At 65.3% G+C, this 57,671-nt stretch carries 46 protein-coding genes (1 of these 46 running past the window's edge); 25 read left to right on the forward strand and 21 right to left on the reverse strand.

Features of this window, described 5'->3' with window-relative positions:
* Positions 1 to 699 precede the first annotated feature (699 nt).
* The 5 genes from ABD301_RS22410 to treY form a co-directional block, all read right to left on the reverse strand.
* Positions 700 to 4,302 (reverse strand): RHS repeat-associated core domain-containing protein, encoded by a 3,603-nt coding sequence (locus ABD301_RS22410; protein ID WP_344312351.1) that lies wholly within the window; start codon positions 4,300 to 4,302, stop codon positions 700 to 702.
* The gene (locus ABD301_RS22415) at positions 4,227 to 9,554 is read right to left on the reverse strand and encodes a LamG-like jellyroll fold domain-containing protein (protein ID WP_344312352.1); all 5,328 of its coding nucleotides are present in this window, start codon (positions 9,552 to 9,554) and stop codon (positions 4,227 to 4,229) included. The genes ABD301_RS22410 and ABD301_RS22415 overlap by 76 nt, the downstream gene beginning before the upstream one ends.
* A 642-nt stretch (positions 9,555 to 10,196) precedes the next feature.
* The gene (locus ABD301_RS22420; RefSeq protein WP_344312354.1) at positions 10,197 to 11,333 is read right to left on the reverse strand and encodes a Cys-Gln thioester bond-forming surface protein; all 1,137 of its coding nucleotides are present in this window, start codon (positions 11,331 to 11,333) and stop codon (positions 10,197 to 10,199) included.
* A gap of 296 nt (positions 11,334 to 11,629) precedes the next feature.
* Positions 11,630 to 12,739 carry a thioester domain-containing protein gene (locus tag ABD301_RS22425; protein ID WP_344312357.1) on the reverse strand — a complete coding sequence of 370 codons (1,110 nt, stop codon included), beginning with the start codon at positions 12,737 to 12,739 and terminating at the stop codon, positions 11,630 to 11,632.
* 285 nt (positions 12,740 to 13,024) lie between these two features.
* Positions 13,025 to 15,343, reverse strand: coding sequence for a malto-oligosyltrehalose synthase (gene treY / locus ABD301_RS22430; protein WP_163568033.1), 2,319 nt, complete (start codon positions 15,341 to 15,343; stop codon positions 13,025 to 13,027).
* Positions 15,344 to 15,560: 217 nt separating this feature from the next.
* Here treY and ABD301_RS22435 point away from each other — a divergent pair, with 217 nt between their 5' ends.
* Positions 15,561 to 16,199 carry a hypothetical protein gene (locus ABD301_RS22435; RefSeq protein ID WP_163568032.1) on the forward strand — a complete coding sequence of 213 codons (639 nt, stop codon included), beginning with the start codon at positions 15,561 to 15,563 and terminating at the stop codon, positions 16,197 to 16,199.
* A gap of 372 nt (positions 16,200 to 16,571) precedes the next feature.
* Here the strand turns inward: ABD301_RS22435 and glgX are convergent, their stop codons facing one another.
* Complete coding sequence (gene glgX / locus ABD301_RS22440; protein WP_344312358.1) at positions 16,572 to 18,719, reverse strand: glycogen debranching protein GlgX; 2,148 nt, start codon at positions 18,717 to 18,719, stop codon at positions 16,572 to 16,574.
* 160 nt (positions 18,720 to 18,879) lie between these two features.
* On the reverse strand, positions 18,880 to 19,596 hold the full coding sequence (locus ABD301_RS22445; protein WP_163568030.1) for a FadR/GntR family transcriptional regulator: 717 nt from the start codon (positions 19,594 to 19,596) through the stop codon (positions 18,880 to 18,882).
* Positions 19,597 to 19,662: 66 nt separating this feature from the next.
* On the opposite strand from ABD301_RS22445, the gene ABD301_RS22450 reads away from it, so the two are divergent.
* From ABD301_RS22450 to ABD301_RS22475, 6 genes are read left to right on the forward strand one after another with little or no spacing between them, the layout of a single operon-like run.
* Complete coding sequence (locus ABD301_RS22450; RefSeq protein WP_344312359.1) at positions 19,663 to 21,171, forward strand: amino acid permease; 1,509 nt, start codon at positions 19,663 to 19,665, stop codon at positions 21,169 to 21,171.
* A complete protein-coding gene (locus tag ABD301_RS22455) occupies positions 21,168 to 22,547 on the forward strand; it encodes a glutamine synthetase family protein (protein WP_344312360.1) in 1,380 nt (459 codons plus the stop codon). Before ABD301_RS22450 ends, ABD301_RS22455 begins: the two co-directional genes overlap by 4 nt.
* On the forward strand, positions 22,544 to 23,899 hold the full coding sequence (locus tag ABD301_RS22460) for an aldehyde dehydrogenase family protein (RefSeq protein ID WP_163568029.1): 1,356 nt from the start codon (positions 22,544 to 22,546) through the stop codon (positions 23,897 to 23,899). The genes ABD301_RS22455 and ABD301_RS22460 overlap by 4 nt, the downstream gene beginning before the upstream one ends.
* Positions 23,900 to 23,913: 14 nt before the next feature.
* Entirely contained in the window at positions 23,914 to 24,678 is a 765-nt protein-coding gene (locus tag ABD301_RS22465; protein WP_163568028.1) for a 3-oxoacyl-ACP reductase, read from the forward strand.
* Positions 24,675 to 25,403: a gamma-glutamyl-gamma-aminobutyrate hydrolase family protein gene (locus ABD301_RS22470; protein WP_163568027.1), complete on the forward strand. Its 729-nt coding sequence runs from the start codon at positions 24,675 to 24,677 to the stop codon at positions 25,401 to 25,403. The genes ABD301_RS22465 and ABD301_RS22470 overlap by 4 nt, the downstream gene beginning before the upstream one ends.
* 26 nt (positions 25,404 to 25,429) lie before the next feature.
* Positions 25,430 to 26,527, forward strand: a complete 1,098-nt coding sequence (locus tag ABD301_RS22475) for a GDSL-type esterase/lipase family protein (RefSeq protein ID WP_344312363.1) — start codon at positions 25,430 to 25,432, stop codon at positions 26,525 to 26,527.
* 40 nt (positions 26,528 to 26,567) lie between these two features.
* Here ABD301_RS22475 and ABD301_RS22480 read toward each other — a convergent pair whose 3' ends face one another.
* On the reverse strand, positions 26,568 to 27,086 hold the full coding sequence (locus tag ABD301_RS22480) for a YbhB/YbcL family Raf kinase inhibitor-like protein (protein WP_163568024.1): 519 nt from the start codon (positions 27,084 to 27,086) through the stop codon (positions 26,568 to 26,570).
* Positions 27,087 to 27,261: 175 nt separating this feature from the next.
* Here ABD301_RS22480 and ABD301_RS22485 point away from each other — a divergent pair, with 175 nt between their 5' ends.
* The 9 genes from ABD301_RS22485 (at position 27,262) to ABD301_RS22525 (ending at position 36,516) form a co-directional block, all read left to right on the forward strand.
* Entirely contained in the window at positions 27,262 to 27,903 is a 642-nt protein-coding gene (locus ABD301_RS22485) for a KpsF/GutQ family sugar-phosphate isomerase (RefSeq protein ID WP_279579996.1), read from the forward strand.
* On the forward strand, positions 27,900 to 28,850 hold the full coding sequence (locus ABD301_RS22490) for a ribokinase (RefSeq protein WP_344312368.1): 951 nt from the start codon (positions 27,900 to 27,902) through the stop codon (positions 28,848 to 28,850). Before ABD301_RS22485 ends, ABD301_RS22490 begins: the two co-directional genes overlap by 4 nt.
* 117 nt (positions 28,851 to 28,967) lie before the next feature.
* Positions 28,968 to 29,960: a LacI family DNA-binding transcriptional regulator gene (locus tag ABD301_RS22495; protein ID WP_163568021.1), complete on the forward strand. Its 993-nt coding sequence runs from the start codon at positions 28,968 to 28,970 to the stop codon at positions 29,958 to 29,960.
* Positions 29,961 to 30,055: 95 nt separating this feature from the next.
* Entirely contained in the window at positions 30,056 to 31,102 is a 1,047-nt protein-coding gene (locus tag ABD301_RS22500; RefSeq protein WP_344312370.1) for a LacI family DNA-binding transcriptional regulator, read from the forward strand.
* Positions 31,103 to 31,134: 32 nt separating this feature from the next.
* Positions 31,135 to 32,157 (forward strand): sugar ABC transporter substrate-binding protein, encoded by a 1,023-nt coding sequence (locus ABD301_RS22505; RefSeq protein ID WP_344312371.1) that lies wholly within the window; start codon positions 31,135 to 31,137, stop codon positions 32,155 to 32,157.
* Positions 32,158 to 32,161: 4 nt separating this feature from the next.
* Positions 32,162 to 33,133, forward strand: a complete 972-nt coding sequence (locus ABD301_RS22510) for an ABC transporter permease (RefSeq protein ID WP_344312372.1) — start codon at positions 32,162 to 32,164, stop codon at positions 33,131 to 33,133.
* 14 nt (positions 33,134 to 33,147) lie between these two features.
* Positions 33,148 to 33,957: an ATP-binding cassette domain-containing protein gene (locus ABD301_RS22515; RefSeq protein WP_163568018.1), complete on the forward strand. Its 810-nt coding sequence runs from the start codon at positions 33,148 to 33,150 to the stop codon at positions 33,955 to 33,957.
* Positions 33,950 to 34,822 (forward strand): ribokinase, encoded by an 873-nt coding sequence (locus ABD301_RS22520; RefSeq protein ID WP_344312373.1) that lies wholly within the window; start codon positions 33,950 to 33,952, stop codon positions 34,820 to 34,822. Before ABD301_RS22515 ends, ABD301_RS22520 begins: the two co-directional genes overlap by 8 nt.
* Before the next feature lie 452 nt (positions 34,823 to 35,274).
* The gene (locus ABD301_RS22525; protein ID WP_344312375.1) at positions 35,275 to 36,516 is read left to right on the forward strand and encodes an HNH endonuclease; all 1,242 of its coding nucleotides are present in this window, start codon (positions 35,275 to 35,277) and stop codon (positions 36,514 to 36,516) included.
* Positions 36,517 to 36,599: 83 nt separating this feature from the next.
* Here ABD301_RS22525 and ABD301_RS22530 read toward each other — a convergent pair whose 3' ends face one another.
* The 7 genes from ABD301_RS22530 to ABD301_RS22560 all read right to left on the reverse strand — a co-directional run bounded on the left by ABD301_RS22530 (position 36,600) and on the right by ABD301_RS22560 (position 43,465).
* On the reverse strand, positions 36,600 to 37,643 hold the full coding sequence (locus tag ABD301_RS22530; protein ID WP_344312379.1) for an IS630 family transposase: 1,044 nt from the start codon (positions 37,641 to 37,643) through the stop codon (positions 36,600 to 36,602).
* 190 nt (positions 37,644 to 37,833) lie between these two features.
* On the reverse strand, positions 37,834 to 38,487 hold the full coding sequence (locus tag ABD301_RS22535) for a class I SAM-dependent methyltransferase (RefSeq protein WP_344312381.1): 654 nt from the start codon (positions 38,485 to 38,487) through the stop codon (positions 37,834 to 37,836).
* A 24-nt stretch (positions 38,488 to 38,511) separates the two neighbouring features.
* The gene (locus ABD301_RS22540) at positions 38,512 to 39,888 is read right to left on the reverse strand and encodes a hypothetical protein (RefSeq protein ID WP_344312382.1); all 1,377 of its coding nucleotides are present in this window, start codon (positions 39,886 to 39,888) and stop codon (positions 38,512 to 38,514) included.
* Between the two features lie 77 nt (positions 39,889 to 39,965).
* Entirely contained in the window at positions 39,966 to 41,018 is a 1,053-nt protein-coding gene (locus ABD301_RS22545) for a copper resistance D family protein (RefSeq protein WP_163568012.1), read from the reverse strand.
* Between the two features lie 103 nt (positions 41,019 to 41,121).
* A complete protein-coding gene (locus ABD301_RS22550) occupies positions 41,122 to 42,540 on the reverse strand; it encodes an amino acid permease (protein WP_344312383.1) in 1,419 nt (472 codons plus the stop codon).
* A gap of 92 nt (positions 42,541 to 42,632) precedes the next feature.
* Positions 42,633 to 42,818 carry a DUF1272 domain-containing protein gene (locus ABD301_RS22555; protein ID WP_163568010.1) on the reverse strand — a complete coding sequence of 62 codons (186 nt, stop codon included), beginning with the start codon at positions 42,816 to 42,818 and terminating at the stop codon, positions 42,633 to 42,635.
* An 8-nt stretch (positions 42,819 to 42,826) separates the two neighbouring features.
* Positions 42,827 to 43,465, reverse strand: a complete 639-nt coding sequence (locus ABD301_RS22560) for a LysE family translocator (protein ID WP_163568009.1) — start codon at positions 43,463 to 43,465, stop codon at positions 42,827 to 42,829.
* Between the two features lie 76 nt (positions 43,466 to 43,541).
* On the opposite strand from ABD301_RS22560, the gene ABD301_RS22565 reads away from it, so the two are divergent.
* The 3 genes from ABD301_RS22565 (at position 43,542) to ABD301_RS22575 (ending at position 46,745) form a co-directional block, all read left to right on the forward strand.
* Positions 43,542 to 44,162, forward strand: coding sequence for a TetR/AcrR family transcriptional regulator (locus ABD301_RS22565; RefSeq protein ID WP_344312388.1), 621 nt, complete (start codon positions 43,542 to 43,544; stop codon positions 44,160 to 44,162).
* Positions 44,137 to 45,765 carry an acyl-CoA dehydrogenase family protein gene (locus ABD301_RS22570; protein ID WP_163568008.1) on the forward strand — a complete coding sequence of 543 codons (1,629 nt, stop codon included), beginning with the start codon at positions 44,137 to 44,139 and terminating at the stop codon, positions 45,763 to 45,765. The genes ABD301_RS22565 and ABD301_RS22570 overlap by 26 nt, the downstream gene beginning before the upstream one ends.
* Before the next feature lie 179 nt (positions 45,766 to 45,944).
* On the forward strand, positions 45,945 to 46,745 hold the full coding sequence (locus ABD301_RS22575) for an SGNH/GDSL hydrolase family protein (RefSeq protein WP_344312389.1): 801 nt from the start codon (positions 45,945 to 45,947) through the stop codon (positions 46,743 to 46,745).
* A gap of 401 nt (positions 46,746 to 47,146) precedes the next feature.
* Here ABD301_RS22575 and ABD301_RS22580 read toward each other — a convergent pair whose 3' ends face one another.
* Both ABD301_RS22580 and ABD301_RS22585 read right to left on the reverse strand, forming a co-directional pair.
* Complete coding sequence (locus ABD301_RS22580; protein WP_344312391.1) at positions 47,147 to 48,283, reverse strand: alpha/beta hydrolase family protein; 1,137 nt, start codon at positions 48,281 to 48,283, stop codon at positions 47,147 to 47,149.
* Between the two features lie 38 nt (positions 48,284 to 48,321).
* A complete protein-coding gene (locus tag ABD301_RS22585) occupies positions 48,322 to 48,939 on the reverse strand; it encodes a TetR/AcrR family transcriptional regulator (protein WP_163568006.1) in 618 nt (205 codons plus the stop codon).
* 124 nt (positions 48,940 to 49,063) lie between these two features.
* Between ABD301_RS22585 and lgt the strand changes: the two genes are divergently transcribed.
* On the forward strand, positions 49,064 to 49,876 hold the full coding sequence (gene lgt, locus ABD301_RS22590) for a prolipoprotein diacylglyceryl transferase (protein WP_344312392.1): 813 nt from the start codon (positions 49,064 to 49,066) through the stop codon (positions 49,874 to 49,876).
* Here lgt and ABD301_RS22595 read toward each other — a convergent pair.
* Positions 49,873 to 50,931 (reverse strand): CapA family protein, encoded by a 1,059-nt coding sequence (locus ABD301_RS22595; protein WP_163568005.1) that lies wholly within the window; start codon positions 50,929 to 50,931, stop codon positions 49,873 to 49,875. The genes lgt and ABD301_RS22595 overlap by 4 nt on opposite strands.
* 124 nt (positions 50,932 to 51,055) lie before the next feature.
* Between ABD301_RS22595 and ABD301_RS22600 the strand changes: the two genes are divergently transcribed.
* On the forward strand, positions 51,056 to 51,808 hold the full coding sequence (locus ABD301_RS22600; RefSeq protein ID WP_163568054.1) for an SDR family oxidoreductase: 753 nt from the start codon (positions 51,056 to 51,058) through the stop codon (positions 51,806 to 51,808).
* Position 51,809: 1 nt separating this feature from the next.
* Positions 51,810 to 52,730 (forward strand): alpha/beta fold hydrolase, encoded by a 921-nt coding sequence (locus ABD301_RS22605; RefSeq protein WP_344312393.1) that lies wholly within the window; start codon positions 51,810 to 51,812, stop codon positions 52,728 to 52,730.
* Here the strand turns inward: ABD301_RS22605 and ABD301_RS22610 are convergent.
* On the reverse strand, positions 52,720 to 53,325 hold the full coding sequence (locus tag ABD301_RS22610; protein ID WP_344312394.1) for a histidine phosphatase family protein: 606 nt from the start codon (positions 53,323 to 53,325) through the stop codon (positions 52,720 to 52,722). The genes ABD301_RS22605 and ABD301_RS22610 overlap by 11 nt on opposite strands.
* 52 nt (positions 53,326 to 53,377) lie before the next feature.
* Positions 53,378 to 53,566: a YegP family protein gene (locus tag ABD301_RS22615; RefSeq protein WP_163568002.1), complete on the reverse strand. Its 189-nt coding sequence runs from the start codon at positions 53,564 to 53,566 to the stop codon at positions 53,378 to 53,380.
* A 199-nt stretch (positions 53,567 to 53,765) separates the two neighbouring features.
* On the opposite strand from ABD301_RS22615, the gene ABD301_RS22620 reads away from it, so the two are divergent.
* Both ABD301_RS22620 and ABD301_RS22625 read left to right on the forward strand, forming a co-directional pair.
* Complete coding sequence (locus ABD301_RS22620) at positions 53,766 to 54,506, forward strand: SDR family oxidoreductase (RefSeq protein ID WP_344312395.1); 741 nt, start codon at positions 53,766 to 53,768, stop codon at positions 54,504 to 54,506.
* Between the two features lie 96 nt (positions 54,507 to 54,602).
* Positions 54,603 to 55,367, forward strand: a complete 765-nt coding sequence (locus ABD301_RS22625; protein WP_163568000.1) for a beta-ketoacyl-ACP reductase — start codon at positions 54,603 to 54,605, stop codon at positions 55,365 to 55,367.
* A gap of 382 nt (positions 55,368 to 55,749) precedes the next feature.
* Here ABD301_RS22625 and ABD301_RS22630 read toward each other — a convergent pair whose 3' ends face one another.
* Entirely contained in the window at positions 55,750 to 56,385 is a 636-nt protein-coding gene (locus ABD301_RS22630; RefSeq protein WP_344312399.1) for a TetR/AcrR family transcriptional regulator, read from the reverse strand.
* Positions 56,386 to 56,501: 116 nt separating this feature from the next.
* Here ABD301_RS22630 and ABD301_RS22635 point away from each other — a divergent pair, with 116 nt between their 5' ends.
* On the forward strand, positions 56,502 to 57,671 hold the 5' portion of the coding sequence (locus ABD301_RS22635; RefSeq protein ID WP_344312400.1) for a cytochrome P450 family protein. 36 nt of this gene lie beyond the right edge of the window; 1,170 of the gene's 1,206 nt are visible here — the first part of the coding sequence; the start codon lies at positions 56,502 to 56,504; its stop codon lies beyond the right edge, outside the window.

Below are 57,671 nucleotides of genomic sequence, written 5' to 3' on the forward strand. Positions count from 1 at the left end.
TGATATAATAAGACAAGTAAGCCAATCACCTCCGGCTTACACAGAAATCGTGACAGGCTCGTGCTGGGCGCTCGCCCGCTTGTTCGGGCGGACGGCAGCGACTACCCAAGTCACGCCGCACAAGAAGCCGCCATCGCTGGCTACATCCGCTGGCACAACAAACGCTCTCAACCCAAACACCACTTCGCCATCGGCTCCAAAATTCGCCGACCCGATTACCTACCCAACGTTGCTTGATGAGGCACTAGCTGTCCTCCGGGGGCATCAGTTTAGAACCTTGGTCGCCGTCAGTCGCGTACTTGAGCCTTTTGCAATGGGTACGTTCGTCGAACATTACGCGTTTCCCCGGAGCGGGCCAAAGGCCGATGGAGAATGCTGATCTCCTTCGTCCTCATGCCAGTTGCAGTTGGATGCGACAACATAGTCACGTCCTCCATTGATCAGATAGAGACGTGCGCGTGGCTCAGATCTTAGGTCCTCATCCAAAACGGATGCCTTCTCCTCGGTAGAGGCTAGGTGTATAGTCAGCGACTCATAGAATTCTGATAGGCAGATCCTTGAGACCATAGTAAAAAGTACATCGATCCTATTGGGTGATTGCGCAGGGTCAATACTGCGTAAGAGCAGCGTGGAATGACTCAAGGTGTAGTGCCAAATCCCAAATGGGCGATCCCACGATGCCAAAGCCTCCATGTGGTACTACCTCTCAGGTCTAGGGAAATCGGGTTGGTCTAGCGTCACGACGTGGCCATTCTCATAGAACGTAATACTATCCCATGTCCGGTTGCTCGTCCTTATCGACAGGCCGACCTGATACATCTCCCACTCGGTCGCAAACCAACTGTCACCTGCACCCTGCTTGTATGCATTTGAGAACTTCTCCGAAGGGTTCCTACCTGCAAACCCGTCAAGTTTGATATGAAGCCGAGTGTTCGGGTCGTTCACGGCCGAGCGAACGTCGGCTTTCCAGTCCTTCGAGTGTAGGAAGTGAGTGAAGCCATTTCTGTCGCTGAACTGTTCAAGACTCTCGGCGCTGTTTCCAGTACCACGTAGGCTTCTTCCGCGGATCCCGAGTGCGACATCCTCATTGGAGTTATCAATATCGATGACCACCCCTGCTCCGTCGCGGATGGTGCCGTCGCCTGGGTGGTAGTAGGTGCCGTCGCCGAGGTCAAAGCGTTTGGACTGCTGAGGACTGGTCCTCTGCGACGGACCTGGCGGGTTGAGTTGGGCGGAAGGGTCGGCGCCGGCGATGGATGCTTCGGTGTCGCAGACGACTGTGCAGGTTGTTGTTTTCGCGGCTTCGTCTGATACAGATCCGACTGGGTCGGTGATGGGGGTTTTTGAGGCGCTGACCTTGTTGCCGCGAGAGTTTCCTTGGGACTTCAAAGACGAGCGAGGGACCTCTATGTGGAGGTTCAGTAGGTGCTGGAGTGCGTTGAGGTCGGCCTGCGTGGGTGGGCGTACCGGAGACCCGCCGCCCGGGCCGCACATGAACCAGCAGCCGCCTGGCGTTGGATCAGTGCCGCCGTCAGGGCTATTTGGGAAGTGGCGGTATGGGCGCGGGGAGTCGTTCCCAATCAGCCCGCAATAGGCCACACAGCCATAGCGGAGAGGGGCCGCTCCGCTGGAACTGCCGCCGCCGAAATGAGGGAAGTTTGACGGCAGATGCTGGAATATCCACAGAAGAATTCCGGCGGCCGCTCCGGTCGGTCCGAACCCTCCTCCTCCTCCGCTGCCTTCGCTCGGCACGCGGGGTCGTGGGGCGGTGCCGGTGCAGCAGACTCCGACGGAGCCGCCACCACCGGCGTTGGAGCCGTCGCCGTCGTTCTGGTCTTGGTGGCCGGTGGGGTCGGTGGCGTTCAGGGGGTTGGCGTTGGCGTAGTCGTATCGGTTTGGGGTGTCGGTGGCCGGGTTCAGGGTCCAGGTGTCGCGGCTGGTGAAGGCGCCGGAGGTGGGGTCGTACCAGCGGGATGCGGTGTTGAGGAGGCCGTCGGCGGACCAGCTGGACTGGTAGCCGACCGCGGAGGTGGTGCCGGAGTTGGCGGTGGGGGCGCCGAAGGGGTCGAGGTTGGTGCTGCCGGTGAGAGAACCGGTGGTGGGGTCGACGGCGCCTGTGATGTCGTTGTGTTGGTCGGCGAGCAGCAAGCGGCCGGTGGCGCCTGGGCGGTCGCTGATGGGGCTTCCGGCCGGGTCTCTGTTGATCAGGGACGATCCGCCGCTGCCGGTCGGTACCGTGACCGGGGTGTTGGTGGGGCCGTCGTAGCCGACTGGGGTGTTATTGACGGTCGCTGTGCGGTCGAGGCTGTCGTACGTGAGGGCCGTCGTGTTCGCGCTGGCTCCGCCACCGTTGTCGGTGATCGAGGTCAGCCGCTCGAAGGCGTCCGTCGTGTAGCTGGTGGTCGGTGATCCGGCGCCGGTGCCGGTCACGGTGGCGCGGGTGCCGCGGGCCGTGTACGTGTAGCTGGTTCCGTCCGACGTGGACGAAAGCTCGTTGCGGGCGTCGTAAGCGGCGGTGGTCGTGCTGGTCTGGCCTGAGAGGGTACGGGCGACGGAGGTCCGGTTGCCGGCGTCGTCCCATGAATAGTTGGTGGCCGACGACCCGTTGTTCCATCCTGTCAGCCGGGCTGAACCGTCGTACGAATACGTGTTTGTCGCTGCTCCGGCGAAACCTGAGGTGGTCTTTCCGGTGAGAAGGTCGTCGTTGTCGTACGAGTACGAAACCGCCGCGCTGGTCGAGCCGCTCGTAGTTTTCGAGGTATCGCTGGCAAGGTCACCGAATGGGTTGTAGCCGTAAGTTCGATTTGCGCCCGTCCCGTAGCTGACTGACGCGAGTTGACCGAGAGCATTCCGCGCGTAAGTCAGCGTCCGGCCGGTTAGCGGATCGGCCGTGGTGGCCAGCTGGCCAGCTTTGTCATAGGTGAATCCAATTGTACCGGCCGCATCGATCCGACTGCTCAACTGGCCGTCGGCGTCGTATCCGAATGTAGTGGGGCTAGCCGCGTTGGCGACATTTGCGGCCGCGCCACCGCCAGACGAGGCCGAGGAGCTGGCGGTGAGTAGTCCACGGTCGTTGTAGCCGTACGTGATAGTGCCGGTGGGGCTGCTGGCCGAGACCAGCCGACTATCCTTGTCCCAAGTCAAAGATCGGGCTGCCGTCGCGTCGGCGCCGGATCCGGTTTGGCTGACGAGGTTGCCAAGCACGTCGTAGGCGCTGGTGGTTGCCACACCGCCTGGCGCGGTTTGTCGAACGTTCTGGCCAGCCGCGTTGTAGCTACTGGTCCAGGTTCGATCGGACGGCGACGAGAAAGTGGATGTCGTGGGTTCGACGACGGATTCGGTCAGCCCCAACGAGTTGTACGTGGTGTCGGTAGCGTTTCCGTTGCCGTCCACCATTCGGGTCTGGTTATCCAAGGCGTCATAGCCCAGACCGACAGTTGTCGTCTTGCCGGTGGAAGGATGGTTGATGACCGAGGTGAGTCTGTTCCCCGCGTCGTACGAATAACCGGTGACGCGTCCTTGCGGACTTGTGGTGGACAGCACGTTGTCGTTGTTGTCGTACGTGCTCGTCGTGACTCGTGGGGCGGGATTTCCTGGACTGCCATCAGGTGCCGAGACGGTGGATTTCGTTGGCCGCCCAGCGAGATCGAAATCCGTATTGGTAGTGACGCCAGTCGGGCTCTTGACCGCCACGGTGCGCCCGGCGAGATCGTAGGTGTAGTCGGTCTCCAGGCCTGTCGGGTCGGTGGTGGCCCTGGGCTGGCCGGCCGCGTTGTACCAGGCCGTCGAAGTATTCCCGGCCGGTGTGGTGAGGCTGGTGAGGTCTCCAGCGTCGCTGTATCCGAGGTGTGTGACGAAATTCGACGGTGAGGTGGCGCGGTCGACGGCGGTGCTGGTGATTTGGAGTCCACGCTCGTCGTAGGTCGCCTCGGTGCGTGCACCAGTTGGGTCCACTGTGGACAGTGTTCGGCCAGCGCGATCGTAGCCAACAGTGGTGACACCGGCGTCCTGTCCGGGGAGGGCAGGATCGGTCTGCGTGATCGGTCGGCCGTAGAGATCGTACGAATAGGTGGTTTGATGACCGAGCGGGTCGGTTGTGCTGATCGGGAGACCGCTGGTGTTGTAATCGGTCTTCGTGGTCGGCGTGATCGGTTGCCCGCCTGGCGGTGTATAGGTCGGGCCGGCGATCATCGTCGGGTCGCCGTGAACATTGCGCGTGATGCTGGTCAGAACGCCGTTCGCATCGCGCTGCTGAGTCGGCTCACCGAATGTGTTGTAGCCGTAGGAGATCGTCGGTCGCACGTTGTCGGTACGTATACCAGCCGTCCACGTGCTGACGGCGGGCGAGGCTTGGGACGAGAGTGCTCCGGTGATGTCGTAGGCGAAAGTGGTGATCCCGCCGGCGGGATCGGTGACAGTAAGCGGAAGACCACGAGTATCTCGAGTCGTGGTCGTCGTACGCTGATGGGTGGCGTCGACAACCTGACTGTCGGTGAGGACATTTCCGGCAGCGTCGTAGGTGGAATGAGTGGTCTCGGACCGATCCGGACTTCGTCTCCAGTAGCGACTGCCTCGACGATGTTGCCATCGGCGTCAAGGGTGAAATTCGATGTGCGCCAAGGCGTGAGGACTGCCGGTTTGGCCGCTCGATTTGCGTGTGCCTGAGCGCTCGCCGACGTATCGATCGAATCGACGTCCTCGACACTGAGCGAGGCCGATTTCTGATTGCCCGCTGGATCATAGGTGTATGACGTGTTCCAACGACCCGGTCCCTCGATCAGGCTCGGTTGTCCAGCAGTGTCGTAATACCTATATGAGAGAGGGAGATCTTCTGCAGCTATCGTTCCGCCCTCGGTATACCCGGGGAGGGTCTCCGACTGGGGTAGGTCATTGTCCCAGTACGTGAATGCATGCGTGACGCCCATCGCGTCGATTGCTTGAGCAAGACGGCCGGCATGGTCGTACGCCCGAGACTCCAACATCAGGCTTGTCGCGGATGGGTTCTGCGGATCTACGCCGTCGCCGGTAGCTGTCGTGGTCAGCAGTTCATGCCGGTCGTTGTAGGTGGTACTGAGATGGAGCCCTGTCTCGGTGACAGCTGAGGTCGGGTCCCCTCGGGTGTCGTACCCGGTGGTTTCGGTTGTCCCGCCGGGCGAAACAGCTGTGCTTAGTCGACCACGATCGTCATACGTGTATGACCAGATGCGATCGGCGTCATGCCCGCCGGTGTCGCTGGCTACCAGCTTCGTTACTTGGCCGTCGTCGGCGTACGCGTATGTGGCATGCGCAGTGTGCGTGACGCCAGTCAGCGAGTTTCCTATGGATGGACTGGTAATCGTTGCCAGGTTCGACAGGCCTGCAAACGTATAGTTGACCGTCCCGTAGTCATGGGCGCCGTCGTGACTGTTGATCGAGGTGACCCGTCCGAGCCCGTCGTAGCCATAATGAGTGACCAAACCGAGAGGGTTTGTGCTGTCGCTGACGTCGCCAGTTGCGGTGTAGGTCAGTGTGGTGTTCTGATTTCGTCGTCCGGCGACAGCGACGAGTTGGCCGAAGGATCCGACCGATGTGTTGGTTCCGTACGCGTACGTCGTCACGGGGTGGGTCGTGCCGGCCGCGTCGAACGCCGGCTCAGTGACAGTCAGAGGCTGACCGTTGGTGTTGTAGGTATAGGTAGTGCAGTAGGTTTGGTCGTCTTGGTCACTGCTGCGCGCGTCGCAGGACTCGGTCAACTTGTCGTTTCGTGGATCAAGCGCATTGCTTGTGTTGAGATAGTAAGCGTAGTAGCTGGTTGAGCATCCGCCTGCCGCAGCTTGACTGGCATCCTGGCACGTCGTACGGGACAGCGTGTTGCCGCGCGGATCCGTCGTTCGTACGGTCGAATGCCCATTTTCGTCGGTGACGCCGGTGGCGAAGCCGTCGTCGTTGTATGCCCAACTGGTCGGGCCGTCGCCGTCGGTACGTTTGACCGCCCTGCCGCCGTGATCCACGTCGAAAACGGAGGTGATATTTGAGCGGGTGTCCGAATGCAGCGTGACCGACCGTTGCGGGGACACCTCGTCCCCGGGGTTGGCGGGCGCTGGAGTGTCGACGGTTGGATCGTCAAGTGTCCAGTTTCCACCGTTGGAGTCGGTGAGCGTGGTGACTCGTTCGGTGGTGGCTCCGTAGTTGATGGACGCGTACCGGTGGCCCGGCAGGTCCACAGTGGTCAGTTTGCTCATTGACGTACGAGCGGCGTAGTGCGCGGCGACTTCGCTGGCGCCAAGCGGATGCCAATAGATGGCCAGGTCGTCGATGGTGCCGGTGAAAGGGTCATAGCCATCGACCGCGGACGGCCAAGAGGTGGTGCGGGTGGTGCCGAGGAACATCTTGGTGATGTCCTGATGGTCGATCAGGCCGGACAGCGTGCCCTGGGCGACTCCGTCGAGATAGAGCGTCTGGGTGTTGATCGCCCCGGAAATCACCGCGTGGTGCCAGTTTCCGTCGTTGACGGTCGCTGCTGACGTGATCGGACTGACGCTGCCCTGCGACCATTCGCCACGCAGTTTGCCGTCGGTTCCCACGTAAAGAACCGGTTCGAAACGGGTTGGCGTGTCCGTGAGTCCGGTGTTTTGCTGGCCCAGCAGCACACCGCTGCCGGTGGTCTTGAACCAGAGCTCCGCGGAAAGGGACAGGGCCGGGCTGGCAAGCTTGTCCGGCAACGAAGCCGTGCTCGGGCCGTTGCCGCCCAGGCCGGTTGGGTCGAATCCGCCGGCGTCGAAAGCGGCCGCCGTGTCGTCGCCGCCTGTCGCGCCGGCGGCGCCGAGGCGGACATTGTCGTACGCTACCTGATCAGCGCCGAGCTTATGGGCGACGATGCTGGACCCGCTAGCTGAGTCGGCGTTGTCGTCAAGCCGCCAGTAGGCATACGGGTTGTCGTCCAGCACCGTGCTCCGGTAGCGGGTGCCGTCCTGATATTGATAAATCGTGCAGGAGCCGGCGGACAATGGCGTGCAGGCCTTGGTAAGGGCGCCATTGGTGTATGCGTACGTCCAGGTCAGCGGTGGAGCATTCGCGTTCGCCGGATCTGTGCTGACCGACGTGACGTGCCCGCTGTCCCAGCTGATGTGCAGAGCCCGGCCAGAGGTCGTGTCGACGATCGTCGCTATTTTCCCGTTGCTGTCGTACGTCCAGGTTTGAGTGTGTCCAGCGCTGTCCACAATAGATATCAGGTGGCCGACGGAGTCGAAGATCGTTCGCTGGCCGCTCGGATCGGTCAAGGTGTATTCGCTGTTGGAGGGCGAGTAAACCAGCGTTGTGTTGCGACCTTCCGGCGGTGCGTAGGTTCCGTCAGGATTCTTGCCGAACCTGGTCTCGCGGCCATCTGATCCAGTTACGACGACATTGCCGGACCCGTCCGTGTCGGACCGAAGTCCGGTGTCCAGAAGCGAAGACCAGCCGGGTCCGAACGCTCCGGTGGTGCGCGAATCGGACGAGTTGTACGACCGGGCAACCGATAACGCGGGGCCCGGCACGTCGATGGACGCGTCGACCGTCTGCGTTGTGTAGTTTCCGATCTGTGCATCCAACCCAGGCGCTCCGCGAGGATCGCTGTTCGCGGACAGATGGCTGGCGATCTCAGGCTGTGGCGCTTGGGTGGTCAGCCAGATCGGGTCCGATATTGGACCATTGGTGACTTGATCAGTGGCCTGCACTGTCCAGAAGTATTTGGTTCCCCACTTCAAGGTCCCCGCAGGCGGTGTCCAGGTTTGCGGCAGTTGCCAGCCTGATGACGCACATCCGACCGGCGCATCGGGGCTTCCGCCGCAGATCTTGAACGAGTATTTCCGTGCGTTGTTCGGCGGTGATCTGTCCGGGTCCACGCTCTCGGCGTACAGGGTCGGCGTCAAAGAAGACACGACGGCGCCCGAGCCGGGCTGGTTCGCGGTGACCGCGGGTGCCACATTGCCCACCGAGAACGGCACGACGCCGAAAGGAACAGTGTACGTACTCGAGAAGAACTGGCCCGATGCATTGCTCATATCAAGCCATAAGTCATATTGACTGGGTGGGAGTGGCGGCACGGTGATGGTGATGGCGGCGTCGCTGCCGGGGGGCAGCGTCACCGTTGGTGCGAACCGGTACGTGCCTGGGCCGACGACCAGCGTCGATCCCTTCATCACCCGGAAAGTCAGCTTCCAGGCGCCGTTGGCCGGCCAGGTGGACGAACCCCAGTTGTAGACGACGACATCGAGATTTCCGGACTGTGTGTTGGTGACAGGCGGATTGAAGACCGGATTCCTGATCTCGTACGACGCGCCTTCTGGCTGGTAGGTGACATCCAGGTAGGGAATGTTGGCTGACACCGGCGACTGCGCCGACGCGAACTTCTTCCAGTCGTTGTTGTCGGTCGTGCTTGCCCGGAGTGTGAAGCCGTACACCGCGATCTTTCCGTGCGACCACTGCGTCATCAGGTCGGCGTCTACCGGAAAGCCTTCACGCGCTGAAGGACACGATGAGTTATAGCCGTGCGCGAAGGACTTCGTGTTGCCGAGATGCGTGTTGTATGCCGCACCTGGCCACGACTTCAGGGTCGACCCAGCCCACGATCCGGTGACTGGGAACATTGTCACGGCGGAGGCTCGGCACGAGTACGACCAGGTCTCGGTCACATTGACGGTCGCGGCGACAATGTACTTGTTCCGGATGTTCGGCAGGACGGAGTTGAAATCGATGTAGGCGGCCGCGTTGTGTCCGCCGCTGTCGTCGGTGTAGTGACCGACCTTGACCTCGGCTTCACTGGAGTGGTCAGCCACATATGGCGACTGGACATAGGTGTCGTCCGCGTCCGCGTTCGTACGGACAGTGGGGTCGACCACCACGGGAAACTGACGGGCCGGATCGTGCAGCCACGCCGAGTCCAGAGTGACCTGCAGGATCCACTGGCCGTCGCGCTGCGACAGCGTATAGGCCACCGCATGGGAAATCTCGCCGTCACCGGTGACTGGGCTGACCTTGGAGTCCTCCATCCATCCCGCCGGAATCCAGGCGCGCTCCACCCCGCCGGCGTCTTTGAGCACGACTGCGCCCGACGCGGAATCCATCGACGGGGCCAGTCCGGTGAGGTTCAGGGGGAACGACCAACTCGAGGGCGCGTCGGCGGAGGAGAGAACGATGTTCTCCTTGACGCCGTCCGACGATGCTGCAAGCCGCAGGTTCGCATCCGGGCGAATGTCGTTGAATGTCAAGGAACTGCCGTCCGGGGCGGTCACTCCGGACACCGCAGCGGCGCCGTCGACGCCGAAACTCACTGAGGTGGGGCCGGTGGTGACTGTTGCCAGTGAGGGATCGGTGCCGGTGGTGCCGAAGCTCGTCGTGACACCGGAATCAGCCGGCACCAAACGGCTGGCGCTCGGCTTCAGTCGTAGGTCAAGCGGGACCATCGCGCCTGAGGACTGGTCGCGGACATTCGCCGTGCCAGCGTAAAACCGCAGCGTGTGGGTGCCGTCAGGGTTGGTGAATTCGGTTTGTCGGGACGTACGCGCGCCCGGAATCTCCCTTGACGCTGTAGTCATCCCGGTCGAGGGCCGCGTCTTCTTTGTCATAGCACCGACGTGCTGCGGCGCGGGCTTCGGCTTGGGGGGCAGGACGGGAGACGAATACTTCGTCTGGGGTGGCACAGCGCCCCGCACAGCGGGGGACTTCACCGCTCCGCCCAGGTGTTTGTCGGTCGCCGAAGTGGCAACCTTTGATGAGCGACCGGCGGCTGTTCCGGTCAGTTGTGTTGGTGCGCTGGCGGATCCGCCGGTAGATCGTGCAACCGCCGCGCCGGCTGGTGGCTGAAGTCCCGGCATTAGTTGAACCACCAGAAGAACAGCCAGAGCGCACGCCAAAACCCGCAAACGAGACATGCTCGCCCGCCTTCCCCGTGAAAGCCAACTGAACAGCCAGCAGAAAGTAACAGGGAGGGATGACAATCGGAAGGGAAAATTTCGATTCGGTCACGAAGTCATGGAACAAAAGCCTCGAGTGGGTAGTCGAGGTGGAAAACATCGGCTTAGATGCGCCTCAGCGCAACGAGTCGGTGGTTAATGAGTCCTTATTCAAGGGTAAAGAAGACCAGGGAAAACGCTCAGGCCCCGATGCGTCGGGGGAGACGCGATCGGGGCCTGAGTGTGCACTCCCGGTTGGGGGAACCGGGATTCAGCGGGGTTTAGCTATGCGGTGCGCTTCCGACGAGCGACGAAGAACAGGCCGCCACCGATCAGGAGCAGGACCGCGCCGATGCCGCCGAAGAGGGCGACGTTCGTACCGGTGACCGGGAGGCTGGCGCCAGCCGGGCTGGTGGAGACCGACACGGTCGGCGGGGCCGCCTGCGACGGGCTCGCGCTCGGGGTCGGCTGGGTGCCGCCCTTGGTCCAGCTCGCCCAGACCATCTTCTTGGCCGAAACCGGTGTGGTGGTGGCAGTGATCAGGGTCTGCGTGACCACGTTGTCGCCACGGAACAGGCGGCCGGTTTCGATGGCAGCCGACTGCAACGCACCGGTGATGGTGGCCTTGCCAGCCGCCGCGCTGGCGGGAACCTTCAGATACGCCTTGCCGCCGTTGGCCACCGAGGTGATGGCGTCGCCGTTGGCATCGACGAGCTTGACGCCCGCCGGGCCCTTGACGGTCAACGGAACGGATTTCGTGCTGGACTTGACGACGAAGGGGCCGATGAGCTTGCCGGCGGTGCCGGTTGCCTTGGCCGGGGTGATGTCCAGGGTCGGAGCCGGCTGAGCGGCCTCGCCGACGTTGGCCACGCCGGTGAGGTAGTTGTAAAGGGCGACCACCTGGGCGTCGTTAGCGCCGTGCTTGCCGCCGGTGGCGAGGTCGACACCGTTGCTGAAGTGCCAGATGGCGGCCTGCGTGCCAGCGATCGCCTCTTGCTCGGTCAGACCCTTGATGAGGGCCGCCGCGCCAACCTTGTCCACGGCCAGGTTCGGGAAGGAGTGCTGCAGGATCCACAGAACCTTGTCCGGCTGGGAGAACTTGTCACCCTTGTTGGGGTAGTTGGCCCAGTCGTCTTCGACCATCGCGGCGTCGCCTGCGGTCTCGACCTTCTGGTCGATGCAGTACGTCTGCACCACCTTGCCGCCGTTGTTGAGCTGGATGTTGATCAGAGCGGTGTAGAAAGGCTTCTTGGCGCCGTTCAGCTGAACGGGCAGGCCCTTGGCGCCAACGCCAGCCAAGTGACCCGTGGCGCCGGGCGCCGCGTACGCCGGGCCTGCCGTCATCGTGATGACGAACACCGCGAGCAACGCGGCAGCTACTTTCAGAACCCTCGTGAATAGTTGCCGGGATGCACTTCGCATATGCCGGGTCTCCTCGCCGTTGAGGCCGTTGTAGGGATGCCAGCTAACAAAGCTGGCGCAATACATATACACGGAGCGGATTGCGGTGTTACCACCGACACGCCATTTTGTTCCCGACCAGGGAAAACGCAGGCCGCGTGTACGCTTTGTCCTATTCATAACAAAAATGCTGATTAGCTATAAATAGCGATGATCATCTGGAACGCATAAGTCACCTAAACACCGGAGCCCCGGCCGAAATGACCGGGGCTCCGAGTGTGCGTGCCCGATGAGGAATCCGGGCATGCAGGTTTTCCTTACGCGGAACGCTTCCTGCGGGCGAAGAAGAACAGGCCGCCACCCAACAGGAGCAGGGCCGCGCCCACCGCGCCGAACAGGGCCACGTTGGTGCCGGTGATCGGCAGGCTGCCGGACGCCTCACTCACCGCGGTGCTCGGGGTCGGCTTCGCGGTGCTGCCCGGTGCGCTCTGGGTCGGCTTGCCGGTGGTGCCGCCCTTGTCGCCGCCACCCCAGGTCACGACGACCGTGATCAGCACCGGAGCCTGGCCCTCGCCAGCGGTGATGACCGGCTGCGCCTTGAGGTTGCCGACGCTGTGGAAAAGCCGGCCAGCGGAGATCAGGCCGAGGTCGACACTGGCCCGGATGGTGGCCTTGCCGGCCTTCAGGCCGGCCGCGACCTTCACCCACACCTTTTCACCGTTGATGACCTGGTGGACCGTCTTGCCCTGCGCGTTGACCAGCTGCACACCGGAAATCGCGGTGAGGGTCAGCGGGACCAGCCGCGCGGTCGTACGAACCAGGAACGGGCCGAACTTGTCACCGGCGAGGCCGGCGGTCGGGCCGGCCGGGATCAGGCTCAGCGAAGAGATCGGCTGCAGCGCGTCACCGATGTTCGCGCCACCCACAAGGAAAGCGTAAAGCTGCAGAACGATCAGGTTGTTGTGCGCGCTGTCCGGGTTGATGCCGTTGGTGAAGTGCCAGATCGCCAGCTGGGTGGCGGCGATGGCCTCTTTTTCGCTGATCAGCTGGATGCCGGCAAGCTTCTGCAGGCTGAGCAGGCTGGTCACCGTCGGGTACGAGTGGTGCACGATCCAGTTCACCTTGGAGAACTGGACGCTGATGCCGGCCGCGGCACCGGAGTAGCCGGCCCAGTCATCCTCGACCAGGGCAGCCTGGACCTTCACCTGGATGGAGAAGTCGGTGCAGTACGACGGAACGAGAGTGCCGTTCGACAGCTGCAGCTTCTGCAGCATCGTCGGGACCTTCTTGCCAGCGACGAACACGTCCTGGCCGGGAACGGCCTTGGTCGGCTCAACCGTGGCATTGGCGCCGGGGGTCTTTGCGACCTGGGTTTTCGCGGTCGAGTCCGCGAAGGACGGGCTGGCGCCCATCGTCAGTGCGAACACCGCGAGCAACGCTGCGGCTACTGCGAGAGTTTTTCTTGCTAGGTGCCTGGGTGTGCTGTGCATATGGCCAAATCTCCTCGCCGTTGAGAGGCCGTTGAGGGGGAACCAGCCAGAGAGCTGGCACCATAGATATACACAGCCGCTCGTTGGGCTTTGCAGGCAGATCCCCAAAAGTCGGTTGACCTGCGGAAAAAGAAAATTCGATTTGGTACGCAACCTTTTCGGGTAGGCCTGAAACGTCCCATTTAGAATGGTTTTTCAGGGATATCTCTGGGTAATTGTTCGTCAGCTGCGAGTAAGTAGAGCGATGGGAAGATGCTCGAGGAGCGCCGACATCCCCACGGATTCCCGAAAGTCGCTGCCCGTCAGCGCATCCGTCCAGGTCCCGGCGGGCAATGCCAGCTCGGTGTCCAGCCATCCGCCTTTGTCATGCAAACCGGCCGGCAGTCTGGTGGCGACCGCGATGGCCTTTGGGGCACCAAAAACATCCCGGCGACAGAAGGAAATCGCGTGGTCCGCGGCGTGTCGACTTGCTATCAGCGGTTGATAGCCGCCGCCGACGTACGTGTCGGGGTCCGTGTGGCGGGCCCGGAGTGCGCGCGAGATGAGCCAAAGTTTGGCTGCACCACTGGCATCCACAGCTGGTGGCCGGTTGCGGTCATTATGCTCGCCAAGCATTTTCCGCCGCAGAGCGAAATCCACCGGTCGCCGATTGTCCGGGTCGACCAGCGAATCGTCCCAGAGTTCGCAGCCGGCGTACGTGTCGGGAACCCCAGGTCCGGCCAGTTGCAGCAGGGTGGCGCCCAGCGAGTTCGACCAGCCGTACTGCGCGATAGTGCCAACGAAAGCGCCGATCCGGGCGGCCAGCGGTCCATTGAGGACAGTGTCCAGCCAGTCGTGCAACCGCTTCTCGAAGTCGGTGTCGACGGCGTCCCAGTTGGTCACCAGACCAGCTTCGCGGACGGCTTTTTCGGCGTACGCGTGCATTCGCCGCGGATCGGGACGGTCGGCTCCGTCCGCCGGCCACACGCCGACGAGGGTTTGCCAGAGCAGGTAACCAATGCTCGGTTCTGGCGGTGCGGCGATCGCGTTCCAGCTGTCGACAGCCTCCGCCCAAGCGGCCGGGATCTCTGACAGGACAGCGATTCTTGCCCGTACGTCCACTGCCCGTTTGGTGTCGTGAGTGGACAGTGTGGTCATGCCAGCTGGCCATCGTAGCGCCTGCTCGGCCAGCCCGAGGTGGAATTCTCCAGGAGTGACCGCGAATCTGCGCGGATCGCCGCCGACCTCGTTGAGCGAGGTCAGTCGGGTCGTACGGTAGAACAGCTTGTCCTCAATGGACTTGGCGGTGATCGCGCCAGTGGTCTGGTGGAACCGCGTGGTGGCCTCACCATCGGTGGCTAGCACCGCGGCGACAACTGAGAGCGCCGACTCCAAATGAGGAGATCGGTGGGCGGCCTCCGCCACTGCGGCGGTGAGCTCGCCCGTGGTGCACGGATAGTCGGCTCGATAGACCGGAACGCAGGCAGCCAGTTCGGCCAGCGCCTCGACGCAGTTCGGTACGTCACCTATCAGGCGGGCGATCCGGCGGAGCTCAGGGCGCAGTCCGGTGCTGGCGGTGTCGAGCTTCAGGTCGTGCTCCGCGCGGTCCAGGCTGGCTCGGTCGCCGGGATCCGCGGTCAGTCGCTCGGAAAGGTCGGTTAGTGCACCTTCGCCAGCGGGATCAACAAAAACACCATCGAGCAGTCGCATCACCTGGTAGCCAGTGGTGCCGGCGACCGGCAGCCCAGGCTCCAGTTTCTCGTCCGTGGCCAGGATTTTCTCGATGACGATCCAGGCCGCCGGAATGGCTTCGGCGAGTTTCGCGAGGTAGCCGGACGGCGACGCCATGCCGTCCGGGTGGTCGATGCGAAGCCCGTCGATTTGGCCGGCAACGACTCGGGGGAGCAGTTGTTGATGGCAGGCCTGGAAAACTTCGGCGTCCTCCTGGCGTACCGCAGCGAGCGTGTTCACCATGAAAAATCGCCGATAACCCACTTCGCCGGCATTCCACGGCACTAGCTGGTAATGCTGTTGGTCGTGCACCTCGGCCGGGGAGCCGGTGCCGGTGCCGTCGGCGATCGGCAGCCGGTGTTCGCCGTACGCCAATTCGCCGTTCTCGACCCGAAGTTTGCCGAGTTCTCCCGGCTCGGCGCCGAGAATGGGCAGCGCGATGCGCGGCCGGGTCCAGTCAATGTCGAAATAATGCGCGTACGCGGAATGGCGACCGTTTTTCAGTACGTCCCACCACCACGCGTTTTGTTTCGGGATTTGCACGCCCATGTGGTTCGGCACCACGTCCACGACAATGCCCAGGCCGGCCGCGTGCAGCCGCTCGACCAGCGCGTCGAAACCGTCCGGCCCGCCGAGGTCGGCGGAGATCCGGGTCGGGTCGACCACGTCGTAGCCATGGGCGGATCCGGCGGTGGCTTGCAGGATGGGGGAGGCGTAAAGGTGGCTCACGCCCAGCTCGGCGAGATAGTCCACCAGTTCGGCGGCGGCCGCGAAGTCGAGCTCGCGGCGCAACTGCAGGCGGTAAGTGGACAGCACGGGCCTGGTCGTCACAGGTGCAACCTCCGTCGTCGGGTTTCCTCCACCGTACGGGCCGGCCGTTTTCGACACACTTCGCCAACCAGACTTTGACAGGTCTCACCTTTTCGCGGCTGGCGATGGGGTCAACCGCTTCCCCATCCTCGGGTTATCCCTATCAGGGAAGAGCCAGGGTTGACGTCAGGGCGGCCACCGAGTGACGGCGCCTTCAGCGCGCTGTCAGTCTTTCGCCATGACTTCCTTGACTGGCCGGCTGGACGCCTCGACTTCCTCGCTGAGCACTGTGTTGCCGTTCGTCGGCGCGCCTGCCTGTTTCCTCGCTGGCTGGGTGCTCCTGCGCCCGATTGGCGGGCAGGCGGAGCCGGGTGGTTGGTGGACCGCCTCACATGCCATGTGGCTTGTTGGCTTCCTGCTTTTTCTGGTGATGGCATTGCAGTTCCGCTGGGCAGCCGCGGCGCGTACGACTGGACAGCGAATCGCGGTGACAGCCTGCGTGGTGGTGGTCGGCCTGAGCGCCATCGCCAACGCCGTCCAAGTCACCCTTGACCTGGTCGGCGGTTTCCAGGCCGGCAACCGAGCCGATCTGCAGCACGCGTTCGCCGCATTCCAGCGAATCCCCGGCGTGTCAGCGGTCTTCTACGGAGTAGGTGCTCAGGTGATTTTCCTCGGCCTGCTGGTTTTCGCGGTCATGGTGTCGACAATCCGACGCGCTGGCTGGTGGAGCACCGCGCTGGTCGTCGTGGGTACGCTCGTGATGAGCGTCGGGACCCTCGGCTTCGGCCGGAACAACTGGTTGGTCCCGGTCGGAATGGTGGGCCTGCTCCTTGGATTCGCCGGCCTCACCCGACTATTCCATTCACCAGCCGAATAGCCGCGCCGCACGGTGGGACGTTTGACGGGCGAAGCGGGCCGCTGGCTTCTTGGGTGGTGTGCGCGGTCGGCTGCCCTGTCGATCATTGTTCCGCGGATCGACGGCAGGCACGCTTCGAGCGTTCACATATTTCCCTTTGCCAAAAGGGAGGTGGGTATCCGTTCAGCGGAGAATGGAGTCACCATGAAGAGTGGAAACGCAAGACGACTCGTCGCGGTCGCTGTTGGTGCGTTCGCCGCCCACTAACTGACCAACGTTCGAGTCGCCATCTCTCGACGCCGCGGGCGGCTCGTACGACTAATCACGATTCTGATATGGATGGACCCGATCGTCGCGCGGGAGATCGGACTCCGGAGCGGCCGCCTCTCGTCCCTACTCGGTCTTTCGCAACAACAACAGAGAGCGCGGCGCGACGGTGACGGTTTTGCCGGCAATGACGGCGGTCGGGTCGCCGTGGGAATCTAGGCCCTCACCGTTGGGGGAGGTGGTGTCGAGCTCGACGACCCACATTTTGGCGTACTCGCCATCGGGGGTGGTGAAGTCGAGATCCTCCTCATGCCCGTTCAGACAGAGCAGGAAAGAATCGTCGACCACCTGCTGGCCGCGCTGGTCGCGCTCGGCGATGCCGTTGCCGTTCAGGAAAACCGCCAGCGCGCGGCCGAAACCGGAGTCCCAGTCGTCGAGTGTCATCTCGGTGCCGGACGGGGTGAACCAGCCGATGTCGCCGAGCTGCCCACCGGTGCCGATCGGCTTGCCGGCGAAGAACCGGCGGCGCCGAAAGACCGGATGGTCGCGGCGGATCTTTGCCGTACGGGCGGTGAAAGCGACCAGGTCGGCATTCTGTTCGGCCATTGCCCACTCCACCCAGGCCAGCGGGCTGTCTTGGCAATACGCGTTGTTGTTGCCCTTCTGCGTACGCCCCAGCTCATCGCCGTGCGAGATCATCGGCACGCCCTGCGAAAGCAACAGGGTGGCGAGGAAGTTGCGCACCTGGCGGGCCCGCAGTTCGACAATGCCCGGATCGTCGGTGCCGCCTTCGGCGCCGCAGTTCCAGGACCGGTTGTAGTTTTCCCCGTCGTTGTTGTTCTCGCCGTTGGCCTCGTTGTGTTTCTCGTTGTACGACACCAGGTCCGCGAGGGTGAAGCCGTCATGGGCGGTGACGAAGTTGATGCTCGCGAGCGGCCAGCGGCCGTCGTCCTGGTAGAGATCCGAAGAACCGGTCAGCCGGCTGGCCAGCTCACCCAGTGTCGCTGGCTCGCCGCGCCAGAAGTCTCTCACAGTGTCGCGGTATTTCCCGTTCCACTCCGTCCACAGTGGAGGGAAGTTGCCGACCTGGTAACCGCCCTGCCCGACATCCCACGGCTCGGCGATCAGCTTGACCTGGCTGACTGTCGGATCCTGTTGCACCAGATCGAAGAACGCGGACAGCTTGTCCACGTCGTGCAGCTCGCGGGCGAGCGCCGAAGCGAGGTCGAAACGAAAACCGTCGACGTGCATTTCGGTGACCCAATAGCGCAGCGAGTCCATGATCAGCTGCAACGTGTGCGGGTGCCGGACGTTGAGCGAGTTGCCGGTGCCGGTGTAATCCATGTAATACATCGGATTGTCGTCGGTCAGCCGGTAGTACGCGGCGTTGTCGATGCCACGGAAGGAAAGTGTCGGACCGAGGTGGTTGCCTTCGGCGGTGTGGTTGTAGACCACGTCGAGAATGACCTCGATGCCGGCCGCGTGCAGCGCCTTGACCATCGACTTGAACTCGGCCACACAGCCGCCGGGCGCGGTCGATGACGCATACGCCGCCTCCGGCGCCAGGAAGCCGATCGAGTTGTAGCCCCAGTAGTTGCGCAGCCCGCGCTCGCTCAACGCCCGGTCCTGGACGAACTGGTGCACCGGCATCAGCTCGATGGCGGTCACCCCGAGCGTCTGCAGGTGCTCGATGACGGCCGGATGGGCCAGCCCCGCATACGTCCCACGCTGCTCCGGCGGCACCTGCGGATGCTGGATGGTCATCCCGCGCACATGCGCCTCGTAGATGACCGTCTCGTGATACGGCCGGTGCGGCTGCCGGTCGGCGCCCCAGTCGAAATACGGGTTGACCACGACAGACGTCATGGTGTGACTGAGCGAGTCCTCTTCGTGGCGCTGGCCGGGGTCGTTCAGGTCGTACGAGAAAATGGTGTCGGAGGCGTCGATGTCGCCGACGAAAGCCTTCCCGTACGGGTCGAGCAGCAGCTTGGACGGGTCGCAGCGCTGACCGCTGGCGGGATCGTACGGCCCGTGGACGCGGTAGCCGTAAAGCTGTCCGGGCTGGATATCGGGCATGTAGCCGTGCCAGACATAGCCGTCGACCTCCTCCAGCTCGATCCGCGCCTGCCCGCCGGTGGCGTCGATCAGGCACAGCTCGACCTTCTCCGCCGCCTCGGAGAAGAGGGCGAAGTTCGTCCCGGCGCCGTCATAAGTGGCGCCGAGCGGGTACGCGGCACCTGGCCATGGGACCCGGGACATGCTCGGCTGGGTCATCTGATCACCACGACGATGGACTCTAGCGGTCGGCACCGACCGTACTGGCCGCACCGGGACATCCCGCCTTCTCGTCCCGCAAGCTTGCCCATCCGTCCCCATATACCCGCAGGTAACACGCTTATGCGCTGGCGAGCGACCGGGTTTGAGCAGGCGTGGGCTAGCCGAGGAAGCCGCGGAGCAGGGCGGCGGTGCCTTCGAGGTGTTCGGCCATCGCGGACCGGGCGGAGTCCGGGTTGCCGGCCAGGATGGCCCGCAGGATCCCCCGGTGCTGGCGTTCGGAGTGGTCGATGTTCCTGGGCAGCAAGGGGATGGCGTCCAGCAGCTCATTCGCTCGTACGCGCGCGTCGGCGACGGCGTTGAGTAGCAGCGCGGAGCCGGACGCCTCGGCGACCGCGAGGTGGAAACGCGAGTCCGCGGGCCGGTAGTCGGCGGCCTGGGCGCAGGCCTTCTGCCGCTCGACGAGATGCTGTTTGTCGGCTTCGTCCAGCGGCGCTCGGGCAGCGGCCGCGGCGGCGCCACACTCGACCGCCTCGCGAAAGACCAGCACGTCCTCCAGCGACGCGGCGGTCTCCGGGGCGAGTGGCGCGGTGGGCGCAGCGGGGGAGACCACGAAAGTGCCCCCGTACCGGCCGCGCCGGCTGGTCAGATGGCCAGCGTCGGCGAGCGCGGCAATGGCCTCCCGTACGGTCGCGCGGCTGACGCCGAGCCGACTGGCCAGCTCACGCTCGGGCGGCAACCGGTCGCCAGGCGAGACGACACCGAGCCGGATCGTCCGCAGCAGCGCCTCGACGGCTTCCTCGAAAGCGTTCCCGGCCCGCACCGGCCGCAACACGGCGTCCGCCGCGGCAAGCCGGCGTCCGGGAACCGTTGACATGGGTACGAGCCTCCTGCCACGCTGTCGCACAGTCAATGGACTGAGACTAGACCATTAGGAGCCGATATGGCCGCCTCCTCCGATGAACAGCGACTCCATCAACTCGGCTATGCGCAGGAACTGCGTCGTACGATGTCCGGCTTCTCCAACTTCGCGGTCTCGTTCACGATCATCTCGATCCTGTCCGGCTGCCTGACTTTGTACGGCACCGGAATGAAAACCGGCGGTCCCACCGTGATGGTGTGGGGTTGGCTCTTTGTCGGTGTGATGACCCTGCTGGTGGGTCTGTCGATGGCCGAGGTCTGTTCCAGCTATCCGACCGCGGGCGGTCTCTATTACTGGTCGGCCAAGCTGGCGCCGAAAAACCCGGCGATGTGGTCGTGGTTCACCGGCTGGTTCAACTTCCTCGGGCAGGTGGCGGTCACCGCCGGCATCGACTTCGGTGCCGCGTTCTTCCTGAACGCCCTGCTGGACCTGCAGTTCGGCTTCGACGCCCGACCGTGGCACACCATCGTGCTTTTCGCGATCATTCTGTTGGTGCACGGCCTGCTGAACACCTTCGGTGTCAAACTGGTGTCCGTCCTCAACGACGTGAGCGTGTGGTGGCACGTGGTCGGCGTGCTGGTCATCGTCGGCGCGCTCGCGATTTTCCCGTCTCACCACCAGTCCGCCGCAACGGTCTTCGGTGGCTTTGTCAACATGACCGGATGGTCGTCGCCGCTTTACGTGGTTTTGCTGGGCCTTTTGATGGCGCAATACACCTTCACCGGCTACGACGCCTCGGCTCACATGACCGAGGAGACGAAGGATCCGTCCAAGGCCGGCCCGTGGGGGATTGTCGGATCCATCGTGGTCTCGCTGGTCGCCGGCTGGATTCTGATCGTCGGGCTCACCTTCGCCATCCAGAACTACCATGGCGCGGTGAACAGTGCGACCGGTGTTCCGCCCGCGCAGATTTTCCTGGACGCGCTGGGAAGTGTCGGCGGGAAGCTGTTGCTGGTGATCGTCGTGGTGGCCCAGCTGTTCTGCGGAATGTCCTCGGTGACGGCGAACTCGCGGATGATTTACGCCTTCAGCCGGGATGGCGCGCTGCCGGCTTCGGGACTGTGGCACAAGATCAACAAACGCACTCGTACGCCCACCAACGCGATCTGGCTCGCCGCTGGCGGCGCGTTCGTCCTGGGTTTGCCGTACTTGTGGAACAACACCGCTTACGTGGCTGTCACGTCGATCGCGGTGATCGGGCTCTACATCGCGTACGTCCTGCCGACCTTTCTGCGGCTGCTGCGGGGCCGTGATTTTGAGCGCGGGCCGTGGCATTTGGGTCGGTGGAGCCTGCCGATCGGCATCATCGCGGTGCTGTGGGTCGTGTTCATCACGATTCTCTTCATGCTGCCGGCGTCCTATCCGATCACCAAGGACAGTTTCAACTACACACCGATCGCGGTCCTGGTGGTGCTCGGCTTCGCCGGCATTTGGTGGGTAGTGTCGGCGCGGAAGTGGTTCACCGGTCCCAAGGTGCAGGGCAGTGCCCAGGAACTGGCCGCCATCGAAAGCGATCTGGAGGTCGTGTGAGCGACACACAGCCGGGCCGTGGCCGGCTCACCGTGGAGCAGTTGCGGGCGGAGGTGGACGCGGGCCGGATTGACACGGTCTTGGTGGCGTTCACCGACATGCAAGGGCGACTGCAGGGCAAGCGTACGGACGCGCGTTTTTTCGTCGACGACGTGCTGAGCCACCACGCCGAGGCATGCAACTACCTGCTCGCGGTCGACGTCGACATGACGACGGTTTCCGGCTATGCCGCGTCTTCCTGGGAGCAGGGCTACGGGGATTTCGTGACCATCCCGGATTTGTCGACCCTGCGGTGGATTCCGTGGTTCGAGGGCACCGCGCTGGTGCTCTGTGACCTGGAATCCACCGAAGGCGCCGGCGTCGGCCCGTCGCCCCGGCAGATTCTCAACCGGCAGCTGGAGAGACTGGCCGAGCGCGGCTGGAAGGCGTATGTCGGCACCGAGTTGGAGTTCGTGGTTTACCGGGACACATACGAGCAAGCGTGGCAGCAAGGTTATCGCGACCTGCACCCGGCGAACCTCTACAACGTCGACTATTCGCTGCTGGGCACGGGTCGGGTCGAGCCGTTGCTGCGGGCGATTCGGCTCGGCATGAGCGGGGCGGGACTGACCGTCGAGTCGGCCAAAGGCGAGTGCAACCTCGGGCAGCACGAGGTCGCGTTCCGCTACACCGACGCGCTCGCGACCTGCGACAACCACGCGATTTACAAGACCGGTGCGAAGGAAATCGCGGCCCAGCAGGGCATGAGCCTGACATTCATGGCCAAACCCAACCAGCGGGAGGGAAACTCCTGCCACATCCACCTGTCGCTGCGCGACTCGTACGGGACACCGGTGCAGGCCGGGCCGGACGGCGTGTCCGGCATGTCGAAGATCGGTGAGCATTTCCTTGCCGGCCAGCTCGCCACCATGCGGGACATGAGCCTGATGTTCGCGCCGAACATCAACTCGTACAAACGCTATGCGGCTGGTTCGTTCGCGCCCACCGCGATCCGTTGGGGCCGTGACAATCGTACGTGCGCGTTGCGGCTGGTCGGGCAGGGATCGTCACTGCGGGTGGAAAATCGGGTGCCGGGCGGCGATGTCAACCCCTATCTGGCGGTGGCCGCGATCATCGCCGGCGGGTTGCACGGCGTCGAACAGGAGCTGCCGTTGGAGCCGATTTACGCCTCCAACGCGTACGACGACGAAAGCGCGCCGCGGGTGCCGAACACGTTGCGGGATGCCGCGCAGCTGTGGAAATCCAGCGATTTCGCGGCGGCCGCGTTCGGCGCGGATGTCGTCGCGCACTACGCCAACATGGCTCGGGTTGAAATCGAGGCGTTCGACGCGGCCGTCACCGACTGGGAAATGATCCGGGGGTTTGAGAGGCTATGAAGCTGGTCAATCCAGCGACCGAGGAGGTCGTCGGCGAGGTCGCCGCGACCGACCCGGACGGGGTGGACGCCGCGATCGCGCGGGCCCGCAAGGCGTACGAGAGCTGGCGGCAGGTGGCGCCGGCCGATCGCGCCCGGCTGTTGCGCCGGTTCGCGTCCACTGTGGACAGTGCGATTGAGGAGCTGGCCAGGCTGGAGGTCGCCAACTCCGGGCACACCATCGGCAACGCCCGCTGGGAGGCGGGAAACGTACGAGACGTGCTCGACTATTACTCCGGCGCGCCGGAACGGCTGTTCGGCCGGCAGATTCCTGTGCCCGGTGGGATAAATGTGACCTTCGCCGAGCCGTTGGGCGTGGTCGGGGTGATCGTGCCGTGGAATTTCCCGATGCCGATCGCCGGCTGGGGATTCGGACCGGCGCTCGCGGCCGGCAACACCGTCGTGCTCAAACCGGCCGAGCTCACCCCGCTGACCGCTCTGCGGATCGGTGAGCTCGCTTTGGAAGCGGGCTTGCCGGAGAACGTGCTGCAAATCGTGCCAGGCGCTGGATCGGTGGTCGGCGAACGGTTCGTCACCCATCCGGACGTGGCGAAAGTGGTCTTCACCGGCTCCACCGAGGTCGGCACCCGGGTGGCAGCGGGCTGCATGGCGCAGGTCAAGCCGGTGACTCTGGAGCTGGGCGGGAAATCCGCCAACATCATTTTCGCGGACGCCGACCTGGTCAAAGCCGCGGCTACCGCGCCGTACGGAGTTTTCGACAATGCCGGCCAGGACTGCTGCGCAAGATCCCGGATTCTGGTCCAGCGCTCGGTTTACGACGAGTTCGTAGCGTTGCTGGAGCCGGCGGTGGCCGGTGTGAAGGTGGGCGATCCCGGTCTCGACGACACCGAGATGGGGCCGCTGATCAGCTCGGCGCACCGGGACAAGGTGTCGTCGTACGTGCCGGCCGGGGCCTCGGTGTTGTTTCGTGGCAGTGTGCCGGGCGGGCCGGGTTTCTGGTTCCCGCCCACGGTTCTCGCGCCGGAGTCGACCGACGATCGGACCGTACGGGAAGAGATTTTCGGCCCAGTCGTGGTGGTTCTGCCGTTCGACGACGAGGCCGACGCGATTCGGATCGCGAACGATTCACCCTACGGCCTGTCCGGGTCGATCTGGACCAGCGATGTCGGCCGCGCGTTGCGGACCGCTCGCGCGGTGGAAGCCGGCAACCTTTCGGTGAATTCGCATTCCTCCGTACGATATTGGACGCCGTTCGGCGGTTTCAAGCGCTCGGGGCTCGGCCGGGAGCTCGGCCCAGATGCGCTGGATGCTTTTACCGAGACCAAAAACGTCTTCATCTCAACCGACATCTAGACGGAGGAAAACAAGTGGCACGGCTGGACGGGAAGGTCTGCGTCATCACCGGCGCAGGCAGCGGCATCGGCGCGGCCGCGGCCCGCCGGTTCGCCGCCGAGGGCGGCTCGGTGGTGGTGGTCGACCTGGATGAGACCGCGGGTTCGGCGATCGCGAAGGAGGTCGACGGACTTTTCGTCCGTACGGACGTGACGTCCGCTGACGACGTGCAGGCCGCTTTCGCGGCCGCGATCGAACGGTTCGGCGGGCTGGACGTGCTGGTCAACAACGCCGGCATCTCGCCGCCGCAGGACGACTCCATTTTGGACACCGACCAGGACGCCTGGGATCTGGTGCAGCGGGTCAACCTCACGTCGGTTTACCTGTGCTGCAAATACGGCATCCCGCATTTGTTGGAGCGAGGTGGCGGCTCGGTCATCAACACCGCTTCCTTTGTCGCCCTGATGGGTGCGGCGACCTCGCAGATTTCCTACACCGCCTCCAAAGGTGGCGTGCTGGCGATGTCTCGCGAGCTCGGCGTCCAGTTCGCACGACAGGGCGTACGAGTCAACGCGATCTGCCCCGGGCCGGTCGACACCCCGCTGCTGCGGGACCTTTTCGCGGCCGACCCGGAACGCGCCGCGCGCAGGTTGGTGCATATCCCGATGGGCCGGTTCGCCCGCCCCGAGGAGATCGCCTCGGCGATGCTTTTCCTGGCCAGCGACGACTCCTCGTTCATCACCGCGTCGACTTTCCTGGTGGACGGCGGGATCACCGCGGCTTATGTGACCCCCCTGTGAGTGGACCGACTATCGGCATCACCTCGTACGTCGAGCAGGCTTCCTGGGGTGTGTGGCGCACGTCCGCCGCGCTGATTCCGTACGCGTACGTGGAAAAGGTACGGACTGCCGGCGGAGTCCCGCTGATAGTTCCACCCGTGTACGACGACGCCGAGGCGGTGCTTTCCCGGTTGGACGCTCTGGTGCTCGCCGGTGGCGCCGATGTCGACCCGGCCATGTACGAAATGGTGGCGCATCCGGAGACTGTGGGACTGCGGCCCGACCGGGACGAGAGCGAGCTGGCGCTGCTGGCCGTGGCGTACGCTCGCGACCTGCCGGTTTTGGGGATCTGCCGGGGAATGCAGCTGATGTGCGTAGCCGCCGGCGGGAAACTGGAACAACACCTGCCGGATGTGGTCGGGCATGAGGGACATCGGCCCGAGCCCGGGGTTTACGGCTCACACGCGGTCAGTTTGGTGCCGGACAGCGTGCTGGGGCGGCTGCTGGGCGACGAGCTGCAGGTGCCGTCATACCACCATCAGGCCGCTGCCGAGGTCGGATCGCTGACGGTGTCAGGAAAAGCCGACGATGGCACGGTCGAAGCTGTCGAAGATCCGTCGCACACTTTCGCGCTGGGCGTGCAGTGGCATCCCGAGGTGAGTGCCGACGATCGACTTTTCCGTGAGCTCGTACGGGTTGCGGCGCTGTCCGAATCGACAGAAAGCGGGCGGAGGGTGATCATATGAGATAGTCGGGCTCTTGGGGGGATTTGGTGCGTACGTTCGCAGCGCGAATGCGTTTGGTCGCCGCGTTGTCGGTGATCTGTGTCGGTGTTTTCCTGGCGGCGCCTGCTTTCGCGGCAGTGCCTGTTTTCGCCGCCGCGCCGGTACGGATCATGGCCCTCGGGGATTCGGTCACCGACGGCCTGACATTGCCGGACGGCACGCCGGGCTCGTACCGCAACGACCTGTGGCAGCTGATGAAATCCGACGGATACCCGGTGGATTTCGTCGGATCGCAGTCGTCGGGGGAGCCGCCGCTGGGCGATCCCGCGCATGAGGGGCACCCGGACTGGACCATCGCGCAACTCGACGCGCAGCTCGCCGGATGGCTCACCACGTACCAACCGGACGTGATTTTGTTGCATGCCGGCACCGACGACATCGCCGGCCACAGCACCGCCGAGCAGGCCGCCGCCGCACTGTCCACATTGGTCGGTCACATCGTGGCGGCGCGTCCGACCGCTCAGGTTTTCGTCGGCACCTTGTTGGCGACCCCGAACGACGTGCTGAATCCGCAGTTTGTCCAGTTCAACAAGGCGGTGCCTGGGATTGTCGCGAGCAAGGGCCGGAACATCCATCTCGTCGACATGTTTCCGGCCCTGACCGCCGCCGATTTCGCCGATCCACTGCACCCGACCGGCGGCGGGTACGCGAAAATGGCGGTTCGCTGGTATTCGGCTCTGCTAGGTGCTCCGCTCAGTCATATCGAGGCGGAGAGTGGTACGCGTACGAACGCGGCCCTGGTTTCCACCACAACGGCATCCGGCGGGGTAAAGGTCGGCGCGTTGACCGCATCGGGTAGCTCGCTGGTTTTGCGTTTCCATGCCGCGAAAAGCGGTGACGAGCGGGTCTACCTTCGGGCGGACAATGGCACCGGCGCCCCGTGTGACGAGCAGGTGTGGGGCAAGGACGGGGTGCCGATCACCGTCACCTACGCCGGATTCGCCGACTGGAATTTCTGGGGCACGACGGCCGTGACCATATCCGCGTCACCCGGAGACAACACGTTCACATTCGCCGGCGGCACCTGTCGAGCGGAAATCGATGCCGTCAGTATCGCCCCGGTGACCACGTCCCCATATTTGTGACGCTCAGCCCGCCAGCGAAAACTGACGGGCTGCCCGAACGTCAGCTCTGCTCGTACGTCGGCGTGATGCCGCCGCGGGCGAGCGTATGGGAGAACAGGTTGAAGCCGAGGATCGCGGGCCGCGCATCCGCCGACACGTCCAGCTTGTCCACGTCGACGGCGTGTACGACGAAGAAGTAGCGGTGCGGGCCGTGGCCGGGTGGCGGGCCGGCACCGATGTAGCGCGGCAAGCCGGCATCGTTGCCGAGAGTGACGGCCCCATCGGGGAGACTCGCGTCGGTCGGCAGTGACGTGACCGAGGCCGGGATGTTGAAGACGGCCCAGTGCCAGAACCCGCTCGCGGTCGGCGCGTCCGGGTCGTAGCAGGTCACGGCGTAGCTCTTGGTGCCCTCCGGGGCGCCGGACCAGGACAGCTGCGGTGAGTGGTCCTGCCCGCCGGCGCCCAGGATGCCGCTGACGTGCGGCATCGCGAGCGGCTCGCCGTCAGCGACATCGGTGCTGGTCACGGACAGGGCGGGCACCTCGGGCAGGAAGTCGTACGGGCTGGGTGGCCGGGCCATGCGGGCCTCCTAGTTAAGGATGTGAGGTCACCCATGACACTAGTTTGACCGTACGGCCAGCGCCGGTTGGGGCGGGTACGACTGGACCCCCGTCCGGTCGAACGCGTTGACACTGGCCAAGCCGTCCCATACGGTCTGAGCAATCGATTTCTCACCCAGTTTGGAGGCGGGCACCGTGCAGCCAACCTCGGAACATCCGGCAGACCCCGCCGTGCCGCCGAGCATGGCGGCCGCGCGGGCGGCGATCCGGTCCGAGGCGGCGGCGGTGGCCGCGCTCGAAGAGCGGCTGAACGGCCGGTTCGCGGCGGTGGTCGAGCTGATCGCCGGCAGCGCCGGCCGGGTGGTGGTCACCGGCCTCGGGAAGTCCGGGATCATCGGCCGCAAGATCGCCGCCACCCTGGCCAGCACCGGCACGCCGACTTTCTTCGTACACGCGGCCGAAGCCCTGCATGGCGATTCCGGCATGGTCACGCCGGGGGACGTGGTGTTGGCGCTGTCCGCTTCCGGCGAGACCGCCGAGGTCTGCCACTTCGGCCAGCTGGTCGCCGATCGCGGCATCCCGCTGGTCGCGATGACCGGCCGCGACGACTGCACACTCAACCGGCTCGCGAGCCATGTGTTGGACGTGAGCGTGATACGGGAGGCTGACCCGCTGAACCTGGCACCGACCACGTCGACCACCGCGGCGCTTGCGATGGGCGACGCGCTCGCGGTGGCACTTATGGTGCACCGAGAGTTCACCGAGGAGGACTTCGCCACCTTCCACCCGGGCGGCTCGCTCGGCCAGCGGCTGTTGGGCCCAGGAGGAATCGCGTGACCCCGTTCGGCGTCTGTGTCGTCGGCAGCTTCATGAAGGACCTGGTGGTCCGGGTGCCCCGGCTGCCGCGCCGCGGAGAGACGTTGCACGGCACCGAATTCGCCGAGTTCCTCGGCGGCAAGGGCGTCAACCAGGCGGTCGCCGCCTCTCGGTCCGGCGCTCGTACGGCGATGGTCGGCCGACTCGGCGCGGACGGGTACGGACAGGAGTTCCTCGCCCTGCTCGCGGCCGAAGGCATCGACGCTGGCCGGGTGACGGTGGCCGAAGGCAGCGGCACCGGCGTCGGACTGCCGGTGGTCGAGCCGGACGGCTCCAACGCGATCGTCATCGTGCCGCGGGCCAATGCCACCCTGACCGCGGCGGACATCGCCGACGCGGCCGATCGGATCGCGGCCGCGCGGGTGGTGACCGTGCAGCTGGAGCTGGCCGTGGAAACCGCGATCGAGGCTTTGCGGATTGCTTCGGCGGCTGGCACGACGACCATCCTGAACCCGGCGCCGATGCGTCCCACGCTGCCGCCGGACCTGGTCGCGTACGCGGACATCCTGGTGCCGAACGCGATCGAGGCGGAGCAGTTGACCGGTCGTACGTGCGATGGCGACGCGGCCGCCGAGGTGGCGGTCGCGCTGGCCGCGAAGTTCGCCCGTCGCGGCTGTGTCCTCACCCTCGGTGAGCGTGGGTCGATCGTCGTGGACGGCGGCGAGCCCGTCTGGTTGCCGGCGCACCGGGTCGACACCATCGACACGGTGGGTGCCGGCGACGCCTTCTGTGGCGCCCTCGCGGCCCGCCTCGCGGCCGGTGACTCGCTGGTCGATGCCGCTCGCTACGCCAACGCGGCGGGGGCGTTGTCCACCACGATTCCCGGTGCGGTGGACGGCATCCCAGCCACCGCGGCCATCTCGGCGCTGCTGTCCAACGGCCCGGTGGCCGACCTCGTCGACGACTGACCTCGCTTACCGAGCGTTTCCGAGGTGATCGTCTAGACTAAGCGCCGCCGGAGAGACGGCGGTGGTTTCCAGTGACGGCCAGCACCGCGGGTGAGGCGTGAGCGGGAGGGTGGGCCGATGACGACAATCCACGATGTGGCGCGGCACGCGGGCGTTTCCGCGGCGACGGTTTCGCGGGTGCTGAATGGGCATCGTACGGTCGATGAAACCCTCGCCGGCCGGGTGCGGGCGGCCGCGACCGAGCTCGGCTACTCGCCGAACATCCTCGCGAGGAACCTGCGCAAGAGCCAGACCAACCTGTGGGCCGTCATCATCTCGGACGTGAACAACCCGTTCTTCACGTCGCTCGTACGCGGCGTCGAGGATGTCGGGCAGCAGGCCGGGTATTCGGTTTTGCTGTGCAACAGCGACGAAAACCCGGACAAGGAAGCCAGTTACATCACCGCCGTGCTGGCCCAGCAAATCGCCGGCGTCATCATTTCGCCGAGCAGTCGCCCGGACAACATGGCACAGCTCGTGGAGGGCAGCCGCGCGGTGGTGACGATCGACCGCGAAGTCCAGGAAGTCGAAACCGACGCCGTGCTGGTGGACAACGAGCGCGGCGCGCAGGCCGCCACCGCGCATCTGATCGAGCAGGGGTATTCCCGGATCGCGTGCATCACCGGCCCGCGCAAGGTCAGCACGGCGACCTCCCGGCTGCGTGGCTACCGGCAGGCACTGCGGGACGCCGGCCGTACCTTCGACACCAACCTCGTACGATATTCGGACTTCCGGGAGACCGGCGGCCGGGAGGCGATGGCCGACCTGCTGGATTCCGGTGCCCGCCCGGACGCGGTCTTCGCCACCAACAACCTGATGACGGTTGGCGCGCTGGAAACCCTGGCTGAGCGCGGCCTCGGCATTCCGGATCCGGTCGGCGTGGTCGGCTTCGACGAACTGCCGTGGGCCGAGCTGGTTCGGCCGTCACTGTCCACAGTGGCCCAGCCGACGTACGAAGTCGGGCGTACGGCCGCGCAGTTGTTGCTGAAGCGGCTGGAAAACCCGGACGAGCGGTTCACCGTCATCACGCTGCCGACCACGCTCAACATCCGAGACAGCTCGCGTCGCTAGCTCTCGCCTACTTGCTCGATTAAGTTGCCGCACCTCTTCCCAACTGACGCGGTAGCACTGTTTAATCGTTTAACTAGACCGAGGAGGCGCCCGGGATGGCCGTACGGATGCGTGACGTGGCGCAGGCCGCGGGCGTGTCGATCGCCGCGGTTTCGCTCGCGCTGTCTGGAAATCCCCGTATTCCGGCCGAGACCCGGGACCGGATTCGGGCGGTGGCGGAGCAGATGGGCTACCGCCCGCACGCCGGCGCGCGGGCGTTGCGTACGGAGGTGACTGGCTCACTCGGCCTGGTGATCAGCGACGTGGCGAACCCGTTCTTCGCCGAGCTGGCCGGTGAGATCCAACGGGCGGCGGCGGCCGAGGGATTTTCCACCGTCCTCTGCAATTCCGACGAGGACGCCGGTGTCCAGGACGAATACCTACGGAATCTGCTCGCCGGCAGCCGGGTGGACGGCGTCATTCTGGTGCCGGCGGCGGCGATGACCGAGGGTCTGCTGGCGGCTGGGAAAGCCAAGGCGCGACTGGTTTTCCTGGACCGCCCGGTCGAGGTCCGCGGCCGGACCGCGGCGGCGCGCCATCTCGCCGGCTCTCCGGTGGTCCGAAGTGGAGCGTCCAAGGCGCTGTCGGAAGCGGCGGAACTGCTGACCGGTTTCGGGCATCGCCGGGTCGGCATTATCGCGCCGCCGATGACGACTCGGGTCGGCGTCGAGCGTACCGAGCTGATGATCCAGTCGCTGACCGCGCGCGGGGTAGCGACCCGCGACATCAGCGTGGTCGAAGGGGATTTTCGGCAGGACAGCGGCGAACGCGCGATGGAACAGCTGCTGGCCAACAAATCCCGGCCGACCGCGATCTTCGGTGCGGACGGACTGATGACTATTGGTGCGATGAAAGGACTGCGCGCGGCCCGATACCGCGTCCCGGCCGATATCTCGGTGATCGGTTTCGACGACGCGCCCTGGTTCGACCTCTTCGATCCGCCGCTGACCGCGGTGGCCCAGCCGATCACCGCAATGGCGACGGCGGCCGTACGAGCGATGGTCCATCTCGTCGATGACGCGGCCGCACCGCTGCCGGCCGCCGACGCAACCCCGGCGTGCCGTCTCGTACGACGTGCGTCCTGCGGACCCGCACCCGCTTAGTTCTTGTTGATGCAGAAGGAAAGGAAGCTCACATGCGCTACCTCCAGTCTGGTCGGATCCGAGTCGCGACAGCGGTCGTGCTGGCGCTGACGCTGGCCACCACGGCCGCGGCGTGTGGTCGCGGCGGCACCGGCAGTTCCGCGTCCGGCGCGGCGAAAATCGCCATCGTGACCCGCGACTTCACCAACCCGTATTGGGCCGCGCTGCGAGATGGCGCCATCGCCGAAGGCAAGAAGCAGGGCGTCACAGTCAACGTCCAGGCTGGCGACAACGAGACCGACTCGTCCGGTGAGAACGCCAAAATCTCCACGCTCGCCGGCCAGAACTACACCTGTTTCGGGGTGGTGCCGGTGAACGCGACCAACGTCATCACGCCCTTGGTTCCGGTGGCGCAGAAAAACATTCCGATCCTGAATCTGGATACCCAGATCGACCCGGGTGCCTCCAAAGCCGCTGGTGTCTCGTACGCCTCTTTCATCGGCTCCGACAACCTGCAGGCCGGTACGCTCGCGGGCCAGTCGCTGCTGTCCAAGGTAGGAAGCGGAAACGTGGCGATTCTGCAGGGCATCGCCGGTGAACAGAACGGCATCAACCGGGAGAAGGGTTTCGCCGCGGCCACCGGTGGAAAGCTCACGGTCGTCGCGAAACAGCCCGCTGACTATGACCAGACCAAGGCTCAGACGGTCACCGAGGCGATTCTGCAGGCGCACCCGGACATCAAGGGGATTTTCGCGGCCAACGACACAATGGGCCTGGGCGCCGCACAAGCGGTGAAGAACGCCGGAAAGTCGAGCCAGATCACCATTATCTCGGTCGACGGCATCAAGGCCGCGCTGCAGGCCGTGCAGGCCGGTACGCTGTCGGCGACCATCACCCAATACCCGTACGCGGAAGGCCAGCTCGCCGTCCAGGCGTGCATCAAGGCGGTCGCCAAGAAATCCATCCCGACCCGGGTGGTCGCGCCGATCAAGCTGATCGACAAGGACAACGTCGGCAGGGCGCTGCGCAGCTTCCCGCAGCCGTTCGAGCCGTTCACCAACCCGCTCGCGAATTAGCCCGATGACCGCGACAGTTTCGCAGGCGCCGCAGTCCTCCCGGCAGCGCCGCAACGCCGTTGTCAGCACCAGTGCGCGCTATGCCGCGCCCATCGGGCTGGTGATCGTCTTCCTGATCTTCTTTATCGCTACCCCGGATTTCCTTACGGTTTCGAACATCAGCGACCTGCTGGTGTCCGCGTCGATCCTGATGGTGCTGGCGATGGGGCAGCAGTTGGTGGTCACGGTGGCCGGCATCGACCTGTCGATCGGAGCCAACCTGCCGTGGTCCGCGGCCCTGCTGGGATTCGCGGTCACGCAGGGCTGGCCATTGCCGGTGGCGATTCTGGTCGCGATCGTGGGTGGCGGCGTGATCGGGTTGGTCAACGGAATTCTGGTCGCCAAGCTGAACATGAGCGATTTCATCGTCACGCTGGGCTCGCTCAGCGTGGTCAGCGGTTTGACGCTTTTGTTGACGCAGGGCAACACCGTGCCGGTCAACTCGGGATTCCTGCGCGGTCTCGCACTGGGCGGTATCGGGCCGATCCGGTGGTTCTGGCTGGTGGCGCTGATCGCGGCACTGGTGGTGGGCTTCGTGCTTTTCCGCACTCGTACAGGCACACATTTGCTGGCCACCGGCGGAAATATCGACGCGGCCCGTGGCTCGGGCATCCCGGTGTCCCGGATGCGGTTATACGCGTACCTCGGATCGGGACTCTTCTGCGGGCTGGCCGGCGTTCTGCTGGTCGCCCGTACCGGTGGCGCGGATCCGTCCCTGCAGACCAATCTGTTGCTGAGTTCCATCGCCGCGGTGGTGCTCGGTGGGTCCAGCCTGTTCGGCGGCCGGGCGTCGGTGCTCGGCTCGGCGACCGGCGCGGTGTTGCTGCAAAGCCTGATCAACGGGTTTACCCTGATCGGGATTTCCCAGTACTACCAACCGATCGCGGTCGGCGCCGTGGTGCTCGGCGCCGCCTTCCTGTCCCGATTCCAGAAATAGTGGGGGAACCAGAAATGCCTGAGGTGGCCGCACGGCACACCGATCCCGGAGCCGACCAGGTTCCGCGCGGCGCGGTGTTGCTGGAAGTCCGGGACGTACACAAGTCTTTTGACGCCGTACGAGCGTTGCAGGGCGTCGACCTGACCATCCACAAAGGACAGGTCACTGCGCTGCTCGGCGACAACGGTGCCGGCAAGTCAACGCTGGTGCGATGCCTGACCGGGGTGCATCCGCCGGACTCCGGGGAAATCCTGTTCGCCGGTGCGCCGTTGCGACTGAATTCACCCGACGACGCGCGAAGACGGGGCATCGAGACGGTCTACCAGGAACTCGGGCTGATCGAGGACCTGCAGGTCTGGCAGAACCTGTTTCTGAACCGTGAGCTCACCTATGGCATCCCGCCGGTCAAGGTGCTGGACAAGAAGCGGATGATCAGCCGGAGCCAGCAGATTCTCCAAGAGCTGGACGTCAACGTACCGAACGTGCGCACGACCGTACGGCGAATGTCCGGCGGCCAGCGGCAGAGCATCGCCATCGCGCGGGCGGCCAACTGGGGGACCACCCTGGTGATCATGGATGAGCCGACGGCCGCACTGGGCGTGCGAGAAACCGCGGCCGTGGAGGCGTTGATCGGCCGGCTGCGCGAATCCGGGGTCACGGTTTTGTTGGTCAGCCACGATATGGCGCAGGTGATGCGGGTCGCGGACAGCGCGTGGGTGCTGCGGCGTGGGCGTGCGGCCGCGCACCGCCGTATCGACGCCACCAGCGGCGACGAGCTGGTCGGGCTGATCACCGGCGCGATCGCCGGAGACATTGATGCCTGAGCCGGTCGTTGTCATCGGCTCGATCAACGTCGATCACGTCGTACGAGCCGGTGCTTTCCCCGCACCGGGTGAAACAATCACCGGCCAGGGGGTGAGCATCGGGCTCGGCGGCAAGGGCGCGAACCAGGCGGTGGCCGCCCATCTCGCCGGTGCGCGGGTTCGGATGCTCGGGCGGGTCGGTGCGGACAGCGACGGCGAGTTGGCCAAAAGCCGGCTCAGCTCGCGTGGCGTCGACATTTCCGGCGTGCGTACGATCGCGGACGCGGCGACGGGCAGTGCGTGGATTACCGTTACACCGCAGGACAATTCCATCATCGTAGTGCCAGGAGCGAACGCCTTTTGGGACGACGAGCAGCCGCTGGCTTCCGGCGGCGTCACACTCTGCCAGCTGGAAATCCCACTGGCTGTCGTGGAGCGGGTCGCCGAAGCATGTACGGGCACTTTCGTGGTGAACGCTGCCCCGGCTCAACCGCTGCCAGATGCGCTTCTCGCGAGGTGTGATGTTTTGGTTGTCAATGAACACGAACTCGCGGTGGTCAGCGCGGCTTCTGGAGTCGCGGCAGCACACCGCGACCTGCTGGACAGGGGAGTCGGCGCGGTGATCACCACGCTCGGCGCGGCCGGCGCGGTGTTGACCGATGCCGATGGCACCGAGGAGCTGCCTGTTTTTCCCGCGCAGGCCGTGGACACCACCGGTGCCGGGGACGCTTTCGTGGGCGTCCTCGCGGCCCGGCTGACCGTCGGCGACAACCTCCGCGATGCCGCCCGCTGGGGAGCGGCAGCCGGCTCGCTGGCGGTCCGGCGGGCTGGCGCGCAGGAGTCTTTTCCTTCAGTGGAGGAGATTCAGGCTCTGGTGGGGAGTTGAGAGCTCCCCGACCAACCATGTCTTACCAAGCCCGTAGTGAGTTAAGAGACATTTGCGATGTACCGCAGGCATGGATCGCGGAAGAGCGCCTTGACGATGCGGGGAAGTCGTCGGAGTCGAGTGAGGGCGTTGGTGGCGGTGGTGAGCCAACTGGACACCGAACTCACGCACCGATCGACTCCGCGACCATATCCCTGGTCCACAAGGCGAACTCGAAGTGCAGCTGCCGCGGATCGCGACCGGTGATCAAACCGTACGATCTCGCTATCGCCTGGCCGGCAAGTTCGATGGGTCACCAGGCGAAGACTTCACCTTCAACAACGGAGCGGGCCTACCGCTCGCAAGAGTTGAACGCGCGCGCTCTATGTTTCGTTGGGATTATTGTGAAAGTATCCATTTCCTGATTACCCGTACGCGACCAAAATGTCGGTGCCGGCGGTAGTATTAATGTCATGGCTGCCGGCGATGACACCACCTCTCCAGAACTCTGGAGGTGTGACCCGGACGAGCTCGGTGAGCTGCTGCAGGAGAAAGAAAAAGCGGTCCGGCTGCTGCAGGTCGAGGTGCTGGACATTGTCGCGGCGATCCACCGAGGAAACGTCGGCAAGACGCTCGGGCACCGCAACACCCTGGGAATGCTGCAAGACCTCCTGCGACTGTCCCCCACAGAGGCGTCCCGACGCTACAAACGAGCCCTGAACCTGTGCCCCAGCCAAGCCCTCACCGGCGAAACCCTCGCCCCCACACTCAGCATCACCAGCCAAGCCATGCGCCGCGGGGAACTCGCCGACTCCCAAATCGACACAATCGTTGGGGTCGTGAACAGGCTCCCGGCCAGGGTGACCATCAAGGACCGTGAGGAAGCCGAAGCGTCCCTGGTGGAACACGCGAAACGGTACACCGCACCCGGCCTAGCCAAAGTAGGGCGACGCATCCACGACCACCTGGATCCCGACGGACCGGCGCCCTCCGAACACGAAAACGAGAAACCACGCCGCGAACTATCCCTCCACACCGGAACAGACGGACGCCTGAACTTCAGTGGCTCCTTCGACAGTGAAACCGGCACTTTGTTCAGTGAGATTCTGAGCCCACTGGCCAAACCTCGCCCGGCTGAGAATGGCACCCCTGATCAGCGGTCAGTGTCTGAGCGCAACGGGTACGCGCTCGCGGAGGCCCTGAATCTGATCGCGGACTCCGGGAAACTCCCGATTCAGGGTGCTGAGCGGCCGCATCTGACTATTACGATGACTTGGGACATGCTGCGGGACCGGCTCGGTGTCGCTTATCCGTACAGTGGCGCACCGATTTCCCCAGAGGGCGTCCGCCGGCTTGCTTGTGACGCGGACATTATCCCGATGGTGCTGGGCAGCGACAGTGTGCCCCTTGATGTTGGACGCAACGAACGACTCATCACACCGGCCCTACGCAAAGCCTTGATAGCGCGAGACGAAGGCTGCGCCAGATGCGGGCGACCACCTCGTTGGACGAGGGGGCATCATATTTGTCACTGGGCTGATGGTGGGGCTACTTGTCTTGAAAATTGCGTGCTCCTTTGCGACAGGTGTCATCGGCTCGTCCATCACGGTGGTTGGGACGTACGCATTGTTGATGGAATTGTTGAATTCCTGCCGCCAGCGTACGTTGACCGCGAACGAAGACCCATCCGCGGGATTAATCAGCTCGCTGCATAGAAAAATCCACCCGGCCGCCGGGCACCACCACGCCCGGCGGCCCACAACTCTGCCACCGACTGGCTACCCAAGCCGGCAATGAGCTAAGAGACATTTGAGATGTATCGCAGACACAGGTCGCGGAAGAATGCCTTGACGATGCGGAGAAGTTGCTGGAGTCGGGTCAGGGCGTCCGTGGCCGCGCTGAACAGCTGGTCGACGTTGAGCACGCCGGCATTGTCGACCTGATCGTGTTTGACGTTCTTCCAGACCCACTCGTCCGGGTTGAGTTCCGGTGAGTAGGACGGGAGGAAGAACAGGCGAAGCTTCCCGTTGGTTGAGTTCACGTACTCGGTGGTCATCTTCGAGATGTGTGCACTGTGTCGATCAAGGATGAGGAACACTGGACGGCGGGACCCACGGACGAGGTTGGTCAAGAACTCGATGAACACCTCGGAGTTGAGGCCGCCGGTGAAAGTGCTGAACTTCAACGACCCGCCAGCGGTGATCGCGGAGATCATCCCGATCGACTCGCGGTTGCCAGTCTTAGATAACACTAGGGCCTGGCCGATCGGAGCCCACGTGGTGCCACTGTGAAAATCAGACCTGATCGACGCCTCGTCACCGAAATACACCACTGCACCGACCTTCTCCGCGGCCGCGACAATAGCCGGATATTCCTCATCCTTCCACCGCGCAACAGCTTCCGGATTCTGCTCGTGGGCTCGCCGCAATGGTCGCTGCGGGGACAGACCCATCGTCCGCAGCAACCGCCCGACCGTCGTGGTCGCCAACTGGACACCGAACTCCCGCTTGATCAAGTCCGCGACCATATCCCTGGTCCACAACGCGAACTCGAAATGCAGCTGACGCCGATCATGACCAGTGATCAAACCGTACAACTTCGCGATCGCCGTCGCCGGCAACCTCGACGGACCGCCAGGAGACGACTTCACATTCAACAACACGTCCGGACCGCCACCGTACCGATAGATCGCAAGCCACCTATAGACCGTCGAGCGGCCAGCACCCAGCGCCACCTGAACAGTCTCCGGATCGATACCCGCCTCAAACATCCGCAAAGCCTCAACCCGCAGACTCCGCAACTGCTTCCGACTCAACCTCTCGCCAGCTATACCGCAAGCCAACAGGTCACCTCAGGAAAAGTCCACTACAACACCCCCGCCTTGGTAAGAGACATGAGACGTACCGCAGGATTACGGAAGAGCGCCTTGACGATGCGGGGAAGTCGCTTCGGCACCCATTGCCGGTCGCCACCGCGGCTCATCCAATTTTGGCCGCAACGCGCGCAACCGAGCCCTCAGAACCACAAACTGCTCAGTGGCTCGAGGCACGTACGAGCAGATACGACCGCCGACTGGGATGTTCGGCGCCGGGATGTGGCTCGCGGTCCAGCCGGGCGGTGATTTCCAGCCCGGCCGCGGAAAGAGCACAGGTTTCCGCGGCCGGGTCCAAATACCGGAAGGTCAGTTCGACGTCTTGGTCCCACCATTCAGTGAGGATGATGGAGTCGCCGGCCGCTCGCTCGGCGTCGCCGGTGTGGAATGCGATCAGGGCGACGCCGCCGGGCCGTAGCACCCGGGCGAATTCGGCGTACGCCTGCGCACGCTCAGTGGCATCCAGGTGAATGACCGAATATACACAGACGATTCCAGCGAGCGTGTTGTCCCGCAGCGGGAGCGCGGTCATGTCGGCCGCGCAGAACGGCAGCGCGGTGGCTCGGGCCGCGGTGGCGCACATTCGCGGCGACAGGTCCAATCCCACGGTTCGTACGCCATTCGCGGCGAGATGGGCCGCGACGTGTCCGGGCCCGCACCCGAGGTCGGCGACCAGCCCGTCCCCGGAAATTTCGGCCACAACGCTCAACAACGCACGGTCCAGCGGTTTGCCCCGCAACTCGTCGCTGAGCTCGGCGGCATAACTTTCGGCGACCAGATCGTAACTGTGCCGCGTCCGGGACGTGTCTGTCATGCCGACCAACTTACGCGGTCGCCGTCAGCGGAACTGCTCTCGTACGGCGGCGAGGATGCGGGCTGGGCGGTCCGGGGCGAAGACTTCCACCGCCGGCGGCGGGATTGTGCCGGTCGCGGTGGTCGTCCAGCCATCCGGTCCGGTGAAATCGGGATTGTCGATGCTGAAACCGAGGCTTTCCAGGTGGTCGATGCCGACATTGAGGTTCGCCGGCTCGGTGTCCGCGTACGCGCGAAGCCGGAAAGTCAGCGTCGCGGTGGTCTTCCCGCGCAGCCAACGAGTGACGTCCACCGGCCCCTGTAGTCCTTCGCCCTGGATCCAGAGCAGCCACGGGTGGTCCAGAACATCCGATTCCCAGACGGTTTCGTTGTCGATCAACACTTCCATCGCGTAGTCGCCGCGAGACGGGAAGCGGCAGGTGAAGGCCCGGTGATGCCAGAAGGACAGCTCGTGCCGGGGCGCGTCGGCCTGCACTCGTACGACTGTCGAGGCCTGGCCATAGTTTCCGGCACCGACTCGGACCGCCGGCACCACCAGGCTGAGCCGCCCGTCGCCGTACATGGCGTTGCGATCGCTGCTCGGCGTCGGCGCGTTGTCCCACTGCAGCCCGTACGCGATGACGCCGGCGATCCGCCCGTCGGCGGCATATTTCAGGCCGGTGGCCACGCTTTCGGTGACATATTGCTCGGTGAGCGGGATCGGCGCGTCGAGGAAGCGACCGGCATAGACGAGTTGCAGGAGGGAGATACCGCGTGGCTCGGTTTTCGCGAGAATGGCGTCCAAGCACTGTGTCGCGGTGCTCGACACGTGAGTGTTCTGTCGGTGGCCGTCCAAAAACGGATAGATGATGCCGTCGATGTATGGCCCGTACTGGTCGAGAAACTCGTCGCTGGTCGCCGCGTCATAGTACGCACACGTGTAAAAGCCCAGCTCCGGGTTGATTTCCCGTTGTGCTGCCACGATCTCGGTCATGTACGAGTCGGTGAACAGCTTCGCGTTCTCGGCGAACTGGAAGTCGTCGATGGCCCACGCGGTCACGCTCGGGACTTTCACCGACAACTCGGCGATCGCCTGTGCCCAGGCCACGAAATCGGTCATGTACGGCCGGGACGCGCGGCCGTCCTGCCGAGTTTCGGACGGTGGCACCAAATAAGGCCACACGTCGATGCCGGCTTCGGCAGCTGCCGGCGCGAATTCCCGTCGCAGGTCGTCCCAATCCGTTGGCGAGTCCCAAATCCCGTACAGATAGGCGTTGGCGCCCAGGTCGGTCAAATACGCGATCAGCGCGGGCGTGTCGAGGTGCCGATAGCCGTCCGTGCGTGGCTCCTTCTCCCGTACGGCCGCGCCGATCGTGTTGCCCCCGGTCAGTGCCGCCCGCAGCCCACCCGCCGGAATCCGCATCCGCCCAACCTTCGCCATCTCGAAAATAGCATCGACTATGGAGAAGTGTAGCCCCCGGCGGTGGAGGGTGGGTGAGGTCAGCTGATGACGGGCGCGCGGATCAGGACCACGGCGACGCCGTAGGCGAGGCCCATCACCAGCAACTCCAGCGTCACCCAGCCGACCAGCGCGGTGCGTTCGCCGCGGCCGATCGGGCCCAACAACCGGTAGCGGATGGCGCCGCCGGTGGCAGCGAGGATCAGCACGAAGACGATTTTGGCCAGCACGAGCTGGCCATAGCCGGTGGTGAAAAGCGAGCCGGGCAACGCCACCCCGGGAGTGAACGCCAGCTCGGCGAGCGCGTTGAGAACCCCGGTCACGGCCACCACGGCAAGGCACAGGGTGGCGAGTTTGGAGAACCGCGGCAGCGCGTCGGCGAGCAGGTCGGCCCGACGGGCCAGCACTGCCACGGTCGCCAGCAGGCCGCCCGTCCACAGGCTGGCACCGACGACGTGCAGCTCCATCGACACCATGGTCAGGTCGTGCAGCCGCGAGGCTGAGGCGTGGCCGGTGACCGGCAGCGGCAGCAGCCCGAACAGCGCGATCCCGGCCCGCAGCTCGGCCGGCACGGCCTCACCGAAGCGAATCGCGAGCGCCCCGAACACCACGTACGCGAGCGCGAAGCCAGCCGTGAAAAGCAGGCCCTGACCAGCACCGATGTGGCGTACGTAGTCCACCACCGCGGCGAGCGTGATCGGGGTGCCGGGGGACAGCTCGCCGGCCTGCAGGACCAGTGCCATCAGTGCGCTGAATGCCCAGGTCGCGGCGGTGAACACCGCCACCGGCCGGATCCGGACCAACATCGCCTCGGCGGCCGCCAGCCGCTCCACCGGGAACAGCTTGGGCAGCACACTCAGGCCAACCGTGGCGACCGCACTGATGTCCAGCAACGCGCGGGCAAGCGCGATCCCGTACTCGATCGCCGCGCTCGGCAATTGCAGTCCCGGCACCGGTTTCGCCAGCGTGACCGTCGTCGCCACCAGGGTCGCCACCAGCGCGCCGAGCACCAGCGCCGCACCCAGTGCGAACCGCGGCACGTCCGGCCGGCGGACAGCCGGTCGGGCAGCGGATTTCGCGGTCTCGGTGGTCATCCACCCAAGGCTAACCCGCGGATCGTGCGGTTCAGCGGCCGAATCCCTTCTCTTCCAAGACCTTGTCGACACGTGCGGATACATCGGCGAGAGAATAGGCGGGTCAGCGGGCCGACTGGGTCTTCGCGCGGGAGCGGCGGATGGTGCGTACGACGAGATAGGCGAGGCAGAGGGCGACGAGGAAGGGCACGCCGGCCGGCAGCACGATCCAGAACTGCGGGGTGAAAGCGGTGGTCACGATGACCGACACCAGGAAGATCATCGCCAACACGACCGGGACCGGACCGCCACGCAGTCGTACGAGCGAAGGCGGTTGACCTTCGGCGGCCCGGCGGCGGCGAAATGCCAGCAGGGTGGCGAAAATCAGCAGCCACGTCACCAGTGCGCCGAAAAGCGCCAGCCCGACCAGGGCGGCGAACGCGTTGTCCGGGGAGATCAGTGAGATGCCGATCGCGAGTGCCAGCCCGACCGCGGACAGGCCGAGGGAGCGCACTGGTACGCCTCGGGAGCTGACCCCGGCCAGCCAGCGCGGCGCCATGCCGTCCAGTGCGAGCGAATGCACCATCCGCGAGCCCACGTACAAATTGCTGTTCATCGCCGACAGCGCGGCGGTGAGTACGACAAAGTTCATGATGACGGCCGCGGCCGGCACGCCGGCCGTGGTGAACAGCTGAACGAACGGACTTTCGCTGACACCGTTGGCTTTCGCGGTCTGGGTCCACGGGACGATCGCGATGACGACGGCAATCGCGAGAATGTAGAAAAGGCCCAGCCGCAGGACCATCGAGCGGGCCGCGCGCGGCACGTCCTTGCGCGGGTTCTTCGACTCGCCGGCCGCCACCGCGACGGCCTCGGTGCCCAGATAGCTGAAGGTGACCACGGTCAGCGCGAGCCAGATGCCGCCGAGGCCGTTGGGGGTGAAGCCGCCGTACGCGGTGACCGCACGCAGCCCGGAGGCCGGGTGACCGGGCAGGCCGGTGACGATCGCGACCACGCCTATCAGCACGAAAAGCACGATCGTGACGACCTTGATCATCGCGAACCAGAACTCGAACTCGCCGAAGAACCGGACCGACAACACGTTGACCACCAGCATCAGCACCGAAAATCCGACTGCCGGCACCCACAGTGGCACGCCAGGCCACCAGAACCGTACGTAGATTCCGGCCGCGACGACTTCCGCGCCGATGTTCACCACCACGGCGGTCCAGTAAATCCAGCGTTGGACGAAACCGGCGCCGGCGCCCAGATATCGCGCCGCGATCGCCCCGAAACCGGCCGCCTCCGGGTGCGCGACGGTCATCTCGGCCAGCGCGTACGCCACCGCCAACGCGACGACCGCGCCGATCACGTACGCCACGATGACCGCCGGACCCGCGAACGAGATCGCGAGACCGGACCCCAGGAACAGGCCAGTGCCGATGGCCGATCCGATGGCCATCATCGCGATCTGTCGGCTCGACAGGGCCCGTTTGAGCCCAGCCGGCGCCGCGGTTTCCGGGGATTCGACAGTGTTCGCCATGCGTGGCTCCTGTCCAGGAGGTGGGTCGCTCGCGGCAATCTTGCCGGTTCGCGGCGTACCCGAGCCAGTTTCGACCCGTACCGGCCGAATCCTTATGAATCCACCGGCGTGGTGCGGCGAGGTCGAGACAGCAGTTCGCCGCCGCAGTTGGGGCAGCGATCGCGCATCGCGGTCGTGCACGGCACGCAGAAGGTGCATTCATAACTGCAGATCCGCGCCGGTCCGTCCGGTGTGAGGGCGGCTTCGCAACGTTCGCAGACAGTACGCATTTCCAGCATCTCTGCTCCTAATCGGTGACGGCGGCGCGGACGCCGAGAGCGATGAGGACGGTGGCCGTCACCCGGGTCATGCCGGTCTTGAACCAGGAGGCGGTCAGCACCCGTTTGGCCGCGGACACCACGAAAGTCCAGCCGGTCAGCCAGCCGATCACCACCGCCGCGTGGGCCAGCGCCAGCAACGCGATCTGGACGGCGATCGGCCGCTGCGGGTTGAGGAACTGTGGGACGAGGGTCAGGTAGACCGAGGCCGCCTTCGGGTTGAGGACATTGCTGAGCAGCCCTTGTACGTACGGGTGGTGGCCGCTCCACGGCAGTCGGCTGCGCTTGGGCGTGGCGGGGTGGCTTGCCGCGCTCTTGCGGCGGCGGGTCGACCAGAGGGTCCAGCAGCCGAGCCCCACCAGGTAGCCGGCGCCGCCGATCTTGACCACCGTGAAGGCCTCCGACGAACGCATGACCAGCGTGGACAGACCAGCCGCGGCGAGCGTCGCGTGCACGAAAAGGCCAGTCACCGTACCGAAAGTGACCATCAGGCCGTCCTGCCGCCGGCCAGTGGACACTCGCTGGGTCACCAGGCTGAAGCTGGCGCCCGGCGTCAGGCAGATGGGCAGGACGGCGAGGGCGAAGCCCAGGATGTGTCGCCATTGCATGGCCTCGATCTTGCCTGACCGGCCGGTTCCCGGGTAGGGCTTGCGTGAAGAAGTGAATCAGTGCTTCACTTCTTGCGTGCCGTACCGCCGTACGCCCCAGGTGCAGGCCCGTCTGGACAGCCAGCGGGTCGCGATCGTGGATGCCGCGCTGGCGATCCTCGCCGAGCATGGCTACCCGGGCTGCTCGATGGCGGCGGTGGCGGCCCGCGCCGGGATCGCGACCGGCACGGTTTACAAGCACTTCCCGTCCAAGGCGGAGCTCGCGGTCGAGTTGTTCCGGACCGCGGTTGGCCGGGAGGTACGAGCGATCGACGAGGCGATGGCGGTGCCGGGCACCGCGACCGAACGGATCGTCGCCTTTGTCGAGACTTTCGCTGGCCGGGCACTGAAATCGCCGCGGCTGGCGTACGCGCTGCTGGCCGAGCCGGTGGACCCGGCGGTGGAGACCGAGCGGCTGGCCTTTCGGCGTACTTTCCGCGGCCAAGCCGCCAAACAAATAGCCAGGGGAGTGCACTCGGGCGCCCTTCCCCCGCAAGATCCGGAAACCACCGCGGCCGCGTTGATCGGCGCGGTGGGTGAGGTGTTGGTCGGGCCGCTCGCGGACGGAAATCCGCATCCGGACGTGATACCGAGTCTGGTCACTTTCGCCATTCGTGCTTTGGGAGGCTCCGATGTCGACGACACACGAGGTCACTAACCAGGTGCCGCCGATCGACGGCTACGACGTGGCCGCGGATCCGGCGCTGCTGGAAAGCGTCCGCCAGCAGGGCGCCGGATGGGTCGAGCCGGAGCTGCACGAGCTGGGTGAACGGGCCGGCGGCGAGGAAGCTCGCGAATGGGGGCGGCTGGTCAACGCGAACCCACCGATCTTGAAGACACACGACCGGTTCGGGAACCGGATCGACGAGGTCGAATTCCACCCGCACTGGCATGACCTGATGACCGTCGCGGTCCAGCACGGCCTGCACGCGGCGCCGTGGCGGTCGGACCGGCCGGGCGAACATGTGGCCAGGGCAGCGAAATTCCTGGTCTGGGGACAGGTCGAGGCGGGTCACAGCTGCCCGATTTCCATGACGTACGCGGCGATTCCGGCTTTGCGGGCGAACCAGCGGCTGGCCGAGCAGTACGAGGTGCTGCTGGCCGCGCGAAGCTACGACTTCGGTTTGCGCGTACCCACCGAAAAACGCGGCCTGATCGCCGGCATGTCCATGACCGAGAAACAGGGCGGTTCGGACGTACGCGCGAACACCACCGCCGCCACGCCGAATGCGGACGGCACGTACACCCTCGTCGGCCACAAGTGGTTCACGTCCGCGCCGATGTCAGACCTGTTTCTGACCCTCGCGCAGGCACCCGGCGGCCTTTCCTGTTTCCTGTTGCCGCGGGTGCTGCCGGACGGGACCCGGAACCCGATTCGCTTGCAGCGCTTGAAAGACAAGCTTGGCAACAAGTCCAACGCGTCGGCCGAAATCGAGTATGACAATGCCGTTGGCTGGCAGCTGGGCGAAGAAGGCCAGGGCGTAAGGACGATCATCGCGATGGTCAACAACACCCGGCTGGACTGCGTGTTGGGCAGCGCCGCCGGAATGCGCGCGGGCCTGGTGCACGCCGTGCACCACACCTGCCACCGGCGTGCTTTTGGTGCCCTGCTGGTCGATCAGCCGCTGATGACCAATGTGCTGGCCGATCTCGCGGTGGAATCCGAGGCGGCCACCGTGGTCGCGATGCGGCTCGCTGGCGCCACCGACCGGGCGGCCCGCGGCGACCGGCAGGAGGAGATGTTCCGCCGGTTGGGGCTCGCGGTCAGCAAATACTGGGTGTGCAAACGCGCTCCGGCGCATGCGGCCGAGGCGCTGGAATGCTTTGGCGGCAACGGATATGTCGAGGAATCGGGCATGCCGCGGCTCTATCGGGAGGCGCCGCTGTCCTCGATCTGGGAGGGCTCCGGGAACGTGGCGGCGCTGGATTCGTTGCGGGCAATGGCAAAACAGCCGGAGTCGGTGGAGGCCTTCTTCGCCGAGGTGGACCTCGCGGCCGGCGTCGACGCCCGGCTGGACAGCGCGATCGCCCATTTGCACAAGGAACTGTCCGACCTCGAAGACCTGGAATACCGGACCCGCCGGATAGTCGAGCGGATGGCGCTGGTGCTGCAGGGCTCGTTGCTCGTACGCACCGGCAATCCGGCCGTCGCCGACGCTTTCTGCGCCTCTCGGTTGGCCGATGACTGGGGGGTCGCTTTCGGCACCCTGCCGTCTCGGCTGGACACCGCCGCGATCATCGACCGGGCCCGACTGCGGTAAGCCAGTCTTTCAGCCGTACGAATTCCGGCCGCCTTGTAGGCCGTTTGTATGTGTAACTCCCATACTTTGGCGATGGATGCCGACCCGTTTGGAGATAATTTTCCGAATTGGGTCTTGTGTCGCACCTCACTTACACCTCATCATTGTGCGGCATCCTCTCCACGACCAGGGAGCTCGCCATGAGTCGGTTCGGGCAGCGGTTGGCGCGGGTAATGACGGTGGGCGGTCTCGCGATCGCCTGCGTGATGACGGGAAGCGGCGCCGCACATGCCGCCGGGGCCGCCTATACGGCACTGGGAGATTCCTACAGCTCAGGGGTCGGTACGCGGTCGTACACGTACGACAACACCAGTTGCAAACGGTCGAATTACGCCTATCCCGTCCTGGACGCGCAGCGCCTCGGTCTGACGCTGACGTTCGCCGCCTGTTCGGGCGCGCGGGTCCCGGACGTGCTCAACCAGCTGGGCAGCCTGTCGGCCAGCACCGCCGACGTGACAGTGACCGTCGGTGGAAACGACGCCGGCTTTTCCAGTGTGATCACCCAATGCGCGAAGCCGTGGCCGTACACGTGCGGCGGCGACATCGACAAGGCGCAGACGTACATCCGCAACACGCTGCCGGGAGTGCTCGACGGTCTCTACACCAAGATCCACACGCTGGCCCCGAACGCGAAGGTCGTGGTGGTTGGCTACCCGCGACTTTTCAACGGCCAGCAGTGCAACGCGGGCGCCCGGATCAGCCCGGACGAAATGTCCCGGCTGAACGACACCAGCGACCTGCTCGCCGCCACAACCAGCGGTCGCGCCAGCGCCCACGGTTTCGGCTATGTCGATCCGCGGTCCGCTTTCACCGGCCACGAGATCTGTGACTCCGCCGAGTGGCTCAACGGCCTGTCGGACCCGATCACCGAGTCCTACCACCCCAACCGCGACGGCCAGGTCGGCTACGCCAACCTCGTCCAAACCGCCCTGACCACCTGATCAGAAAAGCCAGTGCGGCGCGAAACTGTCGTACCCCTCCGGCAGATTTGCCCCCACCCAGTGACGGGTGGGGGGTGGGTTTGAGGACCGATGTCTTTCGAAAATTTGGCCGTCGCCTCTGACCCACCCCCCGCCCCGTTCACTGGGTGGGGGTAAGAAAACAGGGTGGGTACGACAGTTTCGCGCCGCACCTGGTTTGTCGGAGTTGCTGGTGCCGTGGGGTAGGCACTGAGGTCCGGGTCGGGTTCGGCGAGTGACGCGGAAAGTAGTGCCACTCGCCGAGTGGCACTCACATTGTGTCTTTGGGCGTCGAGTGACGTGATTCCTGTGGCAAACGCCGCGCCAGCGAGCCCAGTCGCGGCGGCGAGCCGAGCCGCCGTGACGACTCTCGATAGTGAGGCTTAGCTGTGCAGGAGCAGCCAGAGGGCGAGATCTGCCTGCGGTTGGGCGGTCATCGGCTGGAAGTTGTCGCCGATCTGGGTCGCCGTCCGGCCGAGGGTGTGCCCAAGACCGGGATAGATCCTGACCACGTGGTCGCGGTGCAGGTTCCGGTTCAGGGTCGCCGCGCCCGAAGCCGGTACGTTCGCGTCGTTGCCGCCCTGCAGCACCAGGATCGGCATCCGCAGTTTCGGCGCGACCTGGCTGACATCGGGCAGCGCCTCGCCGGGCGCGTAAATGTGCAGGGGGCCGGTGACGAGCTTCGCGATCAGGCCCGGAATGGCAGGCAGCAGCTCGTTGTCGATGTCGATCCGGCCGTCGTGGTTGGGATCCAGTGCCGGGTCGATGCTGAAATCGCCGGTATAGGACTGCGGCGCGAGCAGTTGGATGATCTCCTTGGCGACCAGACCGCCGCTGCCGGCGGACGCCTTCTTCAGTTCGTCCGACCCGACGCCGCCGTTCACCGCGAATTGGCGAAGATACGGGACGCCGACCATTTCGTACTGCCACTGGAAAAGGCTCGGCCACGACTGGGTAACTGGTCCCTGGAACGCGATGCCAGTCAGCTCGGGATGTGCGGCCGCCAGTGCCGCGGCGACCGTGCTTCCCTCGCTCCAGCCGTAAAGGAAGACCCGATGCCGGTCGACGTGCGGATTGTTCTGCGCCGCGGTGAGTACGGTTCCGGCGTCCTTCAGCATGCCCTGCAGAGTGAGTTTGGTGTAGTAGCTCTGGTAATCGACCTGCGTCATGCTCGTCACGTAGTGCTTGTTATAGCGCATAACCGCGAATCCGCGGGCAGTCAGCGAATTCGCCAGGTCAAGGAAGATATGTGACAGCTGTTTGCCGTCCGGGCCGGGAATGTCGGCGTTCAGGTCTTCCGGGCTGGACCCGGGGATGAGTACGACCACCGGCGCGTTCTTTCGCCAGGTGGGATAGTCGAGCTCGGCTTTGGCGGTGAAGTCGCCGAAATCCAGGTTCAGGGATTGGTGGCCAACGGTTTTTGGTGCTGCCGCCCCGGATGCCGGGATCGTCGAGCAGGTGAAAGCGAGTGCCGCGACCGCCAGGCCAGCCAGTGCGCGAATGGCGTTTCGATTTCTCATGATTGGACCGTACGACCGCGGCCTTCGCCGCGCCCATGTCAAACGTCACGGGGTGGGCTGTGCCCGATGTCCGCCGGGTCGACCATCAGCCGTGCCAGCGTGGTGGTGAAACGTTCGGCGCTGACGCCGCCCGCGGCGGCGCCGAAGAAGTCGGTGGCGAGAAAATAGCCGACCATCGCATACATCATCACGGTCGCGGCGGCCTCGAGATCGTCCTTGACGGCCGGGGTACGGGACTGCACGAGCAGGTCGGCGACCCCAAGCTCGACGCCCCGCTCCACCATCGCGCCGCGGACCTTGGTGGACAGCTCGCTGGGATGTCCCCGCTCCCACATCAGGATGGCCATCATCGGCCGCAGGTCGGCCAGAAAGTCCAGGTCGCTCATCAACTGCGCGGCCAGTGGCGCGGCCGAGCGATCGTCGCCGCGCGGCAGGTCGGCGAGCTGCGGCAGGTTTTTCTTCACCCGCGCCATTTCCCGCTCGATCACAGCCAGCAGCAGCTCGTTCTTGTCTTTGAAATGGCGATAGAAGCTGCCGCTGCCCGAGGCCAGCCCGGCGGCCGCCTCGATCGCGGTCACCGGCGTGGCGGCGACCCCTCGCTCGCCGAACAGCCGGAGCGCGGCGTCGATGATCCGCTCACGTGTCCCGGCTGCCATTGGTACGACGTTACTCTTGCGTATCGCAAGACACCTCTTGCACACTGAGCACCCACCGCGGGCACCTGAGTCATTCGGAGGGGGAGGTGCCCGCGGCGGGCCGCGTAGGTCGTACGTTCGGGGCATGATCCCGAGCCCCACCCAGAACGTCTGGTACCTGTTCGGCTGGCTGCCGTTGCGCGCGTACGCGTTCTGCATCATCGCCGGCATCGTGGTCGCGGTCGTGCTGACCGACCGGCGGCTGCGGGCCCGCGGCGGCCCGCCCGGCGCGGTCACCGAGATCGCCCTGTGGGCGGTGCCGCTGGGCATCATCGGTGGCCGGATCTACCACGTCGTCACCGACCCCGAGCTGTATTTCGCCGCCGGCCAGAACCCGTGGAACGCGCTGGCGATCTGGAAGGGCGGCCTGGGCATCTGGGGCGCGGTGGTGCTCGGCGGTCTTGGCGCGTGGATCGCGTGCCGCCGCCTCGGGCTGTCGTTCGCGCTGGTCGCCGACGCGGTCGCCCCCGGGCTGGTCTTCGCGCAGGGCATCGGGCGGCTTGGCAACTGGTTCAACAACGAACTCTACGGTGGACCGACCAGCCTGCCGTGGGGCTTGGTCGTGCACCAACTGGACCCGGCCACCGGCCACGCCATCGGCACGCTGCCGGGCACGTACCACCCGACCTTCCTGTACGAGCTGCTGTGGGATGTCGGCGTCGGTTTCCTGGTCATCTGGGCCGACAAACGGTTCAAGCTCGGCCGTGGTCAGGCCTTCGCCCTGTACGTGATGGCGTACACCGTCGGCCGGTTCTGGGTCGAGGCACTGCGCACGGACCACGTCAACCACTTCCTCGGGATCCGGCTCAACGACTTCACCTCGGTGGTCGTCTTCGTCGCTGCTTTGGCTTATTTCCTCTGGAAACGGGAGCGACCAAAAGTCGTCGAAGAGGCCTAGCTCGGCGATGGGGCGAGGCCGGTGCAGGCGTGCAGCGCGTCGAACTTGTCGGTTATACGGGTCGCTTCGGAGCCGGTCGCCACTACCGGCTGGCCGGTGCTGGTGATGTGTGCCGGGGTGAACTGACCACCGGTCACCTTCTTGTCCTTGATCGTGACCTTCAGGACCCCGGTGTCGTTGCTGAGCGCGTTGTCCTGCCACCAGAGGAAGTTGCCGAGCCCGTACTCCACGAAGGTCTTGCCCATCCACCCGTCGCCAAGCAGCAGGTGGGCGTGCGTCTCGATGTACGCGTCAGCGCCGGCGTCGGACAGTTGTTTGGCGAGCGTTTTCTGCGCGGGCGTCGCGCACTGCTGGCCCTCGGTGCCGCCATGCACGTAGACGATCACCACGTCGGCCTCCTTGCGGGCGGCCTTGACGGCGGCGATCGTACGAGGCAGGTTCACGTACGCCGAAGCCTCGCCGGCCCGGGTGTCGGTGGCGGTCCAGACATCGGAGAGCTCGTGCAGCTGGCTGACCGCGATGAACGCGATCTTCGTGCCGCGTACGTTCACGATCCACGGCGCCCATGCCTCATCGGCGTTGTGTCCGATGCCGATCACCGGGTAGTTCCGCTTCCTGGACTCGGCGAGCGTCTGCGCGAGGCCGGTCTGCCCGTAGTCCAGCGCGTGGTTGTTCGCCATCACGGCGGCGTCGATGCCGGCCGCCTTGAGTGCGTCGAAGGCGGTGCCGGGCGTACGGAAGGCGAACTGCTTGGGCTGTGGCGTCCCGCCGGTCGTCACGGCCGTCTCCAGGTTGACCAGCGCGAGGTCGGTGGACTGGAACTGCGTCGCGATCGAGCCGAAGGCGGTGCTCGGGTCGTCGAGCAGTTTGGCCGTACGCCCAGTAAAATGGACATCTCCGGCGAAAGAGATCGTGATCGGGGCACCGGGGTCCGTCGACGGGCTCGCCGCGGCGGCGACCTTGGGGCTGACGGTCTGCTTGGGCGGTGACGCGGTGCCATTGGAACACGCTGCGAGCGTGAGGGCGGCGATAAGGACAGCCGCCAGCGTGCTCATTCTCGAGCGATGATCTAAGGCCATCTGGGCAGCGTACTGACCGTATCGGGCGGTCTGTCGCGGCGGCGTGCGGTGGCGGGTTACCGTCAGGTGTTACCAAGCGGTAGTGAGCGTGAGGGGTGGCATGGGCTCGTTCGACGGGAAAGTGGCCGTGGTGACCGGAGCCAGCCGGGGAATCGGGCTGGCGGTCGCGCAGGAACTGGTCGATAACGGGGCGAAGGTGTGTGTCACGGCGCGCTCGGCTGAGCCGCTCGCGGCCGCGGTGGACCAGTTGGGCGGTCCGGAGAACGCGATCGGCATCGCTGGCAAGGCGCACGACCCGGAGCACCAGGCCGAGGTGGTCGAGACGGTTATCAAGACGTTCGGCAGCCTCGACGTGCTGGTCAACAACACCGGCACCAACCCGGTCTTCGGCCGGATGGTCGACATCGAGCCGGCCGCGGTCGCCAAGATCTTCGAGGTCAACGTCTTCGCCGCGATGGCCTGGGCGAGCCGCGCGTACAAGGCATGGATGGCCGACAACGGCGGCTCGATCGTCAACATCGCCTCGCTCGGCGGGCTGCGGCCGGCGCCGGGCATCGGCACGTACGGCGCCAGCAAGGCCGCGTTGATCCACGTCACCCAGGAGCTGGCGCTGGAGCTGGCGCCTTCGGTACGGGTGAACGCCGTGGCGCCTGCGGTCGTCAAGACCAGGTTCGCCGAGAAGCTCTACGCGGCGGACGAGGCCGGCGTGGCCGCCGCGTACCCGTTGAAGCGGCTCGGAGAGTCGGAGGATGTGGCCGCCGCGGTCGCGTTCCTCGCCTCCGACCGGGCCGGCTGGATCACCGGACAGACCCTGGTCCTGGACGGCGGGATCACCCTGCGCGGCGGCGTCTGACATGCGCGTCCGCACTGTGCGTACGGACGACGGCGCCCGCCTGCACGTGGACATCACCGGCGACCCGGACGGCGCGGTCACGGTGGTTTTCGCGCACGGCTGGACGTTGCGCGCCCAGTCGTGGACGCCCGTACTCCGATCACTACGCTCGCTCGCCCATGACGAGGACGTCGGCGGCACCCGTTTCGTCCGGTACGACCAGCGCGGGCATGGCCAGTCCACCTGGGGAAACACCTCGCCGGTGACGGTCGACCGGCTCGGCGAGGACCTTTATGCGGTCCTGGAAGCGGTGGCGCCGACCGGGCCGGTGGTGCTCGCCGGAATGTCGATGGGTGGCATGACCGTGATGGCTCTGGCCGCCGCGCACCCCTCGTATATCCAGGAGCGGGTGACCGGCGTTGTGCTGGTGAGCACCGCCGCCGGCGGCCTGGCTGACCGGCACCCGCGGCGCGGCCGTTTCGCCCACCTAGCCCGAAACCTGCCGGCACCGCTGCTGGCGGTGGGTCAGCGATATCCGGGCGGCATCGACCGGGCTCGTCGTTTGCTGCCACCGAAATACCGGATACACCAGCGACAACTCCAGCGAGTCGGGTTCGGCCCGGCGGCGCCCGCCTCGGCCGTACGCGCCTGCGCCGAGATGATCCACGCGACGCCGGCTCGTACGATCGTGGATCTCTATCCGGCGTTATTGGCGTACGACAACCGATCCCAGCTGATCGCGCTCGCCGGTGCGCAAGTTGCCGTCGTGGTGGGCCGAAACGATGTGCTGACACCGGTCCGGCACAGCCGCGAGCTGGCCGACTCCATCCCGTCCGCGACCCTGCACGTCGAGCCGGACACCGGCCACATGCTGATGATGGAACGCCCACACGTGGTCGCCGCGCCAATCCGGAAAATGGTCTACGGGACGGTTAAAACGTAGTCTCGTCGGGCCCGCAGTTCGGGTTTCGTGCTACGAGTTCCCTCCCGGTGGGCGCCTTGAACGGCAGCGAGGTGACTTGGAGGCCGTCGAGGGTGGTAATGGCGCACGGAGGTACGCCATCCGCGATCAGACTCGGCGGCAGGTTGTCATCGCCGAGAAGCGTACGGAGAAGATCTACCGTCACGCCGCCGTGAGTGACCACGACGACCAGGCCCGGGATGTCCTGGACGCTCAAGACGAACGATCGAAGGCGTTCCCCGGCGGCTCGTGATGATTCGCCGACGCGCGGCCAATAGTCGCGATCGCGCGTCGACCTGTTCCAGTCCGAGAGAAAGTCGGACCTGGCCAGCAGTCCGTCCCAGTTCATCCGCTCACGCAAGGACTCGTCCTGACATATCGTCCGACCGGTTGCGGAGGCGAACGGACGTGCTGTCTCCAGCGCGCGTCGCAGGGGACTGCTGTAGAGATTGGTGATCCCGAGGCTGCGGAACTGCGCGGCGGCATTCGCCGCCTGACGATGACCATGTTCAGTCAGTCCCGGATCGCCGGCGGTCGACTGTTTTTCGGCATGCTGCACAAAATGAATGACCGTCATATCGGTGCATCATGCTGGCGTACGCCGTCGGTCGCACGCCATTTACGGCGACTCAGCTGCCGGACAGGTCCACGATGTCGGCGCCGTCGGCGGCCCGCTGCGCGGCCTCAGCGCCTCGCTGCGCGTCGCCCGCGCTGGCGTAACCTTCGCTGCCAGCCGCGACGACCGCGTTGTTGCCGGCCCGCAGCCGGAACCGGAACTTCCCGCCCTTGTCCACGAAGATCTCAAACGTCCCAGCCATGCTGCTCCTTCATCCGCCGGCAAGCTGCCGAGTGTGCGGACCAATACTGACGTACGGCCGGATTGGCCGCGCTGGCAGTCGCTACTGGATCCTGCTTGGACCCCGCCGACCTTGCCGCCGCGGTGCGATCGGAAAAAGTTCGGTACGTGCGTGCGACATCGTTGGATAGTCAAGTGACCGGCCGTATACCGTCGTGATCATGACCAAGGTGACAATGGTGACGGGTGGGACTCGGGGAATCGGGGCGGCGACGGCGCGCCGGTTGGTGGCGGCGGGGCACGTGGTGTGTGTCAGCTACCGGCAAGACGAGGAGTCGGCCGAGAATCTGGTACGGGAGCTGGCACCCGGGACGGTGTTGGTGGTCCAGGCCGACACTGGGTCCGAGGCGGACATCGATCGGCTTTTTGAGACGGCGACAGCAAAACTCGGGCCGATCACTGGGCTGGTCAACAATGCCGCGTATACCGGGCCGCTCGGCCCGTTCGCCGATTTTGACGGCGAGGTCTTCCGGCGGGTGGCTGAGGTCAACATTGTCGGCGTGCAGCTCTGTGCACAGCGGGCCGTACGGATCATGTCCACTGAACGTGGCGGCAGTGGCGGCGCCATCGTCAACTTGTCTTCCGGGGCCGCCACTTTAGGCAGTCCTGGCGAGTACGTGCATTATGCGGCAAGCAAAGCCGCAGTCGATGCCTTCACTATGGGGCTGTCCAAGGAAGTCGGCGGGCAGGGGATCCGGGTGAACGCGGTGGCGCCGGGCCTGGTGGCGACGACACTCCACGCGGAGGCCGGCGATCCGGGCCGGATCGAGCGGATGGCCCCGACGCTGCCGATCGGGCGCGCCGCCGATCCGGACGAGATCGCGGCGGCGATCTGCTGGCTGCTGTCGGACGAGGCCTCGTACACGACCGGCGCCATCCTGCGAGTCGCTGGCGGGCGGTAGGGATATCTCACACCCGCGGGTGCGCAAACGAACGCCGTTCTAGAATCGCGCCACGTACGTACAAGCGCCCCCTGAACCGAGAGGTGACACGACCCGATGGCCACACCTGAGCAGAGAGTCGCACTGGTGACCGGAGCCGCCCGCGGGATCGGCGCGGCGGTGGCTCGCCGGCTCGCGTCCGACGGCGCCGCGCTGGGCGTCCTGGACCTGGAGGAGTCGACCTGCGCGTCCACTGTGGACGCCATTACTTCGGCTGGCGGTAAGGCAATCGCGCTGGGCGCCGATGTGTCCAACGGCGAGCAGATCACCGCCGCGGTGGACCGGCTGGCCAAGGAGTTCGGCTCGGTCGACATCCTGGTCAACAACGCCGGCGTGACCCGCGACAACCTGCTTTTCAAGATGACCGAGCAGGACTGGGACACCGTGGTGGCGGTGCACCTGAAGGGCGCGTTCCTGGCCAGCAAGGCCGTCCAGAAGTACATGGTGGAGCGCAAGTACGGCAAGATCGTCAGCATGTCCAGTGTGTCCGCGCTGGGTAACCGCGGCCAAGCCAACTACTCCGCGGTCAAGGCGGGGCTGCAGGGCTTCACTCGTACGCTCGCCATCGAGCTCGGCCCGTTCGGCATCAACGTGAACGCGGTCGCGCCTGGTTTCATCGCGACCGACATGACCGACGACACCGCCCGCCGGGTCGGGGTGACGCCCGAGGAGCTGCAGAAGCAGGCCGCGTCGATCACGCCGGTACGCAGGGTCGGCCAGCCCGAGGACATCGCCAACACGATCGCCTTCCTCACCAGCGACGAGTCGTCGTTCATCACCGGCCAGATCATCTACGTCGACGGCGGCCGCAAACTCACCTGACCCCGGACTCTGTCCTCCTCGACGCGATGCGTGCGTCAGTCCTGGTTCCATCGAAGTATCCGCTACGGCGCGAAACTGTCGTACCCCCTGGTATAAATTGGCCCCCACCCAAATCGGGTGGGGGGTGGGTTTGAGGACGCGCGGAGACGAAAAATTTTTGCGTGTCTTGAGGTTTTTGGGGCTGTAGGTGCTGGAGTTCCTCGTCTCGCCTCGGCGGCCTCCCACGACGCGGGCCGCGAAGCCCATCGAGTGCGGGACAATGTCCTGCACTCGACGTCGAATGCAGGACATTATCCCGCAGTCGCCGACCAGAACCACACCAACCTCGCGCTAAGCACACATAGGCGGCCCAATCCGGCGCTCTCAGTAATCGAAGTTCGGCCTACTGGGTATCGAGGCTGGTGTGTACGGCGGCGAAGAGGATGTTGCAGCTGGCCGCCACCTCGGCGCGGGGCTGGGCGTAGCTGGATTCCAGCCATTCGCGGGCGATGTAGTGCATCGCGCCGATCAGGCCGTGTGCCACCAGGGCGGTGTTGACGCCCGTACGGTCGCCGATCGATTTCGCTGTCATGTCTTCAAAAGTGCTCATCGTCTTACGCCACAGTTGGTACGTCGTCGGGCTGATGTCGAAGACTTCCACGAGCATCACCCGGCCGATCCGCGGGTCCGACTCGATCTCGGCGAGAAACTGGTTCAGGCAGGCGAGCGCGTCGGTTGACGGGTCGTCGACGACGCTCATCGCCATCCGCATGAAGGAGTCCGCGCAACGCAGGTAGACGGCGTGGAACAGTGCCTCCATCGAGCCGAACCCCCGATAGAAATAGCGCTTGGTGAGGCCGGCCGCCGCGCAGACCGCGTCCACTGTGGCGGCGTGAAAGCCCTGCGTACCGAACACCTCCAGGCCCGCGTCGACGAACCGGGCGACCCGCTCGGCCTCGCGCCGCTGCGGGCTGAGGCCACCGTAAGAGCGGCCGTTCGGCTCCACCACTGTGCCCACCTGGGCAGTGTCGCACGGCATCGACGGGAACGATATTTGACACTGACTCGTGTCAGTTTCTAACGTCAGACATCGACGACCGTGAGTGGTGAAGGAGTGCCCGTGACCGAAGTGGCCGAGCAGGAGCTGGTACGACGATGACCGTCACCGAGCCTGCCGCCGAGTTGTTCTCCGACTCGTACTGGAAAAACCCGTATCCGACGTACGACTTCCTACGCGCCGAGCAGCCGGTGCACGAGGCCACACTGCCCGAGGGTGGCACGGCTTGGCTGGTCACCCGGTACGAGGACGTGAAGGCCGCGTTCCTGGACGCGCGGCTGTCCAAGGACTATCGCTGGACGCTTCCGGAGGAGATGCGGGCCGCCGCTCCGATCGCCAACGTCGGCGGCGGCGCGATGATGATCTTGACCGACCCGCCGGACCACACACGCCTGCGCAAACTGGTGGTCAAGGCCTTCACCGTACGACGGATCAACGGCCTGCGTCCAGGCGTGGAGGCAATCGCTGAGCGGCTGCTGGACGAGCTGTCGAGCCACGTCGTCGACGGTCGGGTCGACCTGCTCGACCACTACGCGGTGTCGCTGCCGGTCGAGGTCATCTGCGAGCTGCTGGGCGTACCGGCCGCCGACCGCCCGTCCTTCAGCGCGTGGTCGGCGACCATGGTCGACGAGAACCCCCAATCCGACAAGCACGAGGCCGGCGCGAACCTCGGGGCGTACTTGTCCGAGCTCATCGAGCGCAAGCGGGCCGAGCCGGACGGTGCCCTGCTGTCCGCCCTGATCGAGGTCTCGGACTCCGGCGACCGGCTGTCGCCCGGCGAGCTGGTGGCGATGGCGATGATGCTGCTCATCGCCGGTCACGAGACGACCGCGAACCTGATCGGCAACGGCATGCTCGGCCTGCTGACCCACCCTGAGCAGCGCGACCGCCTGCTGGCCGACCCGGCTCTGCTGCCGGCCGCCGTCGAGGAGTTCCTGCGCTGGGACTCGCCGGTGCACAACGCACCCATCCGGTTCGCGGCGGAGGACGTACGCATCGGCGATGCCGTCATCCCAGCCGGCGCGATGGTGATCCTGTCCACCGGCTCGGCGAACCGGGACAGTGACAAGTTCGCCGACCCGTCCCGGCTGGATCCGGACCGTGACACCAGCGGCCACCTGTCCTTCGGCCACGGCCTGCACTTCTGCCTCGGCGCGTCGCTCGCCCGGATGGAGGGCCAGGTCGCGATCGGCGCGCTGCTGCGCCGCTTCCCGGCCATCTCGTTGGCCGTACCGGCGCAGGACCTCCTGCACCGCCGCAGCACTCTC

It is taken from the genome of Fodinicola feengrottensis (genome assembly GCF_039530045.1).
In the GTDB taxonomy this organism is placed as follows: Bacteria; Actinomycetota; Actinomycetes; order Mycobacteriales; family HKI-0501; genus Fodinicola; species Fodinicola feengrottensis.

What these genes read in the sequence shown, in the direction of transcription:
- ABD301_RS22415 (WP_344312352.1), bottom strand. Translation starts at nt 9,554, where the DNA reads ATGACTACAGCGTCAAGGGAGATTCCGGGCGCGCGTACGTCCCGACAA.
- ABD301_RS22420 (WP_344312354.1), bottom strand. Translation starts at nt 11,333, where the DNA reads ATGCGAAGTGCATCCCGGCAACTATTCACGAGGGTTCTGAAAGTAGCT.
- ABD301_RS22435 (WP_163568032.1), top strand. Translation starts at nt 15,561, where the DNA reads ATGACTTCCTTGACTGGCCGGCTGGACGCCTCGACTTCCTCGCTGAGC.
- glgX (WP_344312358.1), bottom strand. Translation starts at nt 18,719, where the DNA reads ATGACCCAGCCGAGCATGTCCCGGGTCCCATGGCCAGGTGCCGCGTAC.
- ABD301_RS22445 (WP_163568030.1), bottom strand. Translation starts at nt 19,596, where the DNA reads ATGTCAACGGTTCCCGGACGCCGGCTTGCCGCGGCGGACGCCGTGTTG.
- ABD301_RS22450 (WP_344312359.1), top strand. Translation starts at nt 19,663, where the DNA reads ATGGCCGCCTCCTCCGATGAACAGCGACTCCATCAACTCGGCTATGCG.
- ABD301_RS22460 (WP_163568029.1), top strand. Translation starts at nt 22,544, where the DNA reads ATGAAGCTGGTCAATCCAGCGACCGAGGAGGTCGTCGGCGAGGTCGCC.
- ABD301_RS22480 (WP_163568024.1), bottom strand. Translation starts at nt 27,086, where the DNA reads ATGGCCCGGCCACCCAGCCCGTACGACTTCCTGCCCGAGGTGCCCGCC.
- ABD301_RS22495 (WP_163568021.1), top strand. Translation starts at nt 28,968, where the DNA reads ATGACGACAATCCACGATGTGGCGCGGCACGCGGGCGTTTCCGCGGCG.
- ABD301_RS22500 (WP_344312370.1), top strand. Translation starts at nt 30,056, where the DNA reads ATGGCCGTACGGATGCGTGACGTGGCGCAGGCCGCGGGCGTGTCGATC.
- ABD301_RS22505 (WP_344312371.1), top strand. Translation starts at nt 31,135, where the DNA reads ATGCGCTACCTCCAGTCTGGTCGGATCCGAGTCGCGACAGCGGTCGTG.
- ABD301_RS22510 (WP_344312372.1), top strand. Translation starts at nt 32,162, where the DNA reads ATGACCGCGACAGTTTCGCAGGCGCCGCAGTCCTCCCGGCAGCGCCGC.
- ABD301_RS22515 (WP_163568018.1), top strand. Translation starts at nt 33,148, where the DNA reads ATGCCTGAGGTGGCCGCACGGCACACCGATCCCGGAGCCGACCAGGTT.
- ABD301_RS22520 (WP_344312373.1), top strand. Translation starts at nt 33,950, where the DNA reads ATGCCTGAGCCGGTCGTTGTCATCGGCTCGATCAACGTCGATCACGTC.
- ABD301_RS22525 (WP_344312375.1), top strand. Translation starts at nt 35,275, where the DNA reads ATGGCTGCCGGCGATGACACCACCTCTCCAGAACTCTGGAGGTGTGAC.
- ABD301_RS22535 (WP_344312381.1), bottom strand. Translation starts at nt 38,487, where the DNA reads ATGACAGACACGTCCCGGACGCGGCACAGTTACGATCTGGTCGCCGAA.
- ABD301_RS22540 (WP_344312382.1), bottom strand. Translation starts at nt 39,888, where the DNA reads ATGCGGATTCCGGCGGGTGGGCTGCGGGCGGCACTGACCGGGGGCAAC.
- ABD301_RS22545 (WP_163568012.1), bottom strand. Translation starts at nt 41,018, where the DNA reads ATGACCACCGAGACCGCGAAATCCGCTGCCCGACCGGCTGTCCGCCGG.
- ABD301_RS22550 (WP_344312383.1), bottom strand. Translation starts at nt 42,540, where the DNA reads ATGGCGAACACTGTCGAATCCCCGGAAACCGCGGCGCCGGCTGGGCTC.
- ABD301_RS22555 (WP_163568010.1), bottom strand. Translation starts at nt 42,818, where the DNA reads ATGCTGGAAATGCGTACTGTCTGCGAACGTTGCGAAGCCGCCCTCACA.
- ABD301_RS22560 (WP_163568009.1), bottom strand. Translation starts at nt 43,465, where the DNA reads ATGCAATGGCGACACATCCTGGGCTTCGCCCTCGCCGTCCTGCCCATC.
- ABD301_RS22570 (WP_163568008.1), top strand. Translation starts at nt 44,137, where the DNA reads ATGTCGACGACACACGAGGTCACTAACCAGGTGCCGCCGATCGACGGC.
- ABD301_RS22575 (WP_344312389.1), top strand. Translation starts at nt 45,945, where the DNA reads ATGAGTCGGTTCGGGCAGCGGTTGGCGCGGGTAATGACGGTGGGCGGT.
- ABD301_RS22580 (WP_344312391.1), bottom strand. Translation starts at nt 48,283, where the DNA reads ATGAGAAATCGAAACGCCATTCGCGCACTGGCTGGCCTGGCGGTCGCG.
- ABD301_RS22585 (WP_163568006.1), bottom strand. Translation starts at nt 48,939, where the DNA reads ATGGCAGCCGGGACACGTGAGCGGATCATCGACGCCGCGCTCCGGCTG.
- lgt (WP_344312392.1), top strand. Translation starts at nt 49,064, where the DNA reads ATGATCCCGAGCCCCACCCAGAACGTCTGGTACCTGTTCGGCTGGCTG.
- ABD301_RS22595 (WP_163568005.1), bottom strand. Translation starts at nt 50,931, where the DNA reads ATGAGCACGCTGGCGGCTGTCCTTATCGCCGCCCTCACGCTCGCAGCG.
- ABD301_RS22600 (WP_163568054.1), top strand. Translation starts at nt 51,056, where the DNA reads ATGGGCTCGTTCGACGGGAAAGTGGCCGTGGTGACCGGAGCCAGCCGG.
- ABD301_RS22605 (WP_344312393.1), top strand. Translation starts at nt 51,810, where the DNA reads ATGCGCGTCCGCACTGTGCGTACGGACGACGGCGCCCGCCTGCACGTG.
- ABD301_RS22610 (WP_344312394.1), bottom strand. Translation starts at nt 53,325, where the DNA reads ATGACGGTCATTCATTTTGTGCAGCATGCCGAAAAACAGTCGACCGCC.
- ABD301_RS22615 (WP_163568002.1), bottom strand. Translation starts at nt 53,566, where the DNA reads ATGGCTGGGACGTTTGAGATCTTCGTGGACAAGGGCGGGAAGTTCCGG.
- ABD301_RS22620 (WP_344312395.1), top strand. Translation starts at nt 53,766, where the DNA reads ATGACCAAGGTGACAATGGTGACGGGTGGGACTCGGGGAATCGGGGCG.
- ABD301_RS22625 (WP_163568000.1), top strand. Translation starts at nt 54,603, where the DNA reads ATGGCCACACCTGAGCAGAGAGTCGCACTGGTGACCGGAGCCGCCCGC.
- ABD301_RS22630 (WP_344312399.1), bottom strand. Translation starts at nt 56,385, where the DNA reads ATGCCGTGCGACACTGCCCAGGTGGGCACAGTGGTGGAGCCGAACGGC.